At 47.7% G+C, this 57,671-nt stretch carries 51 protein-coding genes and 1 pseudogene (2 of these 52 running past the window's edge); 6 read left to right on the plus strand and 46 right to left on the minus strand.

Annotation, left to right across the window (positions count from 1 at the left end; translation table 11 throughout):
- From LG211_RS17130 to LG211_RS17145, 4 genes are all read right to left on the minus strand, one after another.
- Nucleotides 1-187: the start of an EAL domain-containing protein gene (locus LG211_RS17130; protein WP_269478066.1), read on the minus strand. 2,345 nt of this gene lie to the left of the window's left edge; 187 of the gene's 2,532 nt are visible here — the first part of the coding sequence; its start codon is at nucleotides 185-187; its stop codon lies off the left edge, out of view.
- Nucleotides 188-1,038: 851 nt separating this feature from the next.
- The gene (pgeF, locus tag LG211_RS17135) at nucleotides 1,039-1,752 is read right to left on the minus strand and encodes a peptidoglycan editing factor PgeF (RefSeq protein WP_269478067.1); all 714 of its coding nucleotides are present in this window, start codon (nucleotides 1,750-1,752) and stop codon (nucleotides 1,039-1,041) included.
- 316 nt (nucleotides 1,753-2,068) lie between these two features.
- The gene (locus LG211_RS17140) at nucleotides 2,069-3,271 is read right to left on the minus strand and encodes an FprA family A-type flavoprotein (RefSeq protein WP_148397484.1); all 1,203 of its coding nucleotides are present in this window, start codon (nucleotides 3,269-3,271) and stop codon (nucleotides 2,069-2,071) included.
- 11 nt (nucleotides 3,272-3,282) lie between these two features.
- Nucleotides 3,283-5,190 (minus strand): acyl-CoA dehydrogenase family protein, encoded by a 1,908-nt coding sequence (locus tag LG211_RS17145; protein WP_465250812.1) that lies wholly within the window; start codon nucleotides 5,188-5,190, stop codon nucleotides 3,283-3,285.
- 156 nt (nucleotides 5,191-5,346) lie between these two features.
- Here LG211_RS17145 and LG211_RS17150 point away from each other — a divergent pair, with 156 nt between their 5' ends.
- Nucleotides 5,347-5,982 carry a Crp/Fnr family transcriptional regulator gene (locus LG211_RS17150; protein ID WP_148397485.1) on the plus strand — a complete coding sequence of 212 codons (636 nt, stop codon included), beginning with the start codon at nucleotides 5,347-5,349 and terminating at the stop codon, nucleotides 5,980-5,982.
- A 93-nt stretch (nucleotides 5,983-6,075) separates the two neighbouring features.
- On the opposite strand, the gene trxA is transcribed toward LG211_RS17150, so the two are convergent.
- Nucleotides 6,076-6,384, minus strand: a complete 309-nt coding sequence (trxA, locus tag LG211_RS17155; protein ID WP_148397486.1) for a thioredoxin — start codon at nucleotides 6,382-6,384, stop codon at nucleotides 6,076-6,078.
- 157 nt (nucleotides 6,385-6,541) lie between these two features.
- Between trxA and LG211_RS17160 the strand changes: the two genes are divergently transcribed.
- Complete coding sequence (locus tag LG211_RS17160) at nucleotides 6,542-7,450, plus strand: DMT family transporter (protein WP_148397487.1); 909 nt, start codon at nucleotides 6,542-6,544, stop codon at nucleotides 7,448-7,450.
- Here LG211_RS17160 and LG211_RS17165 read toward each other — a convergent pair.
- The 21 genes from LG211_RS17165 to LG211_RS17265 form a co-directional block, all read right to left on the minus strand.
- The gene (locus LG211_RS17165; RefSeq protein WP_269478068.1) at nucleotides 7,447-7,944 is read right to left on the minus strand and encodes a phosphatase PAP2 family protein; all 498 of its coding nucleotides are present in this window, start codon (nucleotides 7,942-7,944) and stop codon (nucleotides 7,447-7,449) included. The genes LG211_RS17160 and LG211_RS17165 overlap by 4 nt on opposite strands.
- A gap of 16 nt (nucleotides 7,945-7,960) precedes the next feature.
- Entirely contained in the window at nucleotides 7,961-10,981 is a 3,021-nt protein-coding gene (locus LG211_RS17170) for an AAA domain-containing protein (RefSeq protein WP_269478069.1), read from the minus strand.
- A 24-nt stretch (nucleotides 10,982-11,005) separates the two neighbouring features.
- Complete coding sequence (locus LG211_RS17175; protein ID WP_269478070.1) at nucleotides 11,006-11,824, minus strand: hypothetical protein; 819 nt, start codon at nucleotides 11,822-11,824, stop codon at nucleotides 11,006-11,008.
- A gap of 30 nt (nucleotides 11,825-11,854) precedes the next feature.
- Complete coding sequence (locus LG211_RS17180; RefSeq protein WP_269478071.1) at nucleotides 11,855-12,895, minus strand: alcohol dehydrogenase; 1,041 nt, start codon at nucleotides 12,893-12,895, stop codon at nucleotides 11,855-11,857.
- 14 nt (nucleotides 12,896-12,909) lie between these two features.
- Nucleotides 12,910-13,728 carry a hypothetical protein gene (locus LG211_RS17185; RefSeq protein WP_269478072.1) on the minus strand — a complete coding sequence of 273 codons (819 nt, stop codon included), beginning with the start codon at nucleotides 13,726-13,728 and terminating at the stop codon, nucleotides 12,910-12,912.
- Between the two features lie 584 nt (nucleotides 13,729-14,312).
- Entirely contained in the window at nucleotides 14,313-14,960 is a 648-nt protein-coding gene (locus LG211_RS17190; protein ID WP_148397494.1) for an MT-A70 family methyltransferase, read from the minus strand.
- The gene (locus LG211_RS17195) at nucleotides 14,953-15,627 is read right to left on the minus strand and encodes a BglII/BstYI family type II restriction endonuclease (RefSeq protein WP_148397495.1); all 675 of its coding nucleotides are present in this window, start codon (nucleotides 15,625-15,627) and stop codon (nucleotides 14,953-14,955) included. The genes LG211_RS17190 and LG211_RS17195 overlap by 8 nt, the downstream gene beginning before the upstream one ends.
- Before the next feature lie 296 nt (nucleotides 15,628-15,923).
- A complete protein-coding gene (locus LG211_RS17200; protein ID WP_269478073.1) occupies nucleotides 15,924-16,679 on the minus strand; it encodes a DUF4367 domain-containing protein in 756 nt (251 codons plus the stop codon).
- Nucleotides 16,679-17,236 (minus strand): RNA polymerase sigma factor, encoded by a 558-nt coding sequence (locus tag LG211_RS17205; protein WP_269478074.1) that lies wholly within the window; start codon nucleotides 17,234-17,236, stop codon nucleotides 16,679-16,681. The genes LG211_RS17200 and LG211_RS17205 overlap by 1 nt, the downstream gene beginning before the upstream one ends.
- Before the next feature lie 143 nt (nucleotides 17,237-17,379).
- Nucleotides 17,380-17,934 (minus strand): thiamine phosphate synthase, encoded by a 555-nt coding sequence (locus LG211_RS17210; RefSeq protein WP_269478075.1) that lies wholly within the window; start codon nucleotides 17,932-17,934, stop codon nucleotides 17,380-17,382.
- A complete protein-coding gene (gene thiH / locus LG211_RS17215) occupies nucleotides 17,921-19,081 on the minus strand; it encodes a 2-iminoacetate synthase ThiH (RefSeq protein WP_269478076.1) in 1,161 nt (386 codons plus the stop codon). The genes LG211_RS17210 and thiH overlap by 14 nt, the downstream gene beginning before the upstream one ends.
- Before the next feature lie 12 nt (nucleotides 19,082-19,093).
- On the minus strand, nucleotides 19,094-19,864 hold the full coding sequence (locus LG211_RS17220) for a thiazole synthase (RefSeq protein ID WP_148397500.1): 771 nt from the start codon (nucleotides 19,862-19,864) through the stop codon (nucleotides 19,094-19,096).
- Nucleotides 19,865-19,868: 4 nt separating this feature from the next.
- Nucleotides 19,869-20,498, minus strand: coding sequence for a sulfur carrier protein ThiS adenylyltransferase ThiF (gene thiF, locus LG211_RS17225; RefSeq protein WP_269478077.1), 630 nt, complete (start codon nucleotides 20,496-20,498; stop codon nucleotides 19,869-19,871).
- A 1-nt stretch (nucleotide 20,499) separates the two neighbouring features.
- On the minus strand, nucleotides 20,500-20,694 hold the full coding sequence (thiS, locus tag LG211_RS17230; RefSeq protein ID WP_269478078.1) for a sulfur carrier protein ThiS: 195 nt from the start codon (nucleotides 20,692-20,694) through the stop codon (nucleotides 20,500-20,502).
- 153 nt (nucleotides 20,695-20,847) lie between these two features.
- The gene (locus LG211_RS17235) at nucleotides 20,848-21,978 is read right to left on the minus strand and encodes a tRNA-dihydrouridine synthase (protein ID WP_269478079.1); all 1,131 of its coding nucleotides are present in this window, start codon (nucleotides 21,976-21,978) and stop codon (nucleotides 20,848-20,850) included.
- A gap of 10 nt (nucleotides 21,979-21,988) precedes the next feature.
- Nucleotides 21,989-23,008: a LacI family DNA-binding transcriptional regulator gene (locus LG211_RS17240; RefSeq protein ID WP_269478080.1), complete on the minus strand. Its 1,020-nt coding sequence runs from the start codon at nucleotides 23,006-23,008 to the stop codon at nucleotides 21,989-21,991.
- 80 nt (nucleotides 23,009-23,088) lie between these two features.
- On the minus strand, nucleotides 23,089-24,363 hold the full coding sequence (locus tag LG211_RS17245; RefSeq protein ID WP_269478081.1) for a cytosine deaminase: 1,275 nt from the start codon (nucleotides 24,361-24,363) through the stop codon (nucleotides 23,089-23,091).
- A gap of 76 nt (nucleotides 24,364-24,439) precedes the next feature.
- Nucleotides 24,440-25,783 (minus strand): cytosine permease, encoded by a 1,344-nt coding sequence (gene codB, locus LG211_RS17250; protein WP_269478082.1) that lies wholly within the window; start codon nucleotides 25,781-25,783, stop codon nucleotides 24,440-24,442.
- A gap of 189 nt (nucleotides 25,784-25,972) precedes the next feature.
- Nucleotides 25,973-27,334, minus strand: a complete 1,362-nt coding sequence (locus LG211_RS17255) for an MATE family efflux transporter (RefSeq protein ID WP_269478083.1) — start codon at nucleotides 27,332-27,334, stop codon at nucleotides 25,973-25,975.
- Nucleotides 27,335-27,771: 437 nt separating this feature from the next.
- Nucleotides 27,772-29,430, minus strand: a complete 1,659-nt coding sequence (locus LG211_RS17260; RefSeq protein ID WP_269478084.1) for an APC family permease — start codon at nucleotides 29,428-29,430, stop codon at nucleotides 27,772-27,774.
- A 371-nt stretch (nucleotides 29,431-29,801) separates the two neighbouring features.
- On the minus strand, nucleotides 29,802-31,706 hold the full coding sequence (locus LG211_RS17265) for a response regulator transcription factor (RefSeq protein ID WP_148397964.1): 1,905 nt from the start codon (nucleotides 31,704-31,706) through the stop codon (nucleotides 29,802-29,804).
- A gap of 218 nt (nucleotides 31,707-31,924) precedes the next feature.
- Here LG211_RS17265 and LG211_RS17270 point away from each other — a divergent pair, with 218 nt between their 5' ends.
- Nucleotides 31,925-33,520, plus strand: coding sequence for an amidohydrolase (locus LG211_RS17270; RefSeq protein ID WP_269478085.1), 1,596 nt, complete (start codon nucleotides 31,925-31,927; stop codon nucleotides 33,518-33,520).
- A gap of 403 nt (nucleotides 33,521-33,923) precedes the next feature.
- Nucleotides 33,924-34,628, plus strand: a complete 705-nt coding sequence (locus LG211_RS17275; protein ID WP_148397966.1) for a YczE/YyaS/YitT family protein — start codon at nucleotides 33,924-33,926, stop codon at nucleotides 34,626-34,628.
- 65 nt (nucleotides 34,629-34,693) lie between these two features.
- On the opposite strand, the gene LG211_RS17280 is transcribed toward LG211_RS17275, so the two are convergent.
- The 18 genes from LG211_RS17280 to LG211_RS17365 all read right to left on the minus strand — a co-directional run bounded on the left by LG211_RS17280 (nucleotide 34,694) and on the right by LG211_RS17365 (nucleotide 55,447).
- On the minus strand, nucleotides 34,694-35,416 hold the full coding sequence (locus LG211_RS17280; RefSeq protein WP_269478086.1) for a DUF5131 family protein: 723 nt from the start codon (nucleotides 35,414-35,416) through the stop codon (nucleotides 34,694-34,696).
- A gap of 62 nt (nucleotides 35,417-35,478) precedes the next feature.
- Nucleotides 35,479-36,228 carry a peroxide stress protein YaaA gene (gene yaaA / locus LG211_RS17285; protein WP_269478087.1) on the minus strand — a complete coding sequence of 250 codons (750 nt, stop codon included), beginning with the start codon at nucleotides 36,226-36,228 and terminating at the stop codon, nucleotides 35,479-35,481.
- Between the two features lie 468 nt (nucleotides 36,229-36,696).
- Nucleotides 36,697-37,005, minus strand: a complete 309-nt coding sequence (locus LG211_RS17290) for a nucleotide pyrophosphohydrolase (RefSeq protein WP_148397969.1) — start codon at nucleotides 37,003-37,005, stop codon at nucleotides 36,697-36,699.
- Nucleotides 37,006-37,203: 198 nt separating this feature from the next.
- On the minus strand, nucleotides 37,204-37,692 hold the full coding sequence (locus LG211_RS17295) for a hypothetical protein (RefSeq protein ID WP_148397970.1): 489 nt from the start codon (nucleotides 37,690-37,692) through the stop codon (nucleotides 37,204-37,206).
- Nucleotides 37,693-38,088 carry a hypothetical protein gene (locus tag LG211_RS17300; RefSeq protein WP_269478088.1) on the minus strand — a complete coding sequence of 132 codons (396 nt, stop codon included), beginning with the start codon at nucleotides 38,086-38,088 and terminating at the stop codon, nucleotides 37,693-37,695. It lies immediately after the preceding gene.
- Between the two features lie 134 nt (nucleotides 38,089-38,222).
- The gene (locus LG211_RS17305; protein WP_253020843.1) at nucleotides 38,223-38,816 is read right to left on the minus strand and encodes a class I SAM-dependent methyltransferase; all 594 of its coding nucleotides are present in this window, start codon (nucleotides 38,814-38,816) and stop codon (nucleotides 38,223-38,225) included.
- Nucleotides 38,816-39,913, minus strand: coding sequence for an HNH endonuclease domain-containing protein (locus LG211_RS17310; protein WP_332108557.1), 1,098 nt, complete (start codon nucleotides 39,911-39,913; stop codon nucleotides 38,816-38,818). The genes LG211_RS17305 and LG211_RS17310 overlap by 1 nt, the downstream gene beginning before the upstream one ends.
- A 69-nt stretch (nucleotides 39,914-39,982) precedes the next feature.
- Nucleotides 39,983-41,092 carry a hypothetical protein gene (locus LG211_RS17315; RefSeq protein WP_269478089.1) on the minus strand — a complete coding sequence of 370 codons (1,110 nt, stop codon included), beginning with the start codon at nucleotides 41,090-41,092 and terminating at the stop codon, nucleotides 39,983-39,985.
- A 236-nt stretch (nucleotides 41,093-41,328) separates the two neighbouring features.
- Nucleotides 41,329-42,648 carry an aminotransferase class III-fold pyridoxal phosphate-dependent enzyme gene (locus LG211_RS17320; RefSeq protein ID WP_269478090.1) on the minus strand — a complete coding sequence of 440 codons (1,320 nt, stop codon included), beginning with the start codon at nucleotides 42,646-42,648 and terminating at the stop codon, nucleotides 41,329-41,331.
- Nucleotides 42,649-42,748: 100 nt separating this feature from the next.
- On the minus strand, nucleotides 42,749-43,570 hold the full coding sequence (locus tag LG211_RS17325) for a Cof-type HAD-IIB family hydrolase (RefSeq protein ID WP_269478091.1): 822 nt from the start codon (nucleotides 43,568-43,570) through the stop codon (nucleotides 42,749-42,751).
- 96 nt (nucleotides 43,571-43,666) lie between these two features.
- Nucleotides 43,667-45,211, minus strand: a complete 1,545-nt coding sequence (locus tag LG211_RS17330) for an acyl-CoA carboxylase subunit beta (RefSeq protein WP_269478092.1) — start codon at nucleotides 45,209-45,211, stop codon at nucleotides 43,667-43,669.
- A gap of 26 nt (nucleotides 45,212-45,237) precedes the next feature.
- Nucleotides 45,238-46,641, minus strand: a complete 1,404-nt coding sequence (gene hydA / locus LG211_RS17335; RefSeq protein WP_269478093.1) for a dihydropyrimidinase — start codon at nucleotides 46,639-46,641, stop codon at nucleotides 45,238-45,240.
- 17 nt (nucleotides 46,642-46,658) lie between these two features.
- On the minus strand, nucleotides 46,659-47,915 hold the full coding sequence (gene preA, locus LG211_RS17340; RefSeq protein ID WP_253020837.1) for an NAD-dependent dihydropyrimidine dehydrogenase subunit PreA: 1,257 nt from the start codon (nucleotides 47,913-47,915) through the stop codon (nucleotides 46,659-46,661).
- Entirely contained in the window at nucleotides 47,906-49,135 is a 1,230-nt protein-coding gene (locus LG211_RS17345; protein ID WP_269478094.1) for an FAD-dependent oxidoreductase, read from the minus strand. Before LG211_RS17345 ends, preA begins: the two co-directional genes overlap by 10 nt.
- A gap of 21 nt (nucleotides 49,136-49,156) precedes the next feature.
- On the minus strand, nucleotides 49,157-50,488 hold the full coding sequence (locus tag LG211_RS17350; protein WP_269478095.1) for a M20/M25/M40 family metallo-hydrolase: 1,332 nt from the start codon (nucleotides 50,486-50,488) through the stop codon (nucleotides 49,157-49,159).
- 15 nt (nucleotides 50,489-50,503) lie between these two features.
- Complete coding sequence (locus LG211_RS17355) at nucleotides 50,504-52,042, minus strand: NCS1 family nucleobase:cation symporter-1 (protein ID WP_148397980.1); 1,539 nt, start codon at nucleotides 52,040-52,042, stop codon at nucleotides 50,504-50,506.
- A 345-nt stretch (nucleotides 52,043-52,387) separates the two neighbouring features.
- Nucleotides 52,388-53,821, minus strand: a complete 1,434-nt coding sequence (locus LG211_RS17360; RefSeq protein ID WP_269478096.1) for a sigma-54 interaction domain-containing protein — start codon at nucleotides 53,819-53,821, stop codon at nucleotides 52,388-52,390.
- A 195-nt stretch (nucleotides 53,822-54,016) separates the two neighbouring features.
- The gene (locus tag LG211_RS17365; protein ID WP_269478097.1) at nucleotides 54,017-55,447 is read right to left on the minus strand and encodes an aldehyde dehydrogenase family protein; all 1,431 of its coding nucleotides are present in this window, start codon (nucleotides 55,445-55,447) and stop codon (nucleotides 54,017-54,019) included.
- Between the two features lie 355 nt (nucleotides 55,448-55,802).
- Here LG211_RS17365 and LG211_RS17370 point away from each other — a divergent pair, with 355 nt between their 5' ends.
- Nucleotides 55,803-56,561: a MerR family transcriptional regulator gene (locus tag LG211_RS17370; protein WP_269478098.1), complete on the plus strand. Its 759-nt coding sequence runs from the start codon at nucleotides 55,803-55,805 to the stop codon at nucleotides 56,559-56,561.
- A gap of 63 nt (nucleotides 56,562-56,624) precedes the next feature.
- Here the strand turns inward: LG211_RS17370 and LG211_RS20175 are convergent.
- Together LG211_RS20175 and LG211_RS17380 are read right to left on the minus strand one after the other, a co-directional pair.
- A pseudogene (locus LG211_RS20175) lies at nucleotides 56,625-56,822 on the minus strand (type II toxin-antitoxin system mRNA interferase toxin, RelE/StbE family); the annotation flags it as partial.
- Nucleotides 56,823-56,866: 44 nt separating this feature from the next.
- Nucleotides 56,867-57,394, minus strand: coding sequence for a TetR/AcrR family transcriptional regulator (locus LG211_RS17380; protein WP_269478099.1), 528 nt, complete (start codon nucleotides 57,392-57,394; stop codon nucleotides 56,867-56,869).
- A gap of 174 nt (nucleotides 57,395-57,568) precedes the next feature.
- Here LG211_RS17380 and LG211_RS17385 point away from each other — a divergent pair, with 174 nt between their 5' ends.
- Nucleotides 57,569-57,671, plus strand: partial view of a hypothetical protein gene (locus LG211_RS17385; RefSeq protein WP_269478100.1) — the 5' portion only. It continues 479 nt past the right edge of the window; only the first 103 of its 582 coding nucleotides appear in the window; it begins with the start codon at nucleotides 57,569-57,571; the stop codon falls past the right edge of the window.

Below are 57,671 nucleotides of genomic sequence, written 5' to 3' on the forward strand. Positions count from 1 at the left end.
TCCTCGTTATCAGCAAACAGCAGCTAATTAGGGCTGCACAGATATTTTCTTTGCCGTGGCTGACGATATGAAGCGCTTCCTGTTCGTTGGAAGCTTGCATGACGATATATTGGTCGTCTAAAAGTGTTTTTATCTGGCCGCTGTCTGTTTTCTCGTTTTCCAGCACCAGCACCATATGTTTGCGCATAATCATTCCCCTCGGACTTGCCTGCATCATCCTGTAATTGACGCTAACTATTATAGTATAAGATGCGAGCTGCGTCGAGCATCTTTCACTTATTCTGTACCTTGCGGCAACGCCGTACCAATCTGACCAGAATAGTATAAGATGCGAGCTGCGTCGAGCATCTTTCACTTATTCTATACCTTGCGGCAACGCCGTACCAATCTGACCAGAATAGTATAAGATGCGAGCTGCGTCGAGCATCTTTCAACTATATTGCACCTCTCGGCGAAGCCATATCCATCTATTCAATATGGTATCATTAAAGAGCCATTTTATCTCATATTCAGATATTTAGTATGTGGTCAGGTCGCATGCTGGGGGGCGGGAGGAGGAGACGGAGAGAAGTGGAAGCGGAAAAAAGCAAAAAAACATTTTAAAAATTACCCACTTTCAACGATTGAGCCCTCTTAAATTGATTTTTAAGAAGCCAAACCCGCTTTTCCTGGTGTGGCCCCGAAATGAAACCCCGCAAACCCACAACTTTGCGTAAATATCGCAAAAACTTTTTAAAATTTTCCGGATACTGGACTCATCGGATGCCAGGTCCACTTGCGTGAGATAGTATCAGTATTTAGAAAAAACATCTTCATGACTGATATTTTGCAGCGGGTCATTTGGAAAAAATATCGCAAGCGAAACATCGTGCTGCCATTGTTCTTTGCGGGTTCTTGGCGCTAAGGGAGCAGACTTTCTTCTGTCACTGGTCTAGGTATCACAAACATCGCCGGAAAGAGGGCATCCTCTTTCCGGCGATGTTTCATTATCCATCAGCTAATTAATCTGCGTCATAACCAGGCACGCTTTCCCTGGTTCTACAGCAAACACAGACCCGCGCCCATTCTGCGATAAGTCCCGCCTTCTCTCCGATAGGAGCAGAACAAGTCCGGCTCGCAGCAAGTACAATGGCTGCTGGCAGTAATATGCTTCTTTTGAATACCCGCATCCTCCAGCTGCCTGCGGTTGATACCTTTCAGATCCAGATAGTTCTTCTCACCGCATGGTCTGGCAAAATCCCCTGCGAACTCCCAGCGGCGCTGGAATTCTTCCAAAACCTCGGGTCCTGTTTCAAAACAGCAGCTGCTGATGCCCGGGCCGATATGAACAAGGATATCCTCCGGTTTACTGCCAAAATGTTCTCCCATTTTTCTTGCTGCGTTAGGAGCAATTCCGGCGGCTGTTCCCCGCCAACCCGCATGTACCAGACCGATTGCCTTTTTGACAGGATCGCACAGATACACCGGCAGGCAGTCTGCATGAACAGTCGTCAATAAAACGCCCGGCACATCGGTGATCAATCCGTCAGTATCAGCGATGCGAACCGGAGCATCTTCACGCTTTTCAATGACAGCGATATGATCCTTGTGTACCTGGGCGGGCCAGATGGGCTGTGCCTGATCCAGACCAAGCTGGCAAAAGACATCCGGCCGGTCATAGGGACTGCCTTCACTGGCGCCGTACTTTGTTGAAAAAAATCCTTTTACTATGGGAAGCTCTTCAAATACTTCCAAATATAATTTTTGTTCCATGATTTTATTATATCATTTTTGCAGCAGCAAAAATCCGGTAAATTTTAAAAAACCGGAGACATTTTTACGCAAAGATGTGGGTTTGTGAGGCTTCATTTGGGAGAAAAGAGCGACAAGCCTCAGAAATGTCAGTTCAAGCCTGTATAAGCTGGCTCAATCGTTGAAAAAAGGGTAAATTTTGAAAGAAACATTTATTTTTTTCCCGAAACATGTCGTCCAGCATCCTAGGCCCGCTTTCGCAGCTGCACCGATCCTTTGCCCGGGGACCAAGGCCCCGGGCAGAAGAGCGGCATTTGCCTGGCTGGATCAATCAGGATCAATCATTCATGGACTCGATCAGTCCATCCACCAGCTGATCCATCTCTATGGCGCTGCCTTCGTTTAAAGAGGAGAGGACGGATACCTTTTCATTGAGCACGGTCATCTGCTTCATCTCATCGAGGAACTCTTCCATGAGAGCGCCGGACTTGGGTGCCCAGGACCCGTTTTCAATCAGTGCTACTGTGCGTTTCTGCATATTCAGCGCCTTCATATCCATGAGATAATTCAGCATCGGAGGATAAATCCCCAGATTATATGTGACCGAGGCCAGAACAATGTGACTCAGCCGGAAGGTCTCTGAAATCAGTTCTGAAACATGGGTTTTGGAAACATCGTACATCGCCACATTGGTCACGCCCCGGACTGCCAGCTTGGTTGCCAGCGCATTGACTGCGCTTTCCGTATTGCCGTACATGGATGCGTATACGATCAGCACACCCTGTTCTTCCGGCTCATAGCTGCTCCATTTATCATACTTATCCAGGAAATACCCCAGATCGCTGCGCCATACCGGGCCATGGAGGGGGCAAATCATTTTAATATCAATGGTTGCCGCCTTTTTCAGCAGGGCCTGCACATGAGGGCCGTATTTGCCTACGATATTGGTATAATACCTTCTCGCATCGTCGATCCAATCCCGGTCAAAGTTGACTTCATCGTTGAAGAGCTTTCCGTCGAGGGAACCAAAGGAGCCGAAGGCATCCGCTGCAAACAGGACGCCGTTTGTCAGATCAAAGGTTACCATGGCTTCCGGCCAGTGGACCATAGGCGCGGCCACAAAGGTGACTTCATGCTTACCGAAGGAACGTGTATCCCCTTCCTGCACCTCTTCCATATGGCCGTCAACATCAAAGTTGAACTGATGCATCATCATAAAGGCTTTTTCCGTACTAATGATCTTCACATCCGGGTAGCGGATCAGCACTTCTTCGATGGATGCTCCGTGATCCGGCTCCATGTGGTTAATCACCAAATAATCCAGCTGACGTCCGTCAAGGACATACTCGATATTCTCTAAAAACTGCCGTCCCGCGGACCAGTCCACGGTATCGAAGAGCACGGTCTTTTCATCCAGCAGGAGGTAGGAATTATAGGAAACGCCCCGCGGGATGGGATGAATATTTTCAAAGAGTGTCAGGCGGCGGTCATTCCCACCGACCCAATACAAATCTTCTGTTACTTTTCTTACGCAATACATGGTTATCCTCCTTATCCTTCTATGAATTTATCCTTTTCTTCTCCGCAGTCCGGGCAAATCCATTCTTCCGGAAGAGCGTCGAATAAAGTACCTGGAGAAACATCGGCCTCCGGATCGCCCACAGCCGGATCGTATTCGTATCCGCAGCCGGAGCATACATAAGTTTTCCATGGAGGCGCTTCCTTCTTTGGAGTCGCTTTTCTCATCTTCTGCATTGGCGGCGCTGGTTTTTTCGGTTCTCCGTTATCCAGCGCTTTTGTCAGCAACGGCAGAATTTCCATCAAATCTCCTACAATACCGTAATCGGCATTTTTGAAGATGGGCGCGTTTTTATTCTTATTGATGGCTACAATGGTGGTTGCTCCCTTGATCCCTTTCAAATGCTGGCCGGCGCCTGAAATTCCGCAGGCTATGTACAGATTGCCGTTGAATTTCTGCCCGGACATTCCCACATAACGATTGAGAGGAACATATTTCAAAGTCTCGGCCACTGGTCTGGATGAACCCACAGCCGCACCAGCCTGAAGGGCCAGCTCTTCGATGAGCTTCATATTCTTTTTATCTCCGATGCCCTTTCCGGTGCTGACAACACGATCCGCTTCAATAATCGGCGTGTTGGGGTCAATGCCCACCGTGAAATCATAGCCGTCTGCCTTAAGGGCTTCCACAAGAGCCGCCACTTTTTCTTCGCTGGATCCTTCCAGGAAGAGCTTTTTCTTGCGTGCTCCGGTGATGGGTCCCTTCGCCTTCAGCTTGCCGCCGGCCTGTTTTGGCGGTTTACCGATAATATGAGAAGCGATAACAACTCTCTGAATTTCGTTGGTGCCTTCATAAATGGTACAAATTTTCGCATCCCGGTATGCCCGTTCCACTTCCATACCTTTCAAGTATCCGTTTCCGCCGAAAATCTGAACCGCATCGTTGACCACTTCCAGGCAGATATCGGAAGCGTATTGCTTGGCCATGGCGGATTCCATACCGTAAGGTTCATGATGCTCCTTCAGTTCTGCGGAGCTGTAAATCAGAAATCTTGCGGCCCTCAGCTTGGTCGCCATGTCTGCGATTTTGAAGGAATTGATTTGGTGGTGAGCAATTGGAATGCCGAACTGCTCCCTTTCCTTGGCGTATTCTACCGCGTGTTCGAATGCTCCCTGAGCGATTCCCAGCGCCTGGGAAGCGATTCCGATCCGCCCGCCGTCCAGGGTTGCCATGGCGATTTTGAAGCCCTGGCCTTCCTTGCCCAGCAGATTTTCTTTGGGAACCTTGACGTCGTTGAAAATCAGTTCAGCGGTAGCCGATGAGCGGATTCCCATCTTGTCGTAATGGTCGCCGAATTCAAAGCCTTCCCAGCCTTTTTCCACAATAAAGGCACTGATTCCTCTGGTGCCGATATTAGGCGTGGTCACTGCGAAAATCACGTAAGTATCCGCTTTTTCGGCGTTGGTGATAAAAATCTTTCCGCCGTTGAGGATATAGTGGTCGCCAACCAGCTCGGCCGTGGTTTCTGTGCCGCCGGCATCGCTTCCGGCATTGGGCTCTGTCAGGCCGAAGGCTCCCAGCTTTTCTCCTTTTGCCAGCGGAACCAGATATTTTTTCTTCTGCTCCTCTGTACCAAAGGCATAGATGGGATAAGATCCCAGCGAAACGTGGGCCGAAAGAATAACGCCCGTACCGCCGTCAACCCTCGCCAGTTCCTCCACCGCAATGGCATACGTCAGAATATCCAAACCGGCTCCTCCGTATTTTTTCGGATATGGAATTCCCAGCATATTCATTTCCGCCAGTTTCTTTACGATTTCATCCGGAAATTCGTTTTTTTGATCCAGCATAAAGGCAATCGGCTTTAGCTCCGTTTCTGCGAATTCTCTGATCTTCGCGCGAAATTCCTCATGCTGATCGGTTGTTTTGAATAACATCATTACCTCCCCTTTCACGATATATCTTCCATGTTTTTACTGAATTTTTAGAATTTATTATATTCTAACCTGTTTTTGGAACTTATTCTGTGATATATGCAACAAAGTGGGTAAATATTATTAAGAACGGATACTAATTTTCGAGAAAGGAAGGTTTTCATGAAACGATATTTTATCAGCGATGGGATTGCTGAGGATTCCATAAAAAAGATGCTCCGCTGTTTTCGGCCCCAGTTGAAACGATTTCAAAGCGGCGAAACGATCATGCGTTATTCGGACCGTGTGGAAAAGATCGGTCTTGTGATGAAAGGAACGGCGGTTCTCCATGTTCTGGATGCGGACGGAAATGCCGGGCTTTTGGAAACGTACGAAGAGCAGGCTCTCTTTGGCGAGCTGTTTCATCTGCCTTTGGACGGGTTTGAATACCTTGTGGAAGCTAAGACAGACAGCCGGGTCTTGTTCATCGACTATACCCACATCGTTACGCCCTGTGAAAAGACTTGCGCCCACCATTCCCAGCTGATCAACAATCTTTTCCTAATGGCAGCGCAGCGAGCTCAGGCGTTGTCGCTCCATCTGAATATTCTTCATCAGCCTACGATCCGCAAAAAGCTGCTCACCTATCTGACCTGCCTGCGGGGAACGGCGGAAAGCGATTCTATTACCATTCCGTTAACCTTGTCGGCTCTGGCGGAATATCTCTGCGTGGACCGCAGCGCCATGACCCGGGAGATTCGGCTGATGAATGAGGAGGGGATTTTGCAGTCCAACAGGAGAACCTTTCAATTGTTGTAAGGCAGGATATGAACGCCGGTGCCCGATGCAGCATGCAAAAAACGCCAAGGTACTTCGATCGCTGCGAAAGCTCCCTGGCGTTTTTTCTTTTCTTCATTTGAGCATGGCTTTTACTTTGCCCTTGGACTGAACGCCCACGGATGTACCTACGATCTTTCCGTTCTGGAAAAGGGCCAGTGTGGGAATGCTCATGATCCCGAATTGAGCGGCCAGCTGAGGCTGTTCGTCAATGTTGACTTTCCCGATCCTGGCTTTCGGCTCGTCAGCCGCCACCGCGTCCAAAATAGGCGACATCATCTTGCATGGCCCGCACCATGGAGCCCAAAAATCCACCAGCACCGGTTCCTGTGAATTTACAACTTCCTGATTAAAGTTATCCTGTGTTAATTTTATAATAGCCATTTTTAAATACCTCCTTTGACTTTGTGGCTTAACTATACCACCATCCAAACAAATCTTCTGTGACCAGGTTACATATATGCTTTTTTTTTCTTTCCCAGAAAAATTTCGGTTGCCAGCGGCAGCTTTGATGTATTATTCTAGTAGGCAAGGAGGGTTTATGAAAAAATTTAAAGGAGAATTATGTTTGATGCTGGCGGCCCTGATCTGGGGGTCAGCGTTTATATTTCAAAAGATGGGAATGGATCATGTGGGCCCGTTCACATTCGGATTCTTTCGCTTCACCTTGGGAGCGCTGGCGCTGCTTCCCGTGATTTTTATCTACGGCAAGCTGAACCAAAAGCGTTCTGCGCCCAAGGAAATCACGCCGTTTAAAAACCGCATGCTCCTGCTGGGAGGCTTGCAGTGCGGGATCGCCAGTTTTATTGCCGGTTCCCTGCAGCAGATCGGCATCATGTATACCACAGCCGGAAAGGCGGGATTCATCACTTCGCTGGATATTGTCATCGTTCCCATCCTGCTCTTATTTCTCAGGCGAAGGGTTGGAATTTTCACTTGGCTGGGAGTTGCCCTGGCCGGATTCGGACTTTACCTGCTCTGCATCACGGACGGGTTTACCATCCAGCTTGGCGACGGACTGGTAATCGCCTGCGCGGTGGGTTATTCCTTCCAGATTCTGCTCATCGACTATTATTCCGACAAGGTGGATGCAATCAAGCTTTCTTTTTTACAGTTTTTGCTTTCCGGCCTTTTATCGGGTGTTTTCATGATTTTTCTGGAATCCGTGGCTTTTCAGGATATCATCGACTGCGCGGTCCCCATTTTATACACGGCAATTCTAGAAGTGAGCATTGCTTTTACCCTTCAGATCGTCGGACAGAAGGATACTCCCCCTGCCATCGCTGCCATCATCATGAGCCTGGAAGCGTTTTTCTCCGCAGTATGCGGCGCTCTGTTCCTTGGAGAAGTGATGTCATCGCGGGAAATGATCGGATGCGTTCTGATGCTGACTGCCTTTATCATATCGCAGATTCCTGACAAACGGATTTCACGTCAAGACCACGCTTAGGGAATCCAATAAAACCCCACAAGACCGGCCAGAATTCCCAAAGCCGCCCCGGCAATCACATCTTTGGGGAAATGCACACCGCCCAGCACCCGCACAACGGCCATAAAGATTCCCGCCGCGCCGATCAATACCCCGGCAAGAGGCATTTTCCAGAAAAAGGTCATTCCGATGATAAAGATGGAAAAGACGTGGCGGCTGGGAAAGGATTTTCCCCTGGTGTCTTTGGGGATCACCGGAGGCAGGTCGAAGACTTCATAGGGCCTGGGCGCACAGTACAAATATCGAAAAACGCTGATAACGACAAAAGAGATACCCGGCACCAAAACAGCCCTCGCAAGCCCAGTATCTTTTTGCAGATACAGCGCTGCCAGCAAAACGGGATAGGCAATATATGCGATTTTCGTCAAAATGGAATCGATAAGGATGATCGCCTTTTGCCTCTTAGGATTGCCGCGAAAGCTTTCGGTCATTTTCAGATACGTCTCTTTGGTCATGGTGGACTGCCTCCTGCTACAATTTTCTAAAATACTCAATCAAAATATCTTTCATATAATGATATCTTCTGGCATAAGAATTCTCAACCCGGATCAGCTCAAAATCGTACCTCTGGCAAAGCTCCGCCTTTTTCTGATCCCGAAGGCGGACCGCTTCCTCTTCAATATGCTCTTTTCCGTCCAGTTCAATGGCCAGCACCGGCATTTCTTTTGTGCTGCGGACGCGCTGATAGACGACAAAGTCAAAGCGGCCGGTGTAAAAAAGGTCGTTGTGTTCCTCGCTGCCATCGAACACATGGGAGATGGGCACCTCTTTGTGAATCGTATATTTGCTGCCTGCCACCAGGATATTGCCCAATGCGTGGTTGAGGGTGGTCAGGAAAGCGGCTTCTGTTTCCGTGCTGTAAGGTTTGATGCCCAGCGCTCTGGTGGCTGCTGCTTTGGGCGTAACTTCCGAAGCGCCGTTGGTGCGGATATACTCCACCAGCTCGTACAAATCGTCCTCTTCATCCGTGCCGTGAAGGCGGCGCAGGTTCTGACTGCTGGACAACAGCACCAGCTTTTCCTTGGCCCTGGAGGTGGCCACATTGATCAGCTCCTTATTGTTTTTCAGCCAGCTGTAGGTCTTTGCATGGGTCTGATCGGTCACTGCCAGGGAAAAGAGAATGACATCCTTTTCATCCCCCTGGAAAGCGTGGACCGTGCCGCACTGCACATCGAGAATACCGTTATCCAAAAGCACGCTGTTGATGTATTCTTTTTGGCTGACAAAGGGGGTAATGACGCCGATTTTTTTGTCCCGGTTTTGAAGGATATAGTTCAGGATCTGGGCCGCTTCCGCGGGAGCCGTGTTCTTTTCCTCTGTCGATCCGTCGGCAAGATCCACATAGACCAGCGGCTGGGGTTCGCAAACCTGGCTGCGGATCTTCAGCTTGTCGTTGTAATATTTTTTATTGTTAAAATCGATGATCTTACGATGGCAGCGGTAATGATAGCTGAGCAAAATCTCATCGCTCACTGAGTCGCAGGCCAGATACGTCTTATAAATGGAATTCTCAATATAATCGTACTCCTGGCTCACCTGGTATTTGGCCTTCAAGGTCTGGTTCGCCTTGGGATCCAGCAGAATCACCGGGCTCAGCTGCTGGGGATCGCCCACCAGCATCAAATTGCTGCCGCGGATGATGGGTACCAGAGAAACCGCCGAATTGCACTGGCTGGCTTCATCCATCATCACCATATCAAAATAGGGCTTGGGCTCGCCCAGCCGGTGGGCGGAAATACATGTCGTAATCACGACAGGAAAGATGCGAAGAAATTTCTTCATGTTCTCTTCCTGGCTTAGATGGCGGTTAAATTCTTTGACCTGCTCCTCCTTGCGCCCCTCCATAAAGAGAATGGACAGCAGCTCTTCATTCTTGGGTTCGTCCAGCCGTTTGATATATTTTGCCGATATATAATAGAGATATTTTAAAAATTCTTCAACGTTTTGATTCAGCAGCGGCAGAGCATCCGCTTCATCCACTTCTCCGATCTGCTCCAGCTGTTTCTCCACTTGCGCAAGCTGCCGGCTCTGCAGCTCGACCCGGAAGGTCAGACTCTGTTCGCTGCGGATCAGGCTTTCAATCGACGCTTTCCGTTCCTTCAGATCGAGAATGGCCTCATATCGTTTGAGCAGCTGGGAGAGCTGCTCTGTCTTTTCGATTTTGTCATCCTTGTTCCGCTCCAGGGTATTGGAAAAAACATTGATTTCTTTCACTTGCAGATACAATGCCTTCATGTAGTCCAGGGCTTCTTCCACCTTTTCCCGGTTTCCCAGCCGCACGGCCGGAAAGGGGACGCGTTTGTTCCGATAGCGGATATTCTGCAAGGTATGAAATACGCTGTCAATGGGATGATTATTATAGGATGCAAAAAGCACCGTCTTTTCGTTGAAAAAAGCCGTGGTGATGGTGTTGATAATCGTGCTTGTTTTTCCGGTTCCAGGGGGCCCCTGAATGTAGGAAAGGGGATATTTTAAGCCGTGATGGATGGCCAGAAGCTGATCCAGGTTCACCTGCTGGTTGAGCAGAGCCAGGGGATATTGTTTTGTCCGCACCGGCTGTTTTACCAGTTCTCCGAAAAATGCTTTTATGGGAATGGTGGGTTTTGCTTCCTGGTACATTTCCAGGATTGCGCCGTATTCCTGATCCAGATCCAACGCCAGGTCCCGGGAAAGGGTCAGAAGATAGGGCATATCGTCCACGCCCTTGATCTGCGGATTGGCGCTGGTAATCCGGTCTTTGATTTCTTCCTGATTGGTATCGAAATCGTCCAGCAAATATCCGTATTCTTCCGGAAGAAAGCGGCGGATGCTTTGCTTTTCACCGTCAATGGTAAATTCCCGGCAAATGGTTGCTTCCTCTTCTGCGATCAGTCTGCGGCGGATCACGTCAAAATTCATCTTGCGGTACGCCAGCACGTAAAGGCCCTTTCTGACGGGCACACTTAGCAGGTTCATGCAGATTTGCAGGATCCGTTTTCTGGGCTTTTTCTGCTGCCTGTCGCGGATGGTTCTGCGCTGGAACTGGTTGATGATATCCTTATACTGCTGGTCACTTAGCTGGTAGACCCCTTCCTGCACCCCTTCACCGTCCAGCCCTTCTACCAATGCGTATTCGCTGCGGTAAGGGGTGGAGTCCAGGCGGCTGCAGTCGGCCAGATAATTGAGGATTTTCATGTTGGCCGCATGGTGAAACAGTTCTTTGTATTTGTACGGATTGAGATGAATATCTTCCACCAGCCTCTGGTTCACCGGATGAAAGGAGCCTTCCACCACATCGGAGGTGAGAATTGAGTCAATGTAAATCCTGGGAAAATCACCCAGGGTATGTTTGGATAGATGGAGTCCGGCCACGCTAAGGGACCGGTCCTTGAGGTTGATGTCGTTGATTCCGATCCAGTACCGGGTCTGTTCTCCATTTTTATTCTTGTATTCGATGCTGATCCACTTGCCTTCGTGGATGGCTTTAAAAATATCCCGGCAAACCGTATTCATGAAAAGCCTCCTGAGCTGCTGGACTTACTGGTCCTTAACCCGTTTCAGATACGCTCCGATATCCAGCCCCATCCCCATTCTATCTATCATTCGAAAGGTCCCCGCCTGTCTTTCTCCTTGTTTGTCCACTCCAACAAGCTGGGCTTCGACAAAGACGGTTCCGTACTTGCTCCTTTTCTTATCATCTATAGAGTAGCCTACGGTACAGGATTCACCTTTTTCCAGATGAATGGGATCCTGGAAGTCGATTTCATCGTAAGGAATATCGTTGATTTCCAGCGATGTGATGACTTGGAATAGTTCCTTCTCATAAGGGATTTCAATTCCTGTGATGTCCATCGGTCTTTTCGCTTTAAAGGCCATCGCCTCATAATTTTCATCATCCTGTGTATAACCCGCTTCTTCTCTGGTGGTAACAAATCCTTTTTCTTTCAGGCTGCATATTTTGACATGCCCCACGTCAGCGGTGGAGGTGCTGCCGTCATCCCAGGTTATCTGTAAATGGTCGAACTCCAGCGGCACCGCCATGCTGGAATCCTCGTTCAGCTTGCTAGTGCCTACGCCCCAGCTGATGGTATGAAGCCGATATCCACTTTCCTCCTCATATTGCTGGTCGTAGATGTAAATGGAAATGTCCGGCGGCGCATCGGGAATTTCAAGGTTTTTTACCTTTTTCTCCCAAGTCTCATCGGTGATGTACTGGGTATCAACATCCATATCTTCCGCACTAATCAGCGACTTAACGAAAACCGGTTCTTCCAGCTTGGGGCCGCACCCGGTCATGGCTGCCGCTGCAAGCACAAGCAGGCATACGGCCGAAAAAACGATCCTTTTCTTTTTCATATATTCTCCTTTTGGCCTTACCGCCAATTTCTAAATCTCGACTGCGATTTTCATAACGCCCGCTTCTCTGTTTTCGAACAGGTCATAAGCGCTGAGGATTTCCTCCAGGGCAAAGGTATGGGTGATCAAGCCTGCAGTATCCAGCCTGCCCTCCTCAATGAGCTGCAGCAACCGTTCACAATGGGCCGCATGGACGCCTCCCGTCTTGAAGGTTAAATTTTTTCCATACATCTGGGGCAGCGGCAGCCGCTGGTCCTCTTCGTACATGGCGACCAGGCACACAATTCCCGATGGGCGGGCCAACTGCCAGGCCAGGTCAAAGGTTCCATCGCCGCCTGCGGCTTCGATTACTCGGTCCGCTCCTCTGCCGCCCGTTTTTTCCATGACCAGTGTTTTTAAATCCTGCCTGCTGCAATCCACCACCTGCGCTGAAATTCCCAGTTTTCTTCCAAACTGTACCCGCTCTTCATCGATATCTGCTAAAATCAGATGTTTCGGCTCATACAAGGAAGCGCACATAGCTGTGCACAGACCCGTAGGGCCGGCACCCAAAATGACTACGGTGTCATTTTTTGTTATCTCTGCCAAATCCGCCGCCCAATATCCGGTGGAGAGAATATCGCCCACAAAAAGCGCCTGCCGGTCTGTGATTGATTGGGGAATCCGGTTGAGTCCGTTGTCCGCATAAGGTACGCGCACATACTCCGCCTGCCCGCCGTCGATGCGGCAGCCCAGGGCCCAGCCGCCGTTCTCATCTGCGCAGTTATTGACCAGCCCCTGCTTGCAGTAAAAGCATTCCCCGCAGAAGGTCTCCACGTTGATGGTTACCCGGTCCCCCGGTTTGACGTTATGAACCTGCTCTCCCGTTTCCTCGACAATGCCCACCATCTCATGTCCCAAAACGATGCCGGGGATCGCCTTGGGTACTGCTCCGTGTTTGATGTGCAGATCGCTGGAACAGATCGATGCCAGAGTTACGCGTACAATGGCATCCGTAGGGAGCTGTAAACTCGGGCGAGGCCGCTCTTCCAACGCCAGCCGATGATTCTTCTTATAAACGAGCGCTTTCATTTCAACCTCCTTCTTCACTCTTTCCGGGCTTGTTTTAGGTATTCCGGTATATTTTCCTCGATCTTAGTATCAGGAGAAATCACAAACACAGCCTCTTGTTTCTTTCCCTGACCATCCTCCCCCATCAGCCGCATGTTGATCCAAATGCGTCCGTACAAGGTCTGAAAGTTGTCATTATAACGGCAATGCACCTTAAATGTCCCGCCCTTTTTCAATTCAATCGGGTGTTGTTCATCTATTTCAGACACCGGTACATCATTGACTGTCAAGCTGGATACCATCTTTTCTACTTCTTCTTGATAGGGGATTTCAATTTGGGTAATTTTCATGTTCCGCGGCGCCTGAAAGGTTTGCGAGTCGTCGATCCGTTTATCTTTTTTATAGTTGCTGTTTGCCTCCTGGGCCTCCAGCATGTCCCGGGCTCCGCTTTGGATTTGAATGCTGCCCACAGCAGCTGTGGTCTTGCTGCCATCATCCCAGGTGATGTTCAGCTTGTTAAAGAAGATCGGCTCTGTCAGTCCCCCCTCTTCCGTAAGGTTGTCGCTGTTTACCCCCAAGTGTGCGGTGTGGAGGGAGTATCCGCTCAGAATCTCGGACTCCTCATCGTAGACAACCGTTTTGATGTCTTTGGGCGCATCGGGGATCTCTACGGATTTTATCTTTTTACTGCCTACCATGCCTGAAATATACATAATGTCCACATCCATGTCATCTGATGAAATGAGACTTTTCACCACCACTGGCTCTTTCATGTAGATGCTGCATCCACAGACCAATGTGATCAGTAGTATGCTGGTCATGATGCCCAGCATGATCTTAATACGTTTTTTCATAGGCTCCTCCTTTTTTCGGTGGCTCTGGTGCTGCCGGATTTACACAATACAGTCTTCTTTTACCAGTATAGCATTGGAGGCTGCTGATTTGAAGGGAGGATTGGGGAAAAGTTGATTTGGATTGGGCTGGTGGCGAGTATGTGCATGGGCCCCGGCGGGCTGCCACGCGTGCCGGGGAGGTGAGGCATCAGAGGCAGGCTGCCCCGCGTGCTGGAGCATATTTCATTTATTTTGCCGATTTCTATTCGAAATGGGCGAATTTATATGGACATTGGTTTCAAATTGCGGTGTTTCGAATAGAAATTGAGAAATTTTTTATATTTTGCTGGCCGGAAGCAAAAAACGTGAGCCGCAGTGCTGGGGAAAAAACTCAAAAAAATTAAATATTTTTACACAAAGCTGTGGGTTTGTGGGGCCTCATTTCGAAAAAGCTGAAGCCTGGCCGCCGACCCTCCGATCTCAGATGGCTCAGGCATTAAAAAAAGTGTAAATTTCAAAAGAAACTTACACTTTTTTCCGCATATAAACGTCTGGCGCTGCTGCATGATACATATCAAAGTGCAGCCGCCCCTGTATGCTATTTTTTATTTCCCGGAAGCCACCGTGTGATTGGAATACGTGTCCCAGTTTGGCTCATAAGTGTCGTCGGCCTGGTTGCCCCAAAGCTTCCATCCATCGCGGATGCCTCTTGCGAACAGCTCCAGATACGGCCCCGGGCTGCATGCTTCAATCAGATCAATGATTTCATCCGGCTTTCGTGAATGTTCCCGCTTCATCGCCCGAACCAGATTAACCTGACTCCTGGCCGGCTGCAAGGTTCGATTGCTCTTTCCTTTAATTCCAAAGAGCAGCAGTTCGGTCACATTGCGGAAATAAAAACCCACGCCTCTGCCGTCCGGGCCGCCGTCTTTTCTGACCTTTTCCCAAACCAGATTTGTCTTATATTCAAATCCCCACGCTTTCATGACTTCCAAACCTTCGGGAAGCAATGCATTGGGCACCCACAGGTATAAATGACTTTTCTCCTCCGCAACGTCATCCACGGGAATTGCTTTGATCGCTTCCAGGGAAAGGGTAGGGTAACGGTTGAGCCGTTTATGCTCCGGCGCCACCTTTCCGGTCCTGTTTTGGAACTGCCACGGCGGGTCAGCAAGGATTGTCTTGAATTTATCCTCTCCGCAGAACGCCTTAAAATTGTCAATTGTATCTATCAAAATTTCTTTATCAGTCATTACCATCCTCCCAATCTTCGATGCATTTGTCGGTGATTCCAATGGCCAGAATCGGGCATCCTCCGTGCCGCCTGGAATCCAGCCGCGGCGTCAGCTTTCCCATCCAGGTTGTACTGGCTCCATATTTTTTCTTGATGGAATTTCCCAACTCTGCAAAAACCTGATTCAGCGACTCGCTCCGGGTAATAATCACGCCTGCGCTGATCACGTCGCACTCGTAATAGGTCCTCATTGCAAATAAATCCCGGTCATATGTCTGGTCTTTGCTGTTCCACTCCACATCGATGGCGACTCTGTTTTTTACATAGTCGATATTATGTCCGTCAATATAGTTTTTGAGTGTCTTTTGCTCGATAGGGCTAGTTTCGAACCGGCCCTTTTTATCGCCCCGCCTTGGGTAAAAATGAACCACCAGGTCGCCCGAGATGCGGATTTCTTGCCACCCCAACGGGTCTAAAATAGCGGAAAATTTGGGAGGAATGGGAGATTCGTTTCCTCCTGACTTTGCAATATCCGTTTTTGTAATCTTTACCTTGCGCAGGGTTTCAATGATCTCATCGAATTCTTTTTGAAACGCCTGAGAAATAATTTCTGCTGCGTGGTTGTAGTTTAAAAGCTCGTACCTTTGCTGTATATCCTCCGGGAACAAATCCTTCCAGGTCTCCATTCTTTTCTCCTCAATTCTTATTTGTCTTTTATTATACGATAAATCTCGACGCCAAACAAGCGTTTGCGCTGCCGGACCATTCTCTTTCTTCCCTCCTTCTGATACCAGCATAACATATGCTATGTACGTTTTTTGGGGCCTATCCAAAACTTTTTTTAAAAATTTTTAAAAGTTTCATGGCGGAGCGCTGCGTCCAGGTTGCAACATCATTGAAATAGGCCCCTGTGGTCTGAAGCCATGGGGCCTATTGGATCATTTTATTTTAGAGGAAATCTTTCCATCTTTTAAAGCTACCATTATTTACAGCGCTTCAACCCCTTGGCGAACTTAAACCCTTCTTCCCTTGAAACCTTTCCAAGCATCTGCATGACGGACTCCTCAGTAATGACATCGATATACCGATCCCCGTTGGAATCCTCATCCTGTACATACAGTATCCGGTCTTTCAGCCTGATCAAATCTCCATCGCCGCTTGCGTTGACAGTGCTGTCATCATCGCTGTTTGCCATCTCAATCAGGCTTAGTTGTTTTTCCCCGTTTTTAAACGTATATTCCGCTGTAAAATCTCCGAATTGGGACTGTTCAACGATCAGGGATTCCAGCTGAAATCCATCGGGAATATACTGGGGTACGTACAAGTTCCCTTCGGCAAAATCGATCGCTCCCTCGATGTCATCCATGCTATTGATCGTAATGGAAGATACCGTCTCGGCCACCTCATTTTCCAGCAGCGCTTCGTCCTGCTCATCTGTGGACAGCCCCGTAGCTGACTTATAAATTCTATGGAGCAGGCCCTTATCCCCATAAACAGTGTCGTCAAAGGCGATCATCGAAATGGTGTTCCCAAGTAAAACCACCAGCAGCACAGCGGCGGCGATGGCGGAATATCGCTTTATGCGCCTGCTTCGTTTGCCAGTTTCCTTCTCCATCTCAATAAAGCTGCGGTTCAACGGAGATGGATTGCCCGCTTGTTTTTGATAATAGTCTTCGGCTGTCTGCTGGATCATTTTAACCCGTTCTTCATGGGTATATGCCCGCTTGCCAGTGCCCATTATTCATCCCTCCCCGTCAATAGTTGATATTCTTTACCCAGTATTTTCAATCCGCGGCCGTAGTATACCCGTACCTTAGCCTCATCTTCGCGGACAATTTCGGCGATCTGGGCAAACTTCAAATCCTGAATCAAACGAAGCTCCAAAAGAAGCCGGTACTTCTCGTGAACCCGTTCAAGGGCCTGCATCAATATCTCCAGACCTTCCTGCGCAAGGATCTGATCCAGAACATCAGCTTCCACCTGCTCCGGATTGTCGATCTCCTCAAACTGATGAAGATCATAACTTTCTTCCTGGAAAGCGCCCCGCTTCTGAGTCATTTGTGCACGAAAATATTTCCGGATCTCATTCATGGCGATTTTCATCAGCCAGGCTCGGCAAGAATCTCCCTTTTTCAGTTGTTCCAGTTTATTCCAGGCCATTTCCATAGTATCTTGGGTAATGTCTTCCGCCAGCTGCCGATCTCCGTCCAGGCGCGAATAGATAAAGTGATAAACCCTGGTATATTCCGGTTCGATCTTCTGATTAAATATATGCTCTTTCCTTCTCAAATTCATTTCTGCACCTATGCTGTAGATTCTGTTTAATAAAACAGATTATATCACATCTGCACAGGAGTTTACTATTTTCAATTCGGCCTTCTACTATATTAGATGCTTTTTATTGGGATTTCGCAACGCGTTTTCTCAGAAAAAACATCTCATTTCATATACCCGAACATTCGGCAGGCTCCTGATGCTCCCGTCCTTAGGATCTCAGCTTCGTTGTCGTCGGTAATCCCTCCCAGTGCGTAAACCTCCAACTGGGTTTCCCGGCAAAGCGCCCTTAGAAAATCCGTACCTTTTCCTGGGAGACCCGGCTTACAATCCGTTTCAAAGATATTGCCGGCGGTCACATAATGGGCTCCGGCCCCCTGCGCAGCCTTCGCTTCTTCAAGGGAATGCACCGACGCCCCGATCAAGGCAAAATCATCAAGCAGCCCCTGGTTTTCCAGGAGCAGAGCCAGTGGAAGGTGAATGGCATCGCAGCCGATCTTCCTTGTCGCCTGTACAAAGGTATGACAAATCAGGCGGATCCCTTGCCGCTGACAGACTTGCTTTACCTTGAGGGCTAACGCTTCATATTCCCATTCTTTCAAGTCCTTTTCACGAAGGATGAGCGCATCGATCCGCCCGCCCAGCAGGGCCGCTTGCTCCCAGAGCGGCCGCGGGCAAAGGCTGCGGTTTGATATGGCAATACGTTTAAACATAGACATAATCATTCATCACAGGCTGCAGACCTCTTTCTTTGATGGCCCTGACCATGTCCTCCACATTTCTTCCATCTGCGATTTCAAACTGATCATCCCCCCGCGGAGCATCGTCCTCCGTGTGGCTGCCGATGCCCGTGCTGACCCCGGCGGAAATTTTCGTGGCCGCAAGGCCGATGACATGATCGCGAAAGCCGGACCGTTCTCTGGTGGAGATGGTCATTCCGGCAAAAGGCATGAACAGGCGATAGGCGCACATTACCTGGAGCAATTCTTTTTCATGGACATCCTTTGGGTTGATATCGGCATGATTGACGATGGGCCTGAGGCGCGGGCAGGAAAAAGAAATTTCCGCATGGGGATACTTTCTTTGAAGGGTATACGCGTGCATACCTGTTGCAAACGCGTCCTTTCGAAAGTCGTCCAGACCCAAAAGCGCAGCAAAGGCCACACCCCGCATTCCGCCCCGCAGCGCCCGTTCCTGCGCATTGAAGCGATATGGGAAAACCCGTTTATGCCCGGCCAAATGGAGAGTTTCATATTTATCCGAATTGTAGGTTTCCTGGAAAACCGTCACATAATCAGCGCCGCATTGGTGCAGGTATGCATAATCTTCCGAATTCATGGGATACACCTCAATCCCCACCATTTTAAAATAATTCCGGGCGATCCTGCATGCCTGGCCGATATACGGTACATCGGATTTGGCCCGGCTTTCTCCGGTGAGGATTAGAATTTCCTCCAAACCAGTGGCAGCGATGGCCTGCATCTCCTTTTCAATCTGCGCCTCATCAAGGCGTGCCCGCTTGATTTGATTGTGGCAGTTAAACCCGCAATAGATGCAATAATTCTCACAGTAGTTCGATATATACAAGGGTGTAAACAGGCAGATACTGTTTCCAAAATGCTTATGCGTCTCGTGCTGTGCCAGCTGAGCCATTTCCTCCAAAAATGGAGCGGCGGCAGGCGACAGCAGGGCTTTGAATTCTTCCGGACCCCGGTTTTCTTTACCCAGCGCCCGATTCACATCGGCGGCCGTATAGCGATGATAATCATAGTTTTCCATGGCTTGCAAGACTTCTTCCATGACCCGGGAGTCCTCCAGATCTTCCATCTCCTGCCAATACTCCATGTGATCGATCTTTGGTTTCATAGTTCCTTCCTCCTATTCCTGCAAGAATCCTGTCAGCGGCGACGATGCTTCGCCGCCTTTTTCCACTACCCGGCCCAAACCGGAAAGATATGCGGCGCGTCCTGCTTCAATGGCCTTTCGGAAAGCCTGGGCCATGGCCGGGATATCCCCTGCGGTCGCTATTGCGGTATTGGCCATGATCGCATCCACGCCCATTTCCATAGCCTCACAAGCCTGGGAAGGCCGCCCGATGCCCGCATCTACGATAATCGGCAGGTCCAGCTCATCCACTAGAATCTGGATAAAGTCTTTGGTGCTGAGCCCTTTGTTGGAACCGATGGGGGCTGCCAAGGGCATGACGGCCGCTGCTCCCGCGCTGGCCAGATCCCTTGCCGCATTCAGATCCGGATACATGTATGGTAATACGACAAAGCCCTCCTTTGACAATATTTCGGTGGCCTTGATGGTTTGGTAATTGTCCGGGAGCAGATACTTTGTATCGTGAATAACTTCGATTTTGACAAAGTCACCGCATCCCAGCTCCCGGGCCAAGCGGGCGATGCGGACTGCTTCCTCTGCGCTTCGCGCGCCGGAAGTGTTGGGAAGCAGGGTAATCCCCTCTGGAATATGGTCGAGAATGTTTCCTTCCCCTGCGGAATTGGCCCGCCTGAGAGCCAAGGTGATAATCTCCGCTCCCGCCTGCCGAATCGCCGCATCGATCAGCTCCACATTATATTTCCCCGATCCGAGAATGAATCTGGAGGAAAAGCTATGTCCTCCAATAACCAGTTTATCTTCTTTCATATCGTTACCTCTCTTCTAAAATCAGTTGAATTATTTTGTTTGCCTGGTGGCCCGCGCACACGGCCACTCTGGGCGCCATCAGGCCGATACCTTGTGCTGCGTCGGAGCATTCATCTCCGCAGACGAAAAAGCGGCTGTTAACCTTCCTCGTATGGATCTGGTCCGCATCCCCATATCCGGCCATGCCGGACCCTGAAACCAGATATGCCTCCGGCAGGCCGCAGAGCACCTGCTGGGCCAGCATGGCCTTATCTTCCGCCCCGTCAAAGGCTTCGCAGATATAGCGGCAACCGCGGAAAACGCTCCAGACGTTATCTTCTGTGATCCTGCCGCTATATAGCTCCAGTTCTATGTAGGGATTCAGCTCTTTCAGCCGCTGGGAAAGGGCTTCTGTTTTCAGCTGTCCCAAATGGCGGATATCATAAACCTGCCGGTTAAGGTTGGAAAGATCAACCTGGTCAAAGTCGACCAGCTTCAGCTTGCCGATTCCCGTTCTTGTCAGCATAACTGCAATGTTGGAGCCCAATCCGCCCAATCCTGCGATTGCCACAGAGGCTTCCTGCAATTTTTCATACACTTCCGGCGAAAAACGCAAGTCGCAGATCGCCTGAAGGTCTTTTTTCGATGGAATCAAATCAGCCGCCTCCTACAAAATGAACGATTTCCAGGGTATCGGCATCCGACAGTTCTCTGAACTTAAAATCGCTCTTGGGCAGAATTTCCCCGTTCAATTCCACTGCCACCCTCTTGGGATCATAACCTTGTCCCTCTAAAAATTGTTCCAGTATCATGTTCTGCTCCAACTTTTTTTCCTCACCGTTAACCTTCAATGATTTCCCTCCTTTTTGACAATCAAAAAGGCGCACGAAGATTCACACCCGAGGTGGTGTGCCCCTTCATGCGCCGTATTGCCGCAATCTCAAATTATGACATGTAATTTTTCCGAGATTATTATAGCATAATCGCTTTTAGCGCACAAGCTATTATTTCCATGAGAGCTTGATCTTTTCATCCGGACAGACATCCAGGCAAAGGCCGCAGCCGCTGCAAAGATTTTTATCAATGGTGATGCCCTGTTCTTTTATGGAAATGGCATCCTCCAAACAACAGCTTTTGCATTTGCTGCAGTCTGTCCGTTGGCAAGGGGAATCAAACATGGCGGCTTTTGCTTCTGTTTTGATTTCCTCAAAGGATTTCAGACCTCCCAGTGCCGCGCCGCGAATCTCCTCAATGTCCTTTATATGATGGCAGTCCAGCCATTCTTCCAAATCCCGGATCACCTTTCCCACCAGATCGTATCCATTGAGAAGGATTCCGGTGGCAATTCCGCCGGCGCAAGCTCCGGCCATGATATGCTCCAGAAGGTTTTTATGATCCATAATGCCACCCATCCCTATGATGGGCAGATTGGTGCTTTGGGCAATCCCTGCCACTGTGGACAAAGCAATGGGCCGGATGGGTGCTCCCGAATAGCCGCCGTAGGTCGGCAAAGCTGCTTTTTGAGTTTCCACGTCAATGCTGAGAATACACCGGATCGTATCAATACCGCTTATGCCCGCGGCCCCGGCTCGTTCAGCGGCTTCTACCACAGCAGGCAGATTACAGGCAGCGCTCACCTTTACCGATACTGGTACGTCTACCGCATTCACCACTTCCCTGGTATACTCATATACCTTATCGGCATCGCCGCATATATTTTCCGGTCCCTGTCCGATGGGGCACGCCAGCCCCAGCTCAATACCATCGATTCCAGTCCGTTCCACCGTTTTGGCCAGATAACGCACTTCCGATGCGGTAGTTCCCATGATGGAAGCAATCAGCTTGGTTTTAGAACCGAATCTTTTGGCCTGCGTGACCGCTTTCAGATCGTTGATCCAGTTTTCCAGCTCCGAGCCGCTGTACAGCCGGATATTCTGAACACCTCCATTGGCCCGGTCATAGGAATATCTGGGACAGGTGTCCGGATAGGATTCACCGACAATGGTCTCTGTGATCAAGGCCCCGGCTCCGCATTCCAGCCCTTTCTTCAGCTTGCTAAGGCCCCTGGTCCATGGTCCCGATGAGATAACGACCGGGTTTTCAATATGGATTCCCATGATCTTTACGTTGTACATATCCTTCTCCTCACCATATTTCCTTCAAACGCTCTTTGTTTCCGCAGGATTTTCTTATTTTTAATCGTGATTTGAGCATGATTGCCTGCGGCTCTTCTCCCTGACCTTCGTACTCGATTAAATCGAACAGGAGCCTCGCAGCGGTCAACCCCATCCGGTAAGAAGGTTTGGTGACTGTGGTAAGCTTGGGTTCCATCACAGCGCCCACTTTCAAATCGTCGAATCCGATAATCGCCAGTTGATCCGGGGTCAGGCCTTCCTGCTTGATCTTTTCCAGTGCGCCGAAAGCCATGGTATCCGTGGCGATGAAGATGGCATCCAGGGCGGAGCAGGTTTCAATTAATTTGCTGGTGGCCGTATATCCGCCTTCCAGCGTATTGTCCGATTTGACGATGAAGCTTTCGTCCACCCTTAAATTGTGCCGTTCCAACGCCCTTTTATAACCCGCCAGTTTTTCGTCATTATCGATCCTGGCATGTTCTGTGAGGATGATTGCGATCTGCTTTCTGCCTTTTTCGATCAGGTAGCTGACCGCCTCTTCCGCAGCGCTGTCATAATCAGTATATACGACGTTTTCCTTCTTCCAGAACGGTGTCTTTCCAACCAGCACAAAAGGGACGTTCTTTTCTTTTATCTTTTTTATCTGATTTTCATCCAGCACCGATGAAGTCAAAATTAATCCATCTATCTTCCGCTCCACCAGATTGGTGATGTGCTCGGATTCAATCCGGGACTCGAATTCCGTATTGCAGAGTATCAGATTGCACCCTTTCTGCCGGGCAACCTGTTCCACACCCTTGGTCATCTCCATATTGGACGGTTCCAAGGTGTCGGGAACCAGCACGCCGATCACGTTGGTCCGCTTGTTCTGCAAATTGCGGGCAAACCAGTTGGGCGTGTAGTTCAGGTCATCCATAACCTTGAGAACCTTTTCTTTTGTTTTTTTCGACACGGTTTGAGGGCTGTTCAGCACCCTGGACACGGTTGTGATGGATACTCCGGCTTTTTCTGCAACTTCCTTGATATTCAAGATCATCGCTCCCTTTTGTTTTTTCTCATTTTACACTACGAGAAAGGGTTTGTACATAGACAAACCCTTTCCCGCATGCTTTATAATTTAAAGTCAACCCACTTGTTTTCACTATACAAAAGGTCGCGTTTGGCCGGCTGGGTTTTGCAAATCACCCTGCCTTTTCTTATTACATGGGTGCATTCGCTTTGCAACCGTATGACATCTTCTTCTGTCTGCGCATCGTAAATGATCAGGTCGGCCGAATTACCCTCCTTTATGCCATAATCGCTCAAACACATGGTTTTCGCTGAGTTTGTCGTGATCATATCAAAGAGCTGCTGTATTTGCGATGCTCCGTTCAGCTGCCCCATATGAAGGAGCAGAAAGGCGGCCTGCAGCATACTGCCTTTTCCCATGGAATACCATGGATCCATGATGGAGTCGTGGCCGATGCAGACATTGATTCCCCGCTCCGACATTTCGTCCACCCTTGTGATGCCCCGCCTTCTGGGATAACCGTCTCTCCGGTTCTGAAGCACGGCGTTGTCGAAAGGATTGGCGATCATGTTCATCTTGGCCTTGGCGATGTTTCCAATGAGTTTATAGGCGTAATCATTGTCGTAGTTGTGCATGGCTGTGGTATGGCTGGCAGCGGACCGCTCTCCCATCCCCCGGTTTATGCTTTCTTTTGCCATCACTTCCACGAATCTGGAGTGGGGGTCCCCCGTCTCATCGATATGAATATCCACCAGCCGGTCATATTTTTCCGCCAGGTCGTAAACCAGTTCCACATCTTTGACCCCATCTTCTCGGGTATATTCAATGTGCGGTGCTCCGCCCACTGCATCCACGCCCATATCGATGGCTTTTCGGAGCAGTTTCTCGTTCATAGGATCGGTAAAGATACCGTTTTGGGGAAATGCCACCACTTGGAGATCGATCAGATCCTTGACCTCTTCTTTAAGCTCCAGCAGGCTTTCCACGGTCAGCAGGGTTGGATCGGTGCAATCTGCATGGGTGCGGACTCGCAGAACACCGTTGGCAATGTACCAATCGATCACCTTTCTGGCATTGGTCTTGAGCAGGTCTTTTGTGAGGTGCTCCCGCCACTCTCCCCATATGTCAATCGCCTCCAGTAATGTTCCTGTTTGATTTTTTCTGGTTAACAGGCCTGCGACCAATACTGCATCCAAGTGGACATGGGGATCTGCGATGGGCGGACAGACTAGATTTCCGTCTGCATCGATCACTTGCGCATCGGGAGCAGCCTTTATCCCTGTTCCTATCTTTTGAAATTTTCCCCGGTCGATCAGTAGATCGGATTGCCTGTTTGTATTGCGAAGTTTTGCATTTTTAATCAGCAACTGTGTCATAAATACCTCCTTAGGTTCTGCCGTTTATACAGCAGATTGCTTCCGGCAAACGTCTGTTTTTTCAAAGCGCATGCTTTTATACGTATTCCGCATCGGGATCAACATCGTGTTCGTCGTTCCATCCGCACTTGACGAAAATCTTGTGGATGATGGGCATTGCGATCATGGCGATCAGTATTCCCTGCAGGGAAGATATGCCGATGTTAAACATGCCGCCGAAATATGCCGCAGCGCATCCCAGCACATATGCGATGACCGGCGCGATCCTCCAGGTTTTAAAATGTATATACGGCAGTTTGGGGATCCTGCCCTTTGATACGAAAAAGTAATCTCCGATAATCACGCCTCCCAGTGGCGGCACGAAGGTTCCCAGCAGGTTGAGCATGGGGATAAAGTAGTTGGAAATGCCCAAAATGGCCATTGCCAGCGCGATGATGATGCCGCCGATGATAAAAGGTTTTTTATTGTTTTTATTGAACATTTCCGCCCCGGCCATACCGAACGCATATGCTGTAGCATTATTGGTGGTCCAGATATTCAAGGTGAGAATGATCAGGGCCCAGAAAACGATTCCCATGGAAATCATCAGCTCGATCAGATCGCCTGTGGCAAATACCAGACCTCCCAGCATGCCGGAAAAGACCATGATTCCGTTGCCGATGAGAAACCCCAGAAGTCCGGCGATAAAGGCCACCTTTCCGTTTTTTGCAAACCTGGCCCAGTTCCCGGCCTGGGTTCCTCCGGAAGCAAAGGTTCCTACAATAACGGTGATCGCTGAGGTGACAGTCATGGTCGAGGTGGGTGTAATGGCCCTGATCGCATCCACGCTTCCTGCATGTCTGATGGCCATGACCATTACCAGAACCATGAGTACGCCCATAAGAGGGATAGCCACATAGGAAACGATGGTCATCGCCCGCACTCCGTAAAGGGCAGTAGCTCCCATAATTACGCCCCAGAAGATAATGAAGAAAACCTTCCATCCGAAGGTATCCAGTCCCAGTGCCATGGCAAAGAGGCTGCCCATATATTCTCCTGTAATGGCATACCAGAAGATTTGGGTTCCGCCGAGAATAATATCGGACCACTTGGCGCCGGCTTTGCCAAAGGTGTATTTTGATTGGAGCACACAGGTAAGCCCGGTCCTGGCTGCGATGCAGCACATGGTAGCTACATAGACGCCCAGGATTAAACTTCCTGCGATGATGATCAAAATGAGATCGTCAAAGGGGAACGCTGCTCCCAACGCGGCGCCGGATGCCATCGTGGGCGTAAAAAAGGTAAATCCAATTAAAACACAGCTGATGGACAGCAAGCTGTTTCGGGCGCTTTTGGGCACATGGTCCAGCGGGTAATCTTTATCCACTTGCTTTTCTCCCGGTTCTTTCATACTTTGCTTATTTAAGTTCATTTTACTCATGGCATTTCCTCCGTCCATATGAGCTTTTGGAAAAATAATTTCATTATTTTTCCTTATTACAAAAACTATTAAGCTATTTAGTATTGAATTCAATGGGTTTTGATTTATGAAAATATTTTCATAAACATAGTAACAGTTCTTTTGCTGCTTTGCAAGCGTTTTTTTAATATTCAGAAAATATTCCGTTTCTTATCTGCCCGCCTCTTTCAATTTGTTTTTCCACAACCGGCGGTAAAGCACCACGGCCGCAATCGAGGCAGCGGTTTCTCCAATGGGAAAGGTTATCCAAACCCCGGTCAGCCCCAACTGGGTAAAATGTACCAGCACCAACGCCAGGGGCGGTATAATGACCATCTGGCGCAGCAGGGAAACCGTCAGCGAACGCCCGCCTTCCCCCAGGGCTTCAAAGGCGCCGGCGATAATAACGCCCAGTGTGGAAATGATAAACCCGCTGCATATAATCCGCAGCGCTTCCACTCCAATATCCAGCATTTGCTGCGAGCCGCCAAACATGAGAAGGATCCACTCTGCGCCGACTAAAAACAGCACCGTTCCCACAGCCATGATCGTGCCGGTAGTGGCCAGCGAAAAGTGCAGGGTTCTCTTCATTCGTTCCTGATCGCCCGCGCCGAAATTATAGCTGATGATAGGGCGCATCCCTTGGATCAAGCCGTTGACCGGCATGTAGACAAAGGTCTGCAATTTAAAATAAATGCCAAACACCGCCACCGAAATCTGAGAAATTCCGGCCAGTATTCCATTGAGCAGCCCTACAAGAAGCGACGGCATGGACATGACCATACAGGAGGGAACGGCAACACTGTACAGCTTGTGGACCATTCGTTTGTCAAGGCGAAAACCTTTCAGCTGTATATGAACTCCGCAGTTTTTCTTACGATAAAAGAGAATCGCCAGCCCACAGGCGAAGCACTGTCCAATGATGGTGGCGATGGCGGCCCCTTTCACTCCTAGAGATGGCGCTCCCAGGAGGCCGAATATAAGGATGGGATCCAGGGCAATGTTTACCACCGCGCCCACAATCTGAAACAGCATGGGCGCCAGCATTTTTCCAGTGGATTGAAAAATCTTTTCAATGAGGATATGAACCAGGCTTGCTCCGGAAAGGCAGATCACAATGTGGCTGTACTGGCTGCCCATTTGCAGGATTTGGGGAGAATCGGTGAAGAGCCCGACAAACCAGGATGAGCCCAGCGTCCCCAGAATCACAAAACCCGCCATATGAAAAAAAGTGAGAACCAGCCCGTGGCTGGCAGCCTGGTCGGCATCTTCTTGTCGTTTTTCGCCCAAACTCCTGGCGATGCTGGCGTTTACTCCAACGCCCATACCTACCGCCACCGCCAAAACCAAATTTTGCAGCGGAAACACGATAGACACCGCCGTCAGAGCTTCCTGGCTGAGGCGGCCTACAAACAGGCTGTCGACAATGTTATACAGGGATTGTACCAGCATGGAGACCATTGCCGGAATGGACATGGTCATCAGAAGCGGAAACACCGGCTTTACTCCCATGGGATTTTCTATGTGTGTCATGCTATAACTCCTTTTCACAAAAAAAGACTATAGTTTCCTGTTTATAACTCAGAAACAGGAAAAGCTATAGCCATTTCAGCCGTTCTATGGTAGCACGGATCAATGCCAGTGTCAATGATTTCAACTGCTCCGGCTGAGACGGGCTCAGTCCGGGTTTAGCGGAGCTTAGCGGGGGATCATGTGGCCTTGCGCGAGTTGGACCTGGGAACTACGGTAAATTTTTAAAAAAATACGTGTTCTTTTCGCAAAGTTGTGGGGTTGCGGGGTCCGATCCTGCCAACTATGCGGCCCGCGCAGCTTCTAGGCGAATCTGACAACGCCCGGTCATTGAAACTTGCGTAGATATTGAAATACTTTTTCACTTTTTTCCCAAAGATCCCCACATCCTCTCTACAAGCCGCAGCCGCCTCGTATCTCCGGAAATTTTCTATAAAAAGTTATTCGCCGTCGCTCACTTTGTCGGTCTTCACTCCTATAACAAACAGTATGACGCCGAGGACTGCGCCGCCCAGGCCACACCATCTGCATATGGATATCATGCCGCCAAAATTGCTCAGGAGCCCGCTGCCGTATGTCTGGAGGTAGTAATCCGGGCCCCAGGAACCTTCGTACCATGAAATGACGAAAGAGCCGGCAAACATCAGCAGTCCGAATATCATGAAGAATATTCCAATCCTCCAGATGTCGCCCTGAGCCAGCTTGGTCTTCGGGTTGATCGGATATTTTTGGGGATCGCTGGCATACAGTCCTCCGTAAAGCCGCTTGAATATCACATAGAACACGACGCCGGAAACTGTTATCAGAAAACTGAGCGTGAAAAACTCCAAACCGTTCACCATAATGCCGATGAACCCGATGAGGAACATACCGCCTATCACATAAGCTTTTAACACTTTCCCACCTTTTGCATACCATACGTTTCTTTTCTCAACGGGGTATTTTTTCCTTATTTTCAAGAAAGCGAAGGCAAGGCCCACGTAGAGGACGAAAAGCACAGGCGACACAATATTCACGATCATAGAAAAGTCAAAGTTTACGAAGATGATGGTCACGATAGCCAGTATGACGATCGGCCAGAAAGGCATCTTGCTTTTCTTTGTCAGCTTGGAGAGGAAGCCAGGGCAAAGATTGTCCTCCGCCAGGATGAGAAAAAGCCTTGAACCGCTGGCGATGACCGAGTTTGTCGTCGAGCACGAGGAGATTACGGCCATGATCATGAAGGCAACGCCGAGAGCCGGTCCCGTGTAATGGATCAGTACCGACGAGTAATTCAAAGTACCTTCCCCGATGCCGGTCCCCCAGTTCTGATAATTCCCCAGGGAAGCGAGGCCCGCGACGGTTGGCAAAAGGAAATTGAGGGTTATGATAATGATGGAAACCTTCATCCCCTTCGGAACTATTTCGGGGTTTGATATCTCTCCGCCCAGGTTGGATATCTGTATGTAGCCGCAGTAGAGCCATATACCGATGGCAAGTCCCGTACCCAGGCTGCTTACGATATCCGTGCCCTCCGGAATGAACGGGTCGATCGGATTGTAGTTCCAATTAGCAAAGCCTACAATGGTCACAAGAGCGAACATTACGATAATGATGATAGAGAAAATAGTGCTGAGGATGCTCACTTCCTTGAGGCCTATAAGATTTACAATGGTCAGAATGACTACGATGGCTACCTTTATCACAGTAGCGGCCAGAGGCGTCAGTGCTATAACTTTGCCTATATAACCCACGGCGATAACGACGTAGGCCGCCTGACCAAGATAGATGGCCAGCATAAGCCACCAGTTCATACAGAAGCCCCACATTTCTCCGTATGCCATTTTCATCCACACGTAAGGTCCTGCATCAACGGGGGCCAAAGCGCCCAGCTCAGCCGTGTAGATACCCATTGGAGCCGCCCAGAGTATGGGAATGATAATCAGCAGGAGTATCGTCAACCCCGGGCCGACACTGGGGATCATGTCCTCGACGCCGAAAGCTCCGGCTGCGCACATGCAGAAGATCAGAAAGACGATCCCCGCCAGAGAAAATCTGGTCTTTTTCATGGTAGAGGAGCCTGCTGCTGGGGCAGCGTAAGTTTCGGATTTATTGCTCATATAGATCCTCCTTTTTCAAATCGGTTTTCCCTTAGGGCGCCCGCATAGGCGCGGCAGATGATAAATGCAGTTTGCATTTATCTGCACCTGCCCTTGTTCTTGTACTGTCCCTTGCACCTCGCAGAGTCTTCCATAGGGTACTGTTAGCTTACAGGTTATTTTCAGAAAATTATATATTATTCTTGCTATTCAGGTTGTTTCTTTTATAGAAATGATTGTCCTGGAGGATATACAATTTTGCGGTTTGTCTTTAAATCTAATAAAGGACCGCAAAAAAATAAGCGCTGTTAGACATATGGGAGAGGTTCGGGATAGGGGGCGGTCTATATTTATATGAGATGATAGCCAGCCCTGCCGGTTTGTCCCGTGCCTTATCTAATTATGCTGACAAAGGCCAGGCTCTTGCGCCGGAGCTGTACGGTGATGCTCAAATCCTTTCCCGTGCGAAAACAGCTTTCTTCGGAGAAGAGAAGATGTTCCGCCGCCCGCAGAGCGGTTTCCGGCAGGACGCAGTCACCCTTCGGTGTATTGGTTTGCTGCAGGGTTTCTCTTCCTCCGATTCTTTCGGATAGAGATTTTTCTCGCCCCCCAGCGGCTTTAGCCGGCGTCTTCTTTTCAATGCCTGCGCTCTTTATCTTTCTGACTGCGGACAGATATCCATGATAATTTTCCAGCTCCATACGGCTGACGGTGACCAGGCTCTCAGAGGAGGCGCGGGCTTTCAGGGTCACCTCGGCGGCATGATCGGGATTCATGTTCCAACAGAGGATATGGCGGGCGTCTCCTTTTCTCATGATGATGCAGCGGTTGTCCACACATATAGCGTCGTGATCCTGTGTCAAGAAAGTCATAAGATGATACAGCGGAGTCCTGATCCCGTCGGCGGTTAGGGCCGAACCGAATGCAGCGTCTGCCTCGGCGGCCATTCCCACGTTGAAGTCGCAGCAATGACGGACCACTAGTGAATCGAGGAGACTTTTCACGCACAGGTACATATCCGTGCAAGAAGGGGGGTTCCTTTCTGGAAAGATCTCGATTATCAGCTTCACAGAATCAAAGCGGCTGTTTATGAACAGCGGAGAAAAGAGCTTCTCTGGTGTTCCGGACCCTGTGCATATCGCCGCCAGTTCTCCTGTCTCCCCATGATTTTTGGGTCCTGCCGCTTCTCCCGCTTCTTCGAGCATCTCATCTCTCGGACCTGTTTCTTCTGCCTCTTCCGCCGCAAGATCCGGATTTCGAAAGATCAGGTTGAGGCGCAAACGGAACGAATCGTCAAAATCGGCATTATCCACGTGGATGGTCTGACTCAGGGGCTCCGCATGGGCATCGGAAAAAGCCGCTGCCAGCTCACGGAGATTTTCCTGTATCATATCGCTGTAATCGGCAAGCTCGCAAGAGACCATCAGAGGCTCCGAGTTCTGCAGGGTCTGGCCCGCATATTTCTCCCTGTATTCCTGGGGCGTCATGCCGAACCAGAAGCGAAAATGCTTGCTGTAATAGGAAGAGTTGGAAAATCCGGAGCTGAGGGCTATGTGGGATACCGACAGGTCAGAAGACAAAAGCTCGTATTCCGATGTCTCCACCCGCACCATGTTTATGAAATCCCTGTAGTTTATGCCGATGGTCTGGGAAAACAGGTGTGAAAGATAGTAGGGATTCAAGTCCTGGCGGGAAGCGATCTCCTCGAGGGTGGAAGGTTCCACATAGTTTCTGTAGATGTCGTCGATGATCTCTCCGAGACGCTCTGTCTGACGGATATCCTGAAGACGCTTGTAGACGAAGGCCTTGTTTTCCCTATCAATGGTGAAGCTGCGGAATTCCCTGTATATGATCCCGAATATGGTCTTCAGCGTATTCTTTATCCGCGCTGCAAAGCCCTCCGATCGTTTCAGAAATTCGTCGAGCAGTATGAAAATGCAATATTTAAGATGAGACTGCTGGTTATCGTAAAGAAGCAGGGTCTTGTCCGTTGGCATGGTTATGACGGCGGTCCTAATGTTGGGGTAAAATCTCTCTATGTAGCCCGTATTAACGCTGAGCACCAAAACAGAGTTGTTTCCGCCCGGGGAACTCATGGCGTGTATATCCTCGCTGTGTATATAGCGAAAATCGTTTTTCCTGAGGCGATACGTCTTGAAGGTGAGGCGAAGATCCACCTGTCCTTCAAGGATATAGATGAGCTGTATGTCTTGATGCAGATGCAGAGGATAGCTTGAAACAGAAATGATCTCGACTTTTACAGGCAGATCGTCTTCATAGATTATTTTTTTCAGCATGGCGCACCTCGTTTTCCCTGATAATAGAATTTAGTTGCTGTCCGCGATTATATTATAAGAAATAAACGCAAAAAAGACAAATATCTTTTCTGAATATTAAAAGAACTAGCAATAAAGAGATTTACGGAAAAATCCAATTGAGGTATAGTATATACATGAAGCTTAGATGCGCCGCAGCCGGCGGCGCGCCAATATCGATTGACAGGGAGGGACATATTATGAATTTAGTGCTAAAGAGTACATGTATTTATGACAGTGTCAGCGATGCACCGTTTGCAGGATACATAGAGATGGAGGGTGGCAAGATCCGGAAAGTGACAAAGGGTGATACAGACTGTTATGACGACAGGACCATATATGATGTGCGGGACTGCGGTGACAGGACGATAACAGCAGGGCTTATAGACAGTCATGTGCATCTGTTCCTGGGTTCTCTCCACAACGCCACAGTAGATATCTATGATACAAAAACGGAGGAGGAGGCCGCAGAGAAACTCTATGAGTTCTATAAGGATCGCGACGATGAGTGGATCATTGGATTCAGATGGTGCCAGTTCCGATGGCCGGAAGAAAAGCTGCCGACGAAAGCTTCTCTCGACAGATATTTTCCGGACAGACCGGTAATCGCTTTTAACGACGAACTCCACGGCGTATGGGTCAACAGCAGGACGCTGGAGCTGTGTGGCATAGATCGGAATACGCCGGATCCTGCGGGCGGCACCATAGTCAGAGACGAAAACGGGGAGCCGACAGGGTTCCTATTGGAGCAGCCGGCGATGGAGCTGGTGACCAAGGAAGCCCTCTGCGTATCGCCGGAAAAGGAAGAGGAACTCATCGAAGGCTTTATAAAAAAAGCCCACACGAAGGGAGTGACCTCCGTAGGCGCAGTACACGTCCTGAGAATCATGAAGCATGAAGCGTGCAGGCGCCTCGAAAACAAGGGAAAACTCAAGATGAGAGTCTTCTTTGCTCCTCACATGGAGATGGATATGGGGGAAGCTCTGAGGCTGAAGGAAGAGTACACGTCCGATCGACTGAAGTTCCTGGGTCTGAAGGGATTCATGGACGGAACGCCGCTGGGATATACGGGATATATGGTGGAGCCTTACAGCGACAGGCCCGGTTTCCGTTCCGAACCGCTGGTGGACAGGGACTGGCTGTATGAAAGGAGCAAGGAATGTTATAAAAACGATATCGCCATGAGGCTGCACGCCTGCGGCGACGGGGCGGTGAGGATGGCGCTCGATGCTTATGAAGCTGCGCGGAAGGAATACGGCCCTAAGAACGTGAGAAACGCTATAGAACATATCGAAGTTCTCCACAAGGACGATATGAAGCGATTTGCCGAAACGAATACGGTCGCCAGCATCCAGCCGTCTCACATGCTCATGGAGACGCTGGAGGATCACGCGATCTTTCCCATAGTGGGCAAGAAACGGGCGGAACTGGCATGGCCGGGAAAGACGCTGGCGAAAAACGGTGCCGTGGTAGCTTTCGGAACGGATTATCCGATCGTGGACCTGGATCCTGTGGATAGCATCTACAGAGCCGTCAAGAGGCGCATGGAGGATGATCTGCCGGAGGGGGGCTGGAACCCTCAGGAGAAATTTACCATGGCGGAGGCAATCAAGAACTCCACCATAGGGCCGGCATACATGATGCGCATGGAGGATAAGCTGGGTACGCTGGAAGAAGGTAAGATCGCGGATATAAATGTATTCAGCAAAAATATATTCGAGCATGAAGAGGATATCCCTTCTGTAAATACGGATATGACCGTGTTCGAAGGAGAGATTGTCTACGACAAGCTGTAACTCTTGGAAAGACAGAGCCAGGTGTCCGTGTCTGGCTCTGTTTTATTTTTTTGTTGAATAGTCGCGCGCTCCGTAAACGTCACGATGATCCTCATGCCCATTCCATGGAACCCCGCGGTAAACTTTTATACTGTTTCACGTTTTTTACGCAAAGTTATGGGGTTGCGGGACCCGTTCCTGCCAGGAGGCGGCCCGCGCGGCCTCTTGCTGTAGTTGAGAGGCCGCTATCATTGAAAACTGCGTAAATTTTTGCGTCTGTTTTCACTTTTTTCCCCAATATGTGGCCTCGGCCTCTAACTGTAATTCAAAGCTCCTCCAATTCCTCACATATGATATTTTTTCTTACACAATAGATTTTTTCTTAAAAATGTGATACAATGCTGGAGGATTTAAAGGAGGACCCATGTTAACGCGCAATTTTTTTATCACGGTATTTCGGTATTTTTTATTTCTTTTAGGCATCTTTACAATTTCATTGGGCATTGCTTTTTCCACTTGCTCCGGCCTTGGAACGACACCGCTGGCAAGCCTGCCCTATTCTCTGAGCCTGGGCTTTGACCTGACAATGGGAAGCTTTATGATGCTCCTTAATCTTGTTTGTTTTCTCGGACAAGTTTTACTTTTGCGAAAAAATTTCCCAAAGCTCTGGATTCTGCAGCTGCCAGCCGCATTTGTTTTCGGCTGGATGACCGATTTTTCCAATTCGATCCTTTCCTGGCTTCATCCGGGAAGTTATGCCGCTCAGCTGGGTTGTCTAGCTGCCGGGATCTTTTTAGTAGCATTAGGACTCAGCATCGAGGTTTCCGCCAACACCATTATGCTGTCCGTGGACGGATTTGTAAAAGCGATCGTAATCGCCGCTCATAAGAACTTCGGAAAGACAAAAGTAACCTTGGATATCACGCTGGTCAGCCTGAGTGTACTTGTCTCTTTATTCATGCTCCACCGTGTTCAAGGAGTCCGGGAAGGAACGGTTCTTGCCGCTCTGCTGGTGGGAACGCTCAGCCGCATCTTAGCGCCGCAGATTAGCAGATGGGTACCAAAAGTACGGGAAAAAGTAGCTGTAGAAATTTCCAAAGGCCACAGCGCTGAGTCAGAGGTTGTTTAAATTAGTTTTATAAAGGGACCAATTGCGCACGCAGCCGGTCCCTTTTATCGTTTTTGGAGTTCCGATCAAAATAATCGTTTGCCGTCTAAAATGCTAATATCCAGCTCTTTTGCCCGGCTGGATTGCTTAAAAGGGTTGATTTTTTCCACCACACCGTCATGTTTAAAGAACGAACCTGTATTCTTGAACCAGAAGGTCACATTTGCATCTACGCACTGCCGGCGAATATCCAGGACCCAGTCATAGTCGCATTGACGAGCATCCCTGCCCGTTTCACCGCCAACAGTAACATGGTCCACCCCATGGAGATAAGGGGTCAGATCGATGGCTTCTAAAAGCGGCGCGCAGCCGATAAACCGCCGTTTGATCGGATAGGACAAAAATAACGGCAGTCGATAATCCGCCAATTCCTGGTTCTCAACGGTGCAGCCGATATTTACATTTTCGTAGCCGTCTCCCCAATCCGCCGGGAGTGATACAGGGAAGCGGTCGATCCGTTTTGTCAAAATTAGAAAGTCTATATCCGTTCTCTGCTTAATCATAGCCCAAACATCTTTGCGCCACTCATCCGCCTCAGGCAGAAAAAAGTCAGTTGCAAAGCAGGTGGACAAAATCTTGTTTCCCTTAATATTGTACTCGCCATTGGCCTTGGTTCTGATCGGCCAATCAAATTTATCCGTTTTTGAAATCGTATTCTGCCCATAACGTTTTGCATGCGGCCCGTAAAAATAGCAATTTGTGCAGCCCTCGCTGACTTTATAACATCCTGTCCATGGTTCCCAATTCATAATTTCTCCTTTTATAATGCCCTTGCGTATCCGCGCAGGTCATCGTCTTTTTCGCCAAGTACCTACGAATTTTTTCTTACAAATACATATTCCTTTTCTGACGATAGGCCTTCTTCAAATATGTAGCGGGGATGGTCAAGCAGCTTTAGTTCTTCCGCTTCGGCAATTTGATTTTCCGCCATAAAGCGCACCATTTCCCCTCTGGCCATCTTTGCCTGTGTTGCCTTTTGAATGACCTTACCGTCCTTCCATTCTCCAAAGATGCAGGTGATAAATCGATCTTCCGGCTGAAGATATGGCTCAATGCATTTGGAGTATTCTTTTGATGCCAGATTGATAATTGTTCTGCTTTCATCGATTACCTGTTCATATAGCTTGTGCCCCCAGAAATCATACAAATCCTTTTTTCCGTCCAGGCCTGCTTTGGCTTGCATCTCCAGACGATATGGAACCACTCCGTCCAGCGGCCTTAACACACCGTAAAAGCCGGATAAAATCCGCAGCTTCTCCTGAACATAATCCCATGCGTTTTTACTGAATATCTTGGGCGCCATGTATTGGTATTGGATGCCTTCATAAGAAAGCAGCGCCGGTGTCAAATTCCGCTCCAAGTCCATATCGGCAAACCGCTGAAAATTCAATTCCGCAATTTTGTCGCTGCATGCCCACAAAGACTTGGCTTCCCGGTAAGTTAATGCCCTCATCCATGCCGCCAGCTGCTTTGCTTCTTCCAGGAAACAGGGCAGCTTTGCTGCGGCAAACACATCGTTGTCCACATTCATTTTCTTTGCTGGCGAAATAATAATTTTCATGGTCGTTTCTCCATTGGCCGCAGGGCTGGTTATTTATGAAATACAGGAAATGGGATCATCTGGGTAAAAACAGAAAATGTTTTGTGAAATTTACGCATGCTTCCGGCTAGCGGGCAATAATATAAGAAATTTCTCAATTTCTATTCGAAACACCACAATTTGAAACCAATGTCCATATAAATTAGGGCAGTTTCCGCAATATCTGGCTTAAAATATACAAATATTGGATTATTGGCGGCAAGTTAGTGCAAACTATTTTCAATAAAGTTGGATGGAATAGCAAATTAATTACACCGGCCCCATGAAATGCAAAAAATACTCCAAATTTATATGGACATTGCTCTGATTTTCGCCCATTTCGAATAGAAATCAGTAAAATAACTGAAAACCCGGGCAGCTCCGGGGCATCCAGCCCCAAGCTCTATCAGTCCCGGCCCAGGCCTCGATCCAGCGGCTCAAAGTTATCGCTTACTTTTGCAGATCATTCTCCGCCTTACACTGTTCAACCGGATACTTTTCTCTGTTTTTCTCAATCTTTCTCAGCATTTCCTGCTTCATATCAATGCCGATCTTATCACTGAGCATCAAGCAGTAAAGCATGACGTCGGCAATTTCGTCGCTGAGAGCTTCTAAATCGTATTGATTGTCCCATTGAAAGCATTCCAGTAGTTCTCCTGCCTCGATCGTAATGGATTTTGCCAGGTTTTCCGGTGTGTGGTATGGCTCCCAGTTTCGTTCTTCGTTGAATTGGCGGAGGATGTGAATGATGTCGTTCATGGCGGTCTCCTTATTTTTATTCGTATTGCATATAGTATACGATGAAATTCGAACGACCGCAAGCTCACTACCAGCGTCACATATTATCTTACAAGTATCAGGTATATTTTTCCTGTTCATGCCTATTGCTCTGGTGTGAGGGCACTCCTCATTTAAACAGCCATACAAGACCTTTTCGCGGACCTCTCTTAGCAATCCTCACCCCATCGGCAAAAAGCTAATGATTTTTCTACGGATATCTTCCATCAAAGCTTGATATTGATACATATCCAACTTGCATAGTAGTGTTATTTCGTTTCGCGAATAATCTTCCATAAGCAGCCTTGTAAATAACCTCTCCTCTGCTGTCAAAGCCCTAGCGAATTCTCTAAAAAGAATCTGCCTCTCTATACTTCTTTCCTCGCCTCTGATAAGACTGATCGTCTCATTATATGTATCAATTGAAAACGGGCTTTCCCTGCAGAACCTCTTATTTATCCTCTTTCTCTCATAATCAAAGCCGTCATTCAAACATTGCATAACATATAATTCATATGAACTAATCCCCACCTCATACGTCATTTCTGCGAAATAGATACTTGACCACGCGACTGATTCTTTATCAATATTTTTTAGACTATAACCATATCTTTTATAAGCTTTTTGAATTAGGGCATTATAATAGGCCTCATCTGGAACCATTTTCATTTACACAATCACATCTTCTATCTTTAAATTTCTTTTCTTTCTTGTGGATTTAGGCATTACATCTTGGTCTAATATGCCCATCCAGAGTTCATTCTCTTTTTCCCACTTAATCGCATATCTAACCGGAAGCTTTATCTTATGCTCTGCAAATTTTCTTGCTATTGTAGTTATTTTTAATGAACCACTTTTAGGCAGTTTCATCGATCCTTCATGAGCTGAAATAATTATGGATTTAAGATCTTTTGAAAGTAGTATATTTTGCGGCTCATCCTTTAACTTTTCCATAAGTTTTCCATTAATATTCAGTTTACCATTAGCAGTTATCGTTACAGCATAAAGACTCCGTGCGGGTTCATCGGGTTTCACTTCAAAATATTGAGAGTAATCAATTTTCATATGGCGCCTCCTTTTTATATACTTATTAAATTTTATGATAAAACTGATCAAATTAAAATTCTTGGAGTTTTATTTCTCATATGGGAAGTTTCAATGGTTAGCTAGATTGCAAATCTCTTACCTCTAGCTCATTTTTATATATTCTCTTTACGCGAAATAACATTTATCCATTTACCCTGATGGTCAGACCTTGCATCTTCTGATATATTCCACTCCACGCATTCCAAGCCGTTTTCTCTGCAGAATAATAAGTCAAGCTCTTTTTCCGTGTAGTCATTATAAAACCGCATTTGTTCTACACGTTCCTGATTTCCATATTTAAAAGACGTATATAAAACGCCGCGGTCTTTTAATGCTGCTGCTAATCGTGTAAGCATTTCGGGCATATCCCGCTTTCTAATGTGCAATAGCGACGCGCATGCCCAAATCCCATCATATCGACCTATTTCATCTATCTCATCGAAACATTTACATTGGACTTCCTGTCCGATATATGCAGCGGCCAGTTCACACAGTGTCCGAGAGCCATCCATAGCCGCCACATCATAGCCCAATTCTTGAAATGCCTTGGTATCCCTGCCACTTCCACAGCCAAGGTCAAGGATTAATCCTCCTTGAGGGATGTATGCTAAAAACATTTTGTATTGATTGGACATATCTGCATTTATGGTATTTTCGCAGAATTCCAGCGCATGCTGCTCATAATATTCTAACGTTTTGTCCTTCATTATAAAATCCAATTCCGAAACCCAAGGTTCCTCGCCGACTGATAAACCGGAGAAACGATATCTTCAAGCCTTTTGCAAAACTCCGGCATTTCCAGACCTTCTTGGTATAACCGCTGCGCTTCTATGGTATTGATATGCTCTCTCTGACAAACTTCAAATTCTTTATGTACCTTTTCGTTTTGCCATATCAACTGATACGACTGATATTCGATCTCACATAGCCTGGGGAAATAGATCGTCCAATCCGGGAGATGATTGCTCTTGCTGCTGTTAATGCTTCGCGTTGTCGGACTCAAATTCCAAAACTCGTCATGAGCGACATAGGACCAAGGAATGAAATGGTCGATAGAAATATCACTGTTATCTAAGACTTTTTTGCTGTAAATATCTTTTAAAGGTTTCACCCTTGATACTAATTTCCAATATCGTTTAATTTTCTCCAGTTTTCGTTCCTGCGGCGGTGCAAGCTTATTGACAATTCCAGGAACGCTGGGGTTCCGCCGCTGCAGATATTGGATCAAATGATATTGTATCCAGCCAATAATAATGTCCTGATTATACCGGATATAGGATACCCACTCGTCCTGTATTTCAATCTCACTATCCAATCCGGAAATTTGCACAAAATAGTACATCAGCCGCTTCTTTTGATTGATCCTTTGAGCAAGCAATTTCCTTGAAATTTTCCAATCGTTCCCCTTGATGTCATCTAGGAAAGGCGCTTGCAGGCGATACGGGACTTGCTCTGTCAATCTGCGTTTTCTGCTTCTAAATTCTTTATCCTCACAATTTTCAAGAAATAGCATAACCCTATCCTTTTTCTCAGAAGGTTTCAGACCGCTGATGCCAGATATGTAGTGAACGATGGCTTCCAGATTGTCCACAGGGCCTAAGTTCAGCTTATACTCGGAAACCATATACCATGTATCTGCAATCATGCTGTTGATCAGCTCATCATAGGTAAGTCTTGTCTTCCCTTGGACCACTTTCTTCACAATCGCCTGAAACCAAAAGAGTTTATAGCTTTCGCTCTTGTTATCAAATAGGCGCGAAAGATATTTAACTTCTACATTTGCTGATTGCGGCAAGTACATCATATTGACTCCTTTGCTTATTTTATTGCGTTATAATAAATGAATCGCTCTAAGCCTTTCATGCTTATGCGTTTAGCCCTCTTCATTCCAATTGACTTCATTATCAGGGAAAAATATATTTGTTCCAAGATATTTTTCCACATATTCAAAACAACGTTTATAATCACGGCTTATAAGAAATTCTTTTAGTTGCTGACGATTTATATGTCCAAAGCTGGCACAAGCCTCCCGGAAGCCTTCATTTCTGATTACAAAATAAATGGAGCTGGGGATTTTCCCACAATCTACAATAGCATGTATACTTGTACAATTTTCTTCTAGCATACCCTCACTTGGAACAAGCACCCATTGGCTTATTTCTTTTTGCTCTTTCTTTCTCCTGTTTGATTTAGCATCCTCAAATAGTGTACACTTTGTTTCAAAAGCCATTTGTTCAATCTTATATTCATTGTCTTTTAAAGTATTGGTTTCAATCTGTTGTATACAAAAATTGATTTTCTCCATCTCATATTCATCAATCTCATATAGCAGATCGCCAAAAAGCTCTTTTTCTAAATAAGGCAGGATTAAAGCAACAAAAATTATCAGCAGGAGAGCAGAATAGCTAATAACTGCAGCGAAACCCATGGTTTCGCTGTCCGTTACGATCACTTGGCTTAAAAACACACTGGAGAACGATATTAATACAGTGCGCATGAAATCCTTTGCATCATAAAATAGCTTGCTATGCTTTTTCAAAAATTGTTTTCTTTCATAAAAAATTTTAATCCTTTTTTTCTCTATATAACCCAAAATTACATCGCTTGCATATATTTCATTAATCTTTTTAATGCAGAGCAAATATTGAATATCTTTGTTATCGCCCAATTTATATTTATCTATAAACTTGAAAACAAATTCTTCATCATATCCAGTGTAATCATGCATATTAATGAATCCCTTTTTTATGAGTTGAAAGATTTTAATTAAAAGATATGCAGCAAACATAACTGGTAAAGTTAAAAATATATAATAGCTTGTCAGGCCAAATAGTTTACCAATATACTTATGTGCTGTAAAGTTCAGCAAAATTAAACCGATCGCGCAAATAATGACAGCCAGTAAAAATAAAAATATTTCCCATATCCAAAATTTGCTGTTTTTATAAATGGTTCTTAATGTGCGCGCTTGTCGTTTTCGCATGAAGTTCTCCCGTAAAATGGTTTGTTGTCAATTGGCAGTCTTTTCCCTTTAAATCCATCTTACTGTATTTCTTTTATACAGTCAAGAAAACGGGGCGCAGCCTTGGGATGAGCGAGGAGAAACTTGTTCAGCACGGCTTGCGATGAAATGAAAGATTGCACTAGGTTTGCAAAACTTACAAACCTACTGCAATCATAGATGCCAAGCGGGCCTATGGAACAATTTTTTTACAACAATCAAATCATCCCATCCACCGAATCCAATGCCCGATCCAAAATCGCCATTGCCTCCCGCAGCTCTTCTTCTGCAATAATCAGCGGCGGCGCCACCACAATCATATTCTCATGGGAGTAAGTGAAAAACCCTTCCTTCATCAACATACCGATGATCTTTGGCATCATTCCATCCGGATCGCAGTTAAAGGACACCACCGGCGTTCCCTTTTCATCTTTCACAATCTCCATGGCTGAAAAAAGGCCAATCTGCCTGATCTCTCCCACACACGGATGCTTCTGCGAAAGTTCATCCAAGATGCCCCGCAGCACATTCCCTTGCTTTTCCACATTTTCTTCTATGTGCAAACGCTCATATTCTTTAATCGCCGCCACAGCCGCCGCGCAGCCCATTGGGTGGGCGTTATAGGTAAGTCCGCACATCATTTGATGATCGTTAAAATACTTCTGAATTTTTTCAGAAACCAGGACGCCTCCGATGGGAACGTATCCGCAGGTCACCCCTTTTGCAAACGTCACCAAATCCGGCTCAATACCATAATGCTGGAAGGCAAAGGCTTTTCCTGTGCGGTACCAGCCTGCCATAACCTCATCACAAACCATAACAATGCCGTATTTTGTACACAAATCACGAACCCCTTTCATCCACTTTTGAGGCGGAATCAGAACGCCGTTTGACCCTACCACGGTTTCCAGGAATATGGCAGCGATCCTTTCCGGGCCTTCATAAAGTACCTGGTTTTCCAGCAGCTCCAGGTAAAAATCCGCAGCATCGTCCTCATCCGTAAATACAACCTGCTTGGGCGCTCGGTAGGCATAGGGACCATCGTATTTGATGAATCCGGCAGGCCCGGGTTCGTTGGCGAAATGCCGCGGTTCGCCGGTAAGCATACCTGCGCCTGCTGATGATCCGTGGTAGCAGCGATACATGGAGAAAATTTTCCACCGGCCCGTATATTGTTTTGCCATTTTGATCGCGTTTTCATTGGATTCCGCCCCGGCATTGGTAAAAAAAACTTTCGCGTTCTTCATACCCGACAATTTTACAACCGCCTCCGCAGCGTCAGACCGGACATCAACAGCAAAAGCCGGACTGATAAAGGGAATTTTCTCAGCCTGCTCTTTGATTGCCTGGACGATAGCTTTATTGCCGTGGCCCAAATTCGAGTTTACCAGCTGGGAGGACATATCATAATACCGGTTTCCCTCTTCATCCCAAAAGTAAATACCGTCTGCTTTTGTGATAACTTTGGGATCAATCCCTTTTTGTGCACTCCATGAATGCAAATTATATTGTAAGCTTTTTTCTTTTATTAGAGACATTTTGTTTTTCCTTTCTTTTTACCTCATACCCTGCTGGCAGGCGGATGCTGCCGCTGATTCCGGTCCCGCTCCACAAGTAACCCCGCGCCAGCTGCATTCTCTATTCAATAAACAGCGAAATCGCTTCCGCCAGCCCATCGCAATCATTGGTTAGGGCAATGTAATCCGCACATGCTTTCACATTATCATCCCCATTGCCCATGGCGACCGAAACCCCTGCCGCTTCTAACATCTCAAGATCATTCTGGCTGTCCCCGGCGGCCATCACCTCCGTCAGGCTTATTCCCAGCATCCTGCACAGCACTTCCAGAGTCTTTGCTTTGCTGCAGTTTTGCGCGATCAGTTCCATATTATTGTGCCCGGAGGATGTCACACAAGCATGGCGTACCTCTGCCAGTTCTTCCTTTATCCTGCTGGCAGCCGAACCGGCTTCAAAGTAAACAGCAACCTTTTCGATTCGAGTTCTATGTACATCCAAAAGCTGTGAAACACCCCGCACCGGAACTCTGGTCGCCAAAACATAATTACGATTTCTGTAAGAAATTTGACTGCGCTCAACCTTTTCATAAAAAGCGTGTTCCATGTAGGCACTGCCTTTTACATATACTTCAACCATCAACTCCTTTTTGTGCAGGAGCCGCCTGATTTCTTGGACCCCGGAAGGGTCTATATAGTGATTATACAGAATTTCGCCATTCTGAGCATTTCGAATCTCTGCACCATTGGATACAACCGCATACCGGATACAATCCAGCGCCAGCAATTCCGGCGGCAGCGACTTAAAACACCTTCCGGTTACCGGAACGATTTCTACGCCCTGTTCTGCAGCCAAGATCAAGGCCTGCCTTGTCCTTTCTGTCAACTGATTTTTCGAGTTTAACGTGGTCCCATCCAAGTCCAAAGCAATGAGTTTTACCTTCATGCTAACATTGATCCTTTCTGCGCTGACAAACAGATACTCGCCGGGCACACACATCCGGCGAGTATAAACAAGAGGCTGCATGTCAACACGGTCTTGTTAAAGTGGTATATTAGAATGTTTCTTATAGGGCATGACGGACTTTTTATTGCGAATAATCCGCAAATCTTTAATGACTCTGCTCCTAAGATCTTCCGGATCGATCACATCATCCACAATCCCATATTCCGCCCCTTTGTACGGGTTGAGAAACAGTTCTTTGTATGTTTCTGTCAGCTCCTTTCTCTTGGCCGCCTGATCCTCTGCCTCTGCGATTTCGTGCTTAAAAACGATGTTTGCAGCGCCTTCCGCGCCCATGATTGCCAGCTCGCCGGTGGGAAGGGCCAAAACAAAATCCGCGCCCATACCTTTGCCGCACATGGCGGAATAAGCCCCGCCGTAATCCTTGCGCACGACCACAGTGATCTTCGGAACAGTGGCTTCCGAGTATGCAAAGAGCAGCTTGGCACCATTGCGAAGAATGCCGTTATGCTCCTGCATGACACCCGGAAGATAGCCGGGCGTGTCCGCCAGCGTAATGAGAGGAATGTTGTAGCAGTCGCAGAAACGCACAAATCTAGCGGCTTTCCAGGAGGCATTCACATCGATGCATCCGGCCAGCATCTTCGGTTGATTGCCGACGATTCCAACGGTTTCACCCCCTAGACGGGCAAATCCGATTACCATATTTTGTGCAAATTCCGCCTGAACTTCCATAAAATCTTGGTTATCGACAAAGCATCGGATCACCGCCTTCATATCGAAGGATTTTTGCGGGTCCAAGGGGATGATATTCCTGATTTCCGGCGTTCTGCGGTCGATGGGATCATTTTCTGCATATCGGGGCGGCATCTTCTTGCTGTTTGACGGCAGGAAGGATAGAAGTCTCTTTGCTACTGCAAACCCTTCCTGCTCCGAATTGACAACAAAATGTGCCAGCCCCGTTATTCTGCCGTGGACTCCGGCACCGCCGATATCCTCAAAGGTGGTTTTTTCTCCTGTTACCGACTCGATCACTGCCGGACCGGTAACAAACATCTTTCCGATTGGGTTTACTTGAATGATAAAATCGGTCAAAGCCGCGCAATACGATGTTCCGCCGGCACAAGTCCCCAGGATCAAAGAGATTTGCGGAATCCATCCGGAAGCGATACTGGTTTTGCCAAAAGTGGAACAATAGGCATGAAGGGCTGATACGCCTTCCTGTATCCTGGCTCCGGCCGCATCGTTAAAGGTTAGAATTGGATATCCGGCTTCTATGGCCTTTTCAAAACAGTTCATGATTTTATCCCTGCCGGCCTCACCCATGGAACCGCCCATGATAGTCACATCATTGGCGTAGGCAAAAACCGGTCGGCCGTCCACATTGCCGTAACCGCAGAGGACGCCTTCATTACCCAAATTCTTCTCATTGAGACCAAAATCAGCACAGCGGTTTTTTGTCCAAGGCTTCATTTCCGTATAGGTATGATCATCAAAAAACGCCTCAATCCGTTCCTCTGCGGTCAGTTTCCCAGCCTTGTGCATCTTTTCCACCCGGCTTGGATTGTTTTTGATTTTTAATGCATCTCGCTTTTCTCGGTAGTTTCCATAGATGTCTGTCATTCCATTCTCCTTTATACTCCCTGCACCTACAGCTCTGGTCCATGGAAGCTGAGTTTCTTGCATTTAATTAGTTCTCCAGCTCCCCGCCTGCCCAAAAATTCGCCGTCTTTAAATACCAATCTGCCCCTGCTATAGGTAGCGATGGGGTATCCCTTCAGCTTAACGCCTTCCCAAATGGTATGATCCGTATCGCCATGCATAGCTTCATTGGTAATGGTAAATTCTTTTTGCGGATCGTACAGCACCAAATCCGCATCCAGCCCTACACGCACAGAGCCCTTCCGATGGCTGAGACCAAAGAGCTTGGCCGGGTTTGCCGCGCATAATTGGACGGCCTTATTGAAGGTGATTCTTCCCGCCCCCGCCTGGGCCAGCACATACGGATACATATTTTCAACACCGGCACAGCCATTGGGTATGGTCGTAAAGTCGCCGGACGTACCGTCTTTTTTCGTAATCCCCCAGTCTTTTTCTGCCTGTTTAAATGGACAGTGATCGGTGGCAATGGTGGTAATATTTCCATTGGCGATTCCATGCCAGATGGCATCCTGGGATTCCTGATTTTTCATTGGCGGCGAACAGACAAAATTTCTTCCCCGATCCCGTTTATAGACCTCATTGGTAAAGTGGAGATATTGGGGACAGGTTTCGGCAAAAATGGGATAGCCCTGCTTTCTTGCCTCCGTTACCGCTTCCATACCCATCTTGTCGGCCAGATGAACGATGTAAAGAGGAGCCTCTGCCATTTTCGCCAGATTGATGGCGCGCACGTCCGCCTCTCCCTCCACCAGCTCGTTCTTGGACATATAATGCCACCAGGCCGAAACCTTTCCCTCTGCCAGGTACTGTTTTACAAGAAGGTCGTTTACATCCTTGTTTTCAGCATGAACCCCCACCAGGGCTCCGATTTTCTTGGCTTTTTGCAGCACTTTATAAAAAGAACCGTCATCCACGCCAAAGTCGTAGACCATGTATACTTTAAAGGAAGGGATCCCGTATTCCACTGCTTCCTCCATGGAATCCAGCAGTTCATCCGTGGATACATCTCCTACCCCAATGTGGAAGGAATAATCCACCGCTGCGTCCGGCGCAGCCAAAGCGTCTCTGCGCTTCACCGCATCCAGCATGCGTTCGCCCGGGTCTTGCTGTACAAAATCAAAGACCGTCGTCGTTCCGCCGCAGGCAGCGGATCGGGTTCCCGCATAGTAGTCGTCAGAGGAAATGGTTCCTCCAAAAGGCAGCGCCAGGTGGGTATGGCCGTCGATGGCCCCGGGGAGGACGAATTTACCCCGGGCATCGACGATATCGTGAAAATCATGTTCTTCAAAGTTCGTTCCAATGGCTGCGATCTTTCCGCCGCTGACCGCCACGTTGGCCTGATAGGTCTCACTCGCTGTAACGATGGTACCATTTTTGATTAATAAATCCATAATCGTTCCTCATATTCCTACTCAAAGATTTCTTTCAGCATCAGATTTTCCGGGCTGCAGCCCTCTCTCCAGACCAGCTCTCCCGGCAGGATACAGTCGGATACCGGGCAGACCTTCTGACAAAGATGACATCCTACACAATGATCCGTATCCAGCTCCGGCCTTCTCTTTTCGTCATTCCATTTAATCGCCTGATGGCCGCCGTCATAGCAGGATACATAGCATCTGCCGCAGCCAACGCATTTTTCTTCATCAAAGCTTGGCCGGATTTGGTAAGTCCTTGTAAGCTCAGACGGCGATACAATGTTGGGCAGGGCTTTTCCAACCAATTCGTCCAGACTGTTGAATCCCTTTTCGTCCATGTAATGCTGCATGCCGGAAATCATATCTTCTACGATCCGATAGCCATACTCCATGACTGCAGTCGTTACCTGAACATTTCTTGCTCCTACCAGCAAGTAGTCCAGCGCATCGGTCCAGGTGTAGATTCCGCCCACTCCCGACATGGGTACCCCCTCCAATTCAGGACAATTACCCATTTCCGTCATAAAGCGCAGGGCGATTGGTTTTACTGCTGCTCCCGAAAGGCCAGATATGGCCGACTTTCCATTGATAACCGGCTGAGTCGTAAAGAGATCCCGGTCCAGATCAATCACCGATTTTACTGTGTTGATAGCGGAAATGCCTGCTGCACCGCCCTTCATCGCTGCCAGGGCCGATGGAATCATATTGGTGACGTTAGGTGTCATCTTAGCAATGACCGGAAGCTTTGTTCCGCTAACCGACGCTCTTGTAAAGGATTCCACCAGATTTGGATTGGTGCCCACGTCCGAACCCATATTTTCCCGGCCCATATGGGGACAGGAAAGATTAATTTCGATTCCGTCCGCATCAGCCTGTTCTGCGTAGCTGCACAGCAGTTTCCAGTCGTCTTCGGTCTGCCCCATAAAGGAGGCAAAGATCACATGATCCGGATAATCCCTTTTCAGCCGCCTCATGTGCTCCAGATTTTCTTCCAATGTATTCTGGGAAGCGTGTTCGCAGTTTTTAAAACCGGTCCAGGGCTCTCCCGCATTGCCGTAACTGCCGAAGATGGGCGAAATCTCGTTTTCATTCCACAGGTCGATTGTCTTGTAAAATACGCCGCCCCATCCTGCTTCAAAGCATTTGGAGATCATATCGTAATTATTTCCTACTGGTGATGATGAAAGAAAATAAGGGTTCTTGCATTTAATTCCGGCAAATTCGATTGATAAGTCTTTTTTTACTGACATTCTTTTACACCTGCTTTCTGTTCCAGATAATCAATGATGGCTGCCGCGGCTTCCTTACCGTCTTTAACCGCTTCTACTACCGTCTTTCCGCCATTGGCGAAATCTCCTCCCATAAAAATACCTTCCTGGTCAGTCCCGGAAATGGGTTCTGCCGTCTGGCCGATGGCAAATACAACCCTATCGGCTTTTACCTTTGCTTCCGACTCTCCGTCGCGGCCTTTAAAGCGGACGAAGCTGACCTTTCCATCCTCGGCAAGGATTTCCTCCGGGGCAAATTCTGTGGTTATGGTCACACCCATTGACTGGACGTAGTTGATCTCCGCCATTTCAGCCGGCGCCTCTTCAATGGTTCTGCGATAGTAGATCATCACCTTGTCTGCTCCAGCCAACTTTGCGGTTGCGGCGCAGTCCATAGCCACGTCGCCGCCTCCGATGACAATGACCTTGTTCCCCAGATCGCAGGCTCCTCCGGTTTCTCTGGCCTTCTTCAAATAATCCAGCGCATCATATACCCCCTTGGCGTCAGCGCCGGGAACATCTACGGTCTTGGGGCCCCATAACCCCGCGCCAACAAAGACTGCGTCATAGCCTTCTGCCTTCAAATCTTCTGCTGATTCCACTTTCTTTCCCAGTATAAATTCAACACCCAGTTCTTCAATGAGTTTGATATCGTAATCCACCGTCTCCTGAGGCAGCCTGGCTGGTACAATGCCGTAGGTCAGCATTCCTCCTGCCTTTTCTTCTGCATCATAAACGGTAACCTCATACCCCTGGCGTGCCAGCTGGGATGCTGCTGTCAGCGATGCGGGACCGGCACCAATGCAGGCCACCTTGCCGGCTTTCTTTTCAGCCGGAGCTTCAACATTTTTCATATCAAAGGCTTTTTCCTGCTCCACCAGAAAGCTCTGGAGCCTTCCGATTTCGATTGGTTTATCAATGCCGCACCGGCTGCAGGCTTCCTGACACAGCTGGTCATAAGGGCATACCTTTGCGCAGCTTCCGCCGAATGGATTGTTTTTTCTAATGGTCTCAGCTGCCCCCTTTACATTGTTGAAGCGCAGGGAACGAATAAACTTGGCGGGATCGGTTCCCGCAGGGCAGGCCTGGCTGCACGGCGCGTCGTAGCATACCAAACATCTTCTTGCTTCTTCTCTGGCAGTGCGGAGATTGTATCCTGCTGCTGCCTCTTCCAAATACTCTTTTTTAACAACTTTACTCAATGATTCTGCCTCCTATCTCATTTAAAAATCCAGTGCTGTGAACGCTTCCTTTTCCATCTCGCCGGCGGTTAAGAAAATCGCTGCGTTGCCAGCCAGCGCCTTTTCGATAAAATCGGTCCTGCATTTGTCAAAGGGGGTGTGGGCAAATTGTTCCTGCATCCCCGAATAGCCGATCGTCGGCTTACGGTAGTGACCTGCCGTGACCGCCGCATCGGTAGCAAAGGACCAATACCCGTACTTGACCGGCTGTCCGATCTGCGCAAGCGCCTTTGCGCAGGCTTTGGTGAAGGGATGATCCTTTTTGATTTTCCAGGCTTCCGTAAACTTGTATCCATTCATCACTTCTCCTGTATAGCAGGTATCAATGCAGGGTTTGACTTGAATATCAGCTTTAAACTGTGGATCTTCCGCCGCGATGTCATCCAGCACTTTCTGCAGAATCTTCATCGCACTGTCTTCGGTCTCTCCGATCATCGTTCTGCGATCAAAGGAGAGGTAACACTGATCGGGCACAATGGAGAGGGCGCCTGGGGAGCATTCGATGATGTTCAGGGAAATGGATGCAGGCTCCACTTCGCCGTCCGGGTCCTTGGGCAAGTTGGGGATGACTTCGTTTTTAATCTTTTCGATTACTGGAATTGCCTTATATATAGCGTTGATTCCGTTCTGGGGGCAGCTCCCATGGCTGGTTCTTCCATAGACGGTAATCAAATATTCGATTCTTCCCCGGTGTCCCAGGTACAAGCTCAAGCTGGTTGCTTCCGAGGAAACCATGGCATCAAAGTCAAGGCCCCTTTCAGGAAAGGTCTCTGCCAGCATACGCCTGGTGCCTCCGTTTTGACCCGACTCCTCGTGTACCACGCCGGTGTACATAAAGTCGCCTCTCAGCTTCACACCCTGCTGGCGCAGCTTGAGCAAAATGGCCCCGGCGTAGATCTGGAATCCGTGGCCGCTCTTCACATCGGAAGCTCCTCTTCCATGGATGCATTCCACCATTTCCTTGGCAGTTCTGTCCGCATTATCACATTCACAGATATCAATTTTGCCGCCGTAAGGATCATAACCCTCCCAATTAGACACATCTCCTGGGGCAACATGATCCATGTGGGAATTATACATAATGGTCGGACCCTCTTCATCGCCTTTGATAATACCGATGACATTCCCATATTTGTCTCTGCTGACATCATCATACCCCAACGCTTCCATTTCTGCCACGATGATATCCGCCAGCTTCTGTTCATCACCGCTGATAGATGGGGTCTTTATCAGCCTTTGGATAAATTTGATGCAGTCATCTTTCAAGTCTTTGGCTATTTCATTAATCATGCTATATATTTTTTCGTCATACATTTTTTAGATATCCTCCTATTGTTGTGCGTATTTCTTTTCTGTAATCTCTACGAAGGTTTCCTCTGAAACATAAGATTTCTTTTCACTCTTCATAAAGAGAATGTACAGAACAAACGCAAGAATAAATCCGACTATGTAGCTATTGGCATCGAGCCATTTGGTAAAAGTACCTCCGATGCCGAATTTTCCAAGAAGGGGAACGATAAAGCCGAGAACCCACGCTGCAATAGCCCTGATATTCCAGCCCTTGTTGTACGTGTAGGTGTCATCTTTTTCATCATACAAAGCCTTGACATTGATCCTCTTTTTCTTGACCACAAAGTAATCGGCTACCAGAATGGCCGCTACCGGTCCCAGAATAGTTCCGCACGTACCCAGCCATGTAAACATAAAGGCTCCGGCATCGCCGTACATCCACCAAGGCCGATAGACAATGCATAAAATGCAGGTGATGATAATTCCCACTCTGTAGCTGATTTTCTTCGGCGCCAGATTGGCAAATCCGTTGGCGGGAGCCACCACATTGGCTGCCATATTGGTTGTCAGGGTACCGATAATGACGCCCAAGGATACGACGAGTACAACGAATTTATTGTTCAGATGGAGCAATACTGCGGTGGGGTCGAATTGGGCTTCTCCGTAAGCAACTTCCGTAACCTTGGCGAACATCGCGCCGATGGTAGCAAGTACGATAACGGAAGTGGGCATTGCATAAAGCTGACCTCTGAACTGGGCTTTCTGCGATTTTGCATATCTGGAGAAATCCGGTATATTTAAAGCTAAGGTCGCCCAAACTGCGATATTGCTAGTAATGCCGGCGAGGAACACGTACAGGAAACCGCCGTTGGCTTCCAGGGTTGCCGGTTCATTGCCTGCCAGGAACATGTCTCCTACGGATAAACCGCAATCGTTTCCCAGTGAAACGATCCAGCAGATCAGCCCAATACAGAGAATGATCAAAATCGGGCTGCCCAGGCTTTCCAGCCGTTTGATGCCTTCAGAACCTTTCAGCCCCAAAATTAAAGTTAAGACTAGGAAAATGCCGAAGCCGATAAATCTTCCCATACCTTCTGTATCCCAGCTGCTGCTGAAAACAGAGATGATGGAAGAGAAGGCTGCGCCGCCTACCCAGCACTGGACTGCACACCATCCAGCAGCTACGATGGCCCTCATCAAGGATGGCAGATGAGAGCCCATCCGTCCGAAAGAAATTCTTGCAAATACCGGGAATGGTATACCGTATCGTGTCCCTGCATGGGAATTAAGCTGCATTGGGATGAGTACGATCAAATTTCCAATGAGGACGTTTATCAGTGCGGGGATTGGTCCCATTCCCAATGCGATCAAAGCAGCTGCGTATGAGAATCCAGTGATGCAAATGACCATACCAACCCAAAGCATTCCAATATTATAGGTGTTCCATGTTCGTTCCGATGCGGATGTGGGAACCAGATCTGCATTCATATATTTTGAATCAGACAGTTCCTTCAGGGTTTCTTCATTTAATTCAAAGAGTCCCTTTGAAAATTCCATTTGTGTATACTTGTTTTCCATATTTACTCCTTGCGGCGAGTTTCAAAGATTTCGCCTTTGTTCATTTCAGGAATAACGTTTCTTAGTAAAAACTGTTTCATAACAATGGCCGTTGTTATATAGCTTTAAGCAGCGCCGCATCCATGAACGCGTATGCTGCGTTTGGTATTACACCTTTATATAGAGCATCTTTTATGCCAATTTTCTGTATTTTTAAAAAAATAATTAAGACCTGTGTCTTCCGCTTAATTTGAAGGTTTTTTACGATCAAAGAAAAAAAGACGCCAACGCCAAAGAGCTAGGCATCTTCTTTTCGTTCCGTTTTTGTAACTGACGAAACAATACTCGTTTCGTTTCCGTAACGGTCTACTCTCGATTGATTTTCCGAAAAAGGGTCGTCGGTGACACGTTCAGCAGCTTAGCTGCTTTCCTGATGCTGCCGCCCTTTTTCATTGCTAAGGCTATATATTCATCTTCCATCTCCGCAACAAGCTCGGGCAGGCAGACCGGCAGTTTTTTCGTTGAAACGCTTCCTTTTGTTTGGCCGAAAGCGTCTTCCTTAGGCAGATCCGCTAAGGTAATTTCCTGGTTTAGGCTGAGGACAACATAGCGTTCAATGGCGTTTCTCAGTTCCCGGACGTTTCCCTTCCATTCGGCTTTTTTCAGGACTTCAAGGACTTCCTGACTGATGGTCTTGTTCATTCCATTCTTTTCGTTGATCTCCTTTAAAAATGTGATTGTCAGGGGAATGATGTCTTCTCGTCTCTCCCTGAGAGGCGGAATTTTAATGGGGATTACGCTCAGCCGGTAGTACAGGTCCTCTCGGAATTGATTGCGATCCACCATATCTTTTAGTTCTCGATTTGTGGCGGCGATGATACGGCAATTCACTTTTTTTACTCTAGTGCTGCCTACTCGCATGATTTCTCCGGTCTCCAGAAAGGATAAGAGCTTGGGTTGTAAGTTAAGGGGCAGTTCTCCGATCTCATCAAGAAATACTACGCCGTCGTCGGCAGCTTCAAAGAGTCCCATTTTCCCTTCTCTGCTTGCGCCGGTGAAAGCGCCGGGAGCATATCCAAATAGTTCCGATTCCAGAAGAGATTCTGGAATGGCTCCGCAGTTTATGGAAACCATATGCTTGCTGCTCCGCTTGCTCATATCGTGAATCAGCCGGGCAATTACGCCTTTTCCCACGCCGGATTCACCTAAAATCAATACAATGCTGTCGTTCATGGCCGCCCGCTCGGCAATTTCCAGAACGCGCCTCATTTCCGAACTTTCTGCAATCAGTCCTTTATGAGCAATATTATTATGTTTTGAAAGCTCACTTCTGTAGGTATCGATCAAAGTCTCTTGTTTTAGCTGTTCTTCGAAAAGGGCGTTTAAGATGGGAACATCCCGCAGGTTGTTGATGATTCGTTTAATATTACCTTCTTCGTCAAAGATGGGGGTGGCTGTAACCAGAATGGTTTTTCCGTTGGAAAGGTTTTGGGTTATAGTTTCCTGTTGTTTGGATTCGAATACCGTAGCAGAGGCAGACTTTTGGAAGATCCCTTCTGTAACCAAATCCTTGGTATTTTTTCCAACAATATCTTTGCCGTCGATGCCCATAATCTTTCTGTGTGCACCATTGGCCATGATGGTAATGCCCTTTTCATCCACCACAGTCATGCCGTCTTCCGTAAAAAAGCAGGACCGGAGTGCTTCCACAATGAAATCTTTATCATCTCCAATATTACCGCTCTTTACCTTTTCTTCAATTTCTTCGAATGTGTATAGCTTGTCCTTAAACGTGACCATAGAATACCTCGATATCTTCTCCTGTTTCTGCTCGCATTTTAATCATTCATTCATTATATCAAACAAGATTGTGTAGTAAATAACCCCTGCTGAGTATTTTTATGTAATAGCTGCCTGTAAGAGCAGTTTGGCTGATAAGCAAAAGCTGCCGCTCTAACAAATAAATTGATGGTTCGTGCGGCAGCTGATCTTCTTTTATAGCGGTTTGGAATTCTCCGCAATAAATTCTGCTGTAAACAAGTCTTCTTCTTTCGGAACATTGAGGGGCAGCGTTCTGGATACGTGGGTGATATTAATTAAATCTTTCCAGTTTACATTATGGGATACACTGTTGTTTCCCCAAGTTCCACAGCCCAGGGTCATCGTCATCGGCATTCCATTTTCCCACGATCCGCTGTTTCCAACACCTTGGGGTTGATTTACCATCATTCTGGCCACCGGCATTCTCAGCGCCATTTTTTCCACCTTATTATCGTCACTGGTGTGGATACCGCAGCCATGGCCCTTGCCCATGTAGTCCATGATCGCTTCCATTTTATCCATTGCTTCTTCAAAGCTGTCTGTCTTAATCAGCGTGGTAACTCTTGAGAGCTTCTCTCCGGTAAACGGGTAGTCATGGCCGATGCCACCGTTTTCTTCGACAAACAGGAACTGGGTGTTCTGGTTGATTTCCAGCTCCGCCAGCTCCGCGATAACGGAAATGGGCTGAGCAATGATATGCCTGTTGAGCGCATGATTCTCCGGCCATTTGGGCCACAGGGCTGCCTGGAGCTTGGCCTTTTCTTCCGAAGCTTCCCTAACCAGAAAACCGCCGTGTTCCTGCAAGGCATTTACAAAGGCATCATAACATTCTTTCTGAACCAAAAGAACGTTTTCTGTGGAACAGCTGGTAGCATTGTCAAAGCATTTGGAGGTCCGTACCATTTGGGCCACTTTCCCCAGGTCCGTTGTACCGTCCACATATACCGCATCGTTTCCAGTTCCTACTCCAATGGCCGGTGTTCCTGACTCATACGCCGCCTTGACCATGCCTGCGCCGCCGGTGGCCAGCACGAAGTCGCATTGTTTCATCAGTTCGCCGGAACAATCAATGCTGACATATTCGGGCTCAACTGCAATAATTAAGTCTTCCGGTGCTTGGAATTTTTTCAATACCTTCCGCAGGTAATTGACGACAAACAAATTGACCTTGGCAGCTCTTGGATGGGGCGCCAGGATCATGGCGTTGCGCCCTTTAATAGCATTCATCGGCTTTACTACGGCTGTGTTTTCTGCGTTTGTCACCGGCGCCAAGGCGCCGATCACGCCCATGGGCTTGGCATATTTGGCAATGTTTCTTTTCTCGTCGTATTCAATGAGGCCCACTGATTTTTCATCCTTCATCTCCCGATAATGGCCGATGGTCTTATTCCAAATTTTTGCGATTTTATCCTCCACATCACCCATTCCCGTTTCTGCAACGGTCTGCTCGGCCACCGCCCGCATGAAATCAGGGCGGGTGCCATAAAATGCGATGGCTGTCACAAGCTCATCCACCTGCTCCTGGGAATATCCGTTTAATATTCTTTGGGCTTTCTTCGCCCTTTCTACAAGTCCTTTCATATACGCTTCATAATTGATTTCCATAAAATCCTCCTCCGAATCCTCCAATTAACGATAAATGGTTGTATCAATTTAAAAGCGCAAATCTTGTGCCATTCTGCCGCCGAATCCAAGGCCGATCCTTTATCACGGCACAATCGTTGAAAAATAAAATACTGCTCCTGCCTTTATACAATGACGGGTATCCCTGTCCCCATTCCAACTGATCCGTATACGGAACAATCGGAACGCTGTTCGTTTCGAAATCGAAACAGTTCTTTTTGATTAAACTTATCTGCCGCGTCCTAAGGCAGCCGAAAAAAGGATTGACTCTCACGTTACGTAATAGTATATTCTTTTTTCTAGTAAGGCACGAATTTTACGAAAGGGGTTGATAAATATGAAAACCATCGGGCAAATAGCAGCGCTGACGGGTATCAGTACACGAACGCTGCAATACTATGATGAAATTGGTTTGCTGAAGCCGAGCAAATTAACGCCTTCCGGGTATCGTCTATACAGCAGCGAAGCGTTGGAAAGGCTGCAGCAGATTTTGTTTTTCAAGGAGTTGGGATTTAAGCTCCAAGAAATCAGGAAAATTTTAGAAAAGCCGGAATTTGATTTATCGGAATATATTGACGCGCTGGAAAGTTTTAAAGACAGTAACGAAGATGCGGTGATCAAACATTGGGGAAGTATGGAGGCATTCGATGAACTGTTGCAACAGCTAAAGATGAATGAATCCGACGCAGCCCGCTTGGCGATCAAGCAGTTCGGCAGCGTTGAGAAATATACGGCAGCGATGAAATACAACATGGAGCATTTCGCAGAAATCATGGAGCAGCAGCAAACGCTGACAGAGGAAGATCGAGATGAATTTTTTAATAAGCAGAATTCCCTGTTCGAAAAATTAACATCTGATCTGGCAGAGCCCGCTTCTTGTGACCGTGTTCAAAAGGTCGTCCATGAACTCGTCGTCTTTACGCAAGAGAAAGCGCCGGTCCCCGATCTTGGTGAAGGGTATTGGGACATGGTAATCGAAAGCTATTCCAGTGAGACGGCGAAAGAGATCGTTGATACAAAATATGGGCCCGGTGCTTCCTCTTATATCGCCCAGGCCCTGCAATCCTATTTTTCCAAGTCCAAGCCTGTGATATAGGCCAGGACTGAGCATGTGTCAGGGCAGGGGCATCCATGCCATGCAGGAAAGGACGGGAGTGGTTTACGCCCCGCTCCGTGCAGCGCGTGTTTGGTTCACCGTAATAAAAACAGGCGATTTTCTTTGGCGCTGTATATGACATTCCCTGAAATCTGCGTAATTTCCTTTAAGATCATGCTTTCTGGATCTTTTGTCCAATTCTAATCCATACATTAGTTTTTCAACTACAGAATCCAATAACGCAATATCCTCGGCCCGTTCCTTCGCACGCTTTCATAAGTGCTTCACATCTCAATAAACCTTCATTAGTTGTTTGCACACCCGTGCAGTACAAAGGTTTTGATGTTTTCTATTAAGGATTTTGGTGCAATCCGGCCTCTGTCGACTGCATCAAATAATCCATATAGCATTGATATCAGTACTTCGGAGAAAAAAGCATCGCTGAGTTCTATTTTGAAAACTCCTTTTTTCTGTCCATTTAGATAAAAGGAATCGATTGCATCCGAGTATTTGTCCCAATTATATTCCCTTCCCATATCAGGGAAATAGTACATGAATTTAAAATATTCACGATATTCATAATGAATATTGATAAGATCATGAAGCCCTTCTTTATGATCTTTAAAATCTTTTTGAGCAACTTCTATGATATCTTCGATCGCTTCAGATGATTTTTCAAACAGCATTTTTTCAAGATTCTCTCTGGTGCCGCAAAATCTATGAAGAGTCGCCTTGCTGATACCTGCAGCCTCAGCGAGATCCTTCGTCGTCCCTCTGGGATTTGCAACTAAAGCAGCAGCCAGTTTTTGCAGTAATTCTCTATTCATCGACATAATTTTATATCCTTTCAATTTTTTAAAAATAGCTATAATTACATCTAATAGAATATGCTACTTATTTGATTAATTCAAGTCTAAAATATTTTTATTGATACTATATTGACTCATTTGATACTTTATGGTATCATGCATATCATAAATAGTTCAATGGAAAGCGAGGTGAATAAAGTGTTAACTAAATACGATACCGATACTGTGATCAAGGACTTTGCACGATCTATTGTGAACAACCCGCAGGGAAATCTCAAAGATCATATTGATGCCGTCGGAA

Source organism: Hominibacterium faecale, assembly GCF_020734085.1.
GTDB classification, from domain to species: Bacteria; Bacillota; Clostridia; order Peptostreptococcales; family Anaerovoracaceae; genus Hominibacterium; species Hominibacterium faecale.

Excerpts from the sequence above, each read along its gene's own strand:
- LG211_RS17170 (WP_269478069.1), bottom strand. The coding sequence starts at position 10,981 with ATGAATACGGTTTGCCGGGATATTTTTAAAGCCATCCACGAAGGCAAG.
- codB (WP_269478082.1), bottom strand. The coding sequence starts at position 25,783 with ATGAGTAAAATGAACTTAAATAAGCAAAGTATGAAAGAACCGGGAGAA.
- LG211_RS17185 (WP_269478072.1), bottom strand. The coding sequence starts at position 13,728 with ATGAAAAAACGTATTAAGATCATGCTGGGCATCATGACCAGCATACTA.
- LG211_RS17195 (WP_148397495.1), bottom strand. The coding sequence starts at position 15,627 with ATGGAGACCTGGAAGGATTTGTTCCCGGAGGATATACAGCAAAGGTAC.
- trxA (WP_148397486.1), bottom strand. The coding sequence starts at position 6,384 with ATGGCTATTATAAAATTAACACAGGATAACTTTAATCAGGAAGTTGTA.
- LG211_RS17265 (WP_148397964.1), bottom strand. The coding sequence starts at position 31,706 with ATGCTGAAAAAAATAATCTATGAAGACGATCTGCCTGTAAAAGTCGAG.
- LG211_RS17245 (WP_269478081.1), bottom strand. The coding sequence starts at position 24,363 with ATGACACAGTTGCTGATTAAAAATGCAAAACTTCGCAATACAAACAGG.
- LG211_RS17220 (WP_148397500.1), bottom strand. The coding sequence starts at position 19,864 with ATGAAAGAAGATAAACTGGTTATTGGAGGACATAGCTTTTCCTCCAGA.
- LG211_RS17260 (WP_269478084.1), bottom strand. The coding sequence starts at position 29,430 with ATGAGCAATAAATCCGAAACTTACGCTGCCCCAGCAGCAGGCTCCTCT.
- LG211_RS17140 (WP_148397484.1), bottom strand. The coding sequence starts at position 3,271 with ATGTATTGCGTAAGAAAAGTAACAGAAGATTTGTATTGGGTCGGTGGG.
- LG211_RS17255 (WP_269478083.1), bottom strand. The coding sequence starts at position 27,334 with ATGACACACATAGAAAATCCCATGGGAGTAAAGCCGGTGTTTCCGCTT.
- hydA (WP_269478093.1), bottom strand. The coding sequence starts at position 46,641 with ATGGATTTATTAATCAAAAATGGTACCATCGTTACAGCGAGTGAGACC.
- LG211_RS17290 (WP_148397969.1), bottom strand. The coding sequence starts at position 37,005 with ATGAACGACATCATTCACATCCTCCGCCAATTCAACGAAGAACGAAAC.
- LG211_RS17210 (WP_269478075.1), bottom strand. The coding sequence starts at position 17,934 with ATGTCTATGTTTAAACGTATTGCCATATCAAACCGCAGCCTTTGCCCG.
- LG211_RS17330 (WP_269478092.1), bottom strand. The coding sequence starts at position 45,211 with ATGACAGACATCTATGGAAACTACCGAGAAAAGCGAGATGCATTAAAA.
- LG211_RS17365 (WP_269478097.1), bottom strand. The coding sequence starts at position 55,447 with ATGGAAATCAATTATGAAGCGTATATGAAAGGACTTGTAGAAAGGGCG.
- LG211_RS17275 (WP_148397966.1), top strand. The coding sequence starts at position 33,924 with ATGTTAACGCGCAATTTTTTTATCACGGTATTTCGGTATTTTTTATTT.
- LG211_RS17310 (WP_332108557.1), bottom strand. The coding sequence starts at position 39,913 with ATGATGTACTTGCCGCAATCAGCAAATGTAGAAGTTAAATATCTTTCG.
- yaaA (WP_269478087.1), bottom strand. The coding sequence starts at position 36,228 with ATGAAAATTATTATTTCGCCAGCAAAGAAAATGAATGTGGACAACGAT.
- preA (WP_253020837.1), bottom strand. The coding sequence starts at position 47,915 with ATGTCAGTAAAAAAAGACTTATCAATCGAATTTGCCGGAATTAAATGC.
- LG211_RS17175 (WP_269478070.1), bottom strand. The coding sequence starts at position 11,824 with ATGAAAAAGAAAAGGATCGTTTTTTCGGCCGTATGCCTGCTTGTGCTT.
- LG211_RS17380 (WP_269478099.1), bottom strand. The coding sequence starts at position 57,394 with ATGTCGATGAATAGAGAATTACTGCAAAAACTGGCTGCTGCTTTAGTT.
- LG211_RS17200 (WP_269478073.1), bottom strand. The coding sequence starts at position 16,679 with ATGGGCACTGGCAAGCGGGCATATACCCATGAAGAACGGGTTAAAATG.
- LG211_RS17295 (WP_148397970.1), bottom strand. The coding sequence starts at position 37,692 with ATGAAAATGGTTCCAGATGAGGCCTATTATAATGCCCTAATTCAAAAA.
- LG211_RS17350 (WP_269478095.1), bottom strand. The coding sequence starts at position 50,488 with ATGTATGACGAAAAAATATATAGCATGATTAATGAAATAGCCAAAGAC.
- pgeF (WP_269478067.1), bottom strand. The coding sequence starts at position 1,752 with ATGGAACAAAAATTATATTTGGAAGTATTTGAAGAGCTTCCCATAGTA.
- LG211_RS17315 (WP_269478089.1), bottom strand. The coding sequence starts at position 41,092 with ATGCGAAAACGACAAGCGCGCACATTAAGAACCATTTATAAAAACAGC.
- LG211_RS17320 (WP_269478090.1), bottom strand. The coding sequence starts at position 42,648 with ATGTCTCTAATAAAAGAAAAAAGCTTACAATATAATTTGCATTCATGG.
- LG211_RS17150 (WP_148397485.1), top strand. The coding sequence starts at position 5,347 with ATGAAACGATATTTTATCAGCGATGGGATTGCTGAGGATTCCATAAAA.
- LG211_RS17180 (WP_269478071.1), bottom strand. The coding sequence starts at position 12,895 with ATGAAAGCGCTCGTTTATAAGAAGAATCATCGGCTGGCGTTGGAAGAG.
- LG211_RS17145 (WP_465250812.1), bottom strand. The coding sequence starts at position 5,190 with ATGATGTTATTCAAAACAACCGATCAGCATGAGGAATTTCGCGCGAAG.
- LG211_RS17305 (WP_253020843.1), bottom strand. The coding sequence starts at position 38,816 with ATGAAGGACAAAACGTTAGAATATTATGAGCAGCATGCGCTGGAATTC.
- LG211_RS17370 (WP_269478098.1), top strand. The coding sequence starts at position 55,803 with ATGAAAACCATCGGGCAAATAGCAGCGCTGACGGGTATCAGTACACGA.
- LG211_RS17360 (WP_269478096.1), bottom strand. The coding sequence starts at position 53,821 with ATGGTCACGTTTAAGGACAAGCTATACACATTCGAAGAAATTGAAGAA.
- LG211_RS17270 (WP_269478085.1), top strand. The coding sequence starts at position 31,925 with ATGAATTTAGTGCTAAAGAGTACATGTATTTATGACAGTGTCAGCGAT.
- LG211_RS17355 (WP_148397980.1), bottom strand. The coding sequence starts at position 52,042 with ATGGAAAACAAGTATACACAAATGGAATTTTCAAAGGGACTCTTTGAA.
- LG211_RS17190 (WP_148397494.1), bottom strand. The coding sequence starts at position 14,960 with ATGACTGATAAAGAAATTTTGATAGATACAATTGACAATTTTAAGGCG.
- thiH (WP_269478076.1), bottom strand. The coding sequence starts at position 19,081 with ATGAAACCAAAGATCGATCACATGGAGTATTGGCAGGAGATGGAAGAT.
- LG211_RS17165 (WP_269478068.1), bottom strand. The coding sequence starts at position 7,944 with ATGACCAAAGAGACGTATCTGAAAATGACCGAAAGCTTTCGCGGCAAT.
- LG211_RS17235 (WP_269478079.1), bottom strand. The coding sequence starts at position 21,978 with ATGTACAACGTAAAGATCATGGGAATCCATATTGAAAACCCGGTCGTT.
- LG211_RS17160 (WP_148397487.1), top strand. The coding sequence starts at position 6,542 with ATGAAAAAATTTAAAGGAGAATTATGTTTGATGCTGGCGGCCCTGATC.
- LG211_RS17280 (WP_269478086.1), bottom strand. The coding sequence starts at position 35,416 with ATGAATTGGGAACCATGGACAGGATGTTATAAAGTCAGCGAGGGCTGC.
- LG211_RS17325 (WP_269478091.1), bottom strand. The coding sequence starts at position 43,570 with ATGAAGGTAAAACTCATTGCTTTGGACTTGGATGGGACCACGTTAAAC.
- LG211_RS17300 (WP_269478088.1), bottom strand. The coding sequence starts at position 38,088 with ATGAAAATTGATTACTCTCAATATTTTGAAGTGAAACCCGATGAACCC.
- LG211_RS17205 (WP_269478074.1), bottom strand. The coding sequence starts at position 17,236 with ATGAATTTGAGAAGGAAAGAGCATATATTTAATCAGAAGATCGAACCG.